The organism is Aliifodinibius sp. S!AR15-10 (assembly GCF_031569985.1).
In the GTDB taxonomy this organism is placed as follows: Bacteria; Bacteroidota; Rhodothermia; order Balneolales; family Balneolaceae; genus JAMQKA01.
The window spans coordinates 1-57,671 of sequence record NZ_JAMQKA010000027.1 but is presented as its reverse complement, the minus strand read 5'-3'; the positions used below and the strand labels follow the sequence as shown (position 1 = coordinate 57,671).

Annotated in this window: 37 protein-coding genes and 1 other RNA gene; 32 read left to right on the top strand and 6 right to left on the bottom strand. The window is 46.7% G+C overall.

The annotated features are described in order from the left end of the window. The first annotated feature begins 144 nt into the window (after positions 1-144). A complete protein-coding gene (locus NC796_RS16495) occupies positions 145-2,733 on the top strand; it encodes a bifunctional aspartate kinase/diaminopimelate decarboxylase (RefSeq protein WP_310685959.1) in 2,589 nt (862 codons plus the stop codon). Between the two features lie 45 nt (positions 2,734-2,778). Here the strand turns inward: NC796_RS16495 and NC796_RS16490 are convergent, their stop codons facing one another. After that, entirely contained in the window at positions 2,779-3,111 is a 333-nt protein-coding gene (locus NC796_RS16490; RefSeq protein ID WP_310685958.1) for a polymer-forming cytoskeletal protein, read from the bottom strand. Positions 3,112-3,502: 391 nt separating this feature from the next. Here NC796_RS16490 and ssrA point away from each other — a divergent pair. The 3 genes from ssrA (at position 3,503) to NC796_RS16475 (ending at position 6,503) form a co-directional block, all read left to right on the top strand. Continuing rightward, positions 3,503-3,872, top strand: a transfer-messenger RNA (tmRNA) gene (ssrA, locus tag NC796_RS16485). A gap of 299 nt (positions 3,873-4,171) precedes the next feature. Then, on the top strand, positions 4,172-4,954 hold the full coding sequence (locus NC796_RS16480) for a carboxypeptidase-like regulatory domain-containing protein (RefSeq protein WP_310685956.1): 783 nt from the start codon (positions 4,172-4,174) through the stop codon (positions 4,952-4,954). A gap of 1 nt (position 4,955) precedes the next feature. Next, positions 4,956-6,503, top strand: a complete 1,548-nt coding sequence (locus NC796_RS16475; protein WP_310685954.1) for a TonB-dependent receptor domain-containing protein — start codon at positions 4,956-4,958, stop codon at positions 6,501-6,503. 221 nt (positions 6,504-6,724) lie between these two features. On the opposite strand, the gene NC796_RS16470 is transcribed toward NC796_RS16475, so the two are convergent. Beyond that, on the bottom strand, positions 6,725-7,543 hold the full coding sequence (locus NC796_RS16470; protein ID WP_310685952.1) for a tetratricopeptide repeat protein: 819 nt from the start codon (positions 7,541-7,543) through the stop codon (positions 6,725-6,727). 276 nt (positions 7,544-7,819) lie between these two features. On the opposite strand from NC796_RS16470, the gene NC796_RS16465 reads away from it, so the two are divergent. From NC796_RS16465 to NC796_RS16450, 4 genes are all read left to right on the top strand, one after another. Beyond that, positions 7,820-10,342, top strand: a complete 2,523-nt coding sequence (locus tag NC796_RS16465; protein ID WP_310685950.1) for a TIM-barrel domain-containing protein — start codon at positions 7,820-7,822, stop codon at positions 10,340-10,342. A gap of 16 nt (positions 10,343-10,358) precedes the next feature. Continuing rightward, entirely contained in the window at positions 10,359-10,667 is a 309-nt protein-coding gene (gene rhaM, locus NC796_RS16460) for an L-rhamnose mutarotase (protein WP_310685949.1), read from the top strand. Positions 10,668-10,773: 106 nt separating this feature from the next. Further along, positions 10,774-11,979, top strand: a complete 1,206-nt coding sequence (locus NC796_RS16455; protein ID WP_310685948.1) for an alpha/beta hydrolase family protein — start codon at positions 10,774-10,776, stop codon at positions 11,977-11,979. 521 nt (positions 11,980-12,500) lie between these two features. Next, positions 12,501-14,390, top strand: coding sequence for a rhamnogalacturonan lyase (locus NC796_RS16450; protein ID WP_310685946.1), 1,890 nt, complete (start codon positions 12,501-12,503; stop codon positions 14,388-14,390). A gap of 748 nt (positions 14,391-15,138) precedes the next feature. Here the strand turns inward: NC796_RS16450 and NC796_RS16445 are convergent. Next, positions 15,139-15,924: an SDR family oxidoreductase gene (locus NC796_RS16445; RefSeq protein WP_310685944.1), complete on the bottom strand. Its 786-nt coding sequence runs from the start codon at positions 15,922-15,924 to the stop codon at positions 15,139-15,141. A gap of 384 nt (positions 15,925-16,308) precedes the next feature. On the opposite strand from NC796_RS16445, the gene NC796_RS16440 reads away from it, so the two are divergent. From NC796_RS16440 to NC796_RS16430, 3 genes are all read left to right on the top strand, one after another. After that, on the top strand, positions 16,309-17,679 hold the full coding sequence (locus tag NC796_RS16440; protein ID WP_310685943.1) for an Nramp family divalent metal transporter: 1,371 nt from the start codon (positions 16,309-16,311) through the stop codon (positions 17,677-17,679). A 553-nt stretch (positions 17,680-18,232) separates the two neighbouring features. After that, on the top strand, positions 18,233-19,060 hold the full coding sequence (locus tag NC796_RS16435) for an amidohydrolase family protein (protein ID WP_310685941.1): 828 nt from the start codon (positions 18,233-18,235) through the stop codon (positions 19,058-19,060). 428 nt (positions 19,061-19,488) lie between these two features. Further along, a complete protein-coding gene (locus NC796_RS16430; protein WP_310685940.1) occupies positions 19,489-21,849 on the top strand; it encodes a GH92 family glycosyl hydrolase in 2,361 nt (786 codons plus the stop codon). Between the two features lie 223 nt (positions 21,850-22,072). On the opposite strand, the gene NC796_RS16425 is transcribed toward NC796_RS16430, so the two are convergent. Further along, positions 22,073-22,966 (bottom strand): AraC family transcriptional regulator, encoded by an 894-nt coding sequence (locus NC796_RS16425; protein ID WP_310685939.1) that lies wholly within the window; start codon positions 22,964-22,966, stop codon positions 22,073-22,075. A gap of 379 nt (positions 22,967-23,345) precedes the next feature. Here NC796_RS16425 and NC796_RS16420 point away from each other — a divergent pair, with 379 nt between their 5' ends. The 4 genes from NC796_RS16420 (at position 23,346) to NC796_RS16405 (ending at position 28,076) form a co-directional block, all read left to right on the top strand. Next, complete coding sequence (locus tag NC796_RS16420; RefSeq protein WP_310685937.1) at positions 23,346-24,650, top strand: L-fuconate dehydratase; 1,305 nt, start codon at positions 23,346-23,348, stop codon at positions 24,648-24,650. 165 nt (positions 24,651-24,815) lie between these two features. Next, positions 24,816-26,240 carry an alpha-L-fucosidase gene (locus NC796_RS16415; RefSeq protein WP_310685935.1) on the top strand — a complete coding sequence of 475 codons (1,425 nt, stop codon included), beginning with the start codon at positions 24,816-24,818 and terminating at the stop codon, positions 26,238-26,240. A 111-nt stretch (positions 26,241-26,351) separates the two neighbouring features. Then, entirely contained in the window at positions 26,352-27,641 is a 1,290-nt protein-coding gene (gene fucP / locus NC796_RS16410; RefSeq protein ID WP_310685933.1) for an L-fucose:H+ symporter permease, read from the top strand. A gap of 81 nt (positions 27,642-27,722) precedes the next feature. Beyond that, positions 27,723-28,076, top strand: a complete 354-nt coding sequence (locus NC796_RS16405) for an L-rhamnose mutarotase (protein ID WP_409070390.1) — start codon at positions 27,723-27,725, stop codon at positions 28,074-28,076. Between the two features lie 247 nt (positions 28,077-28,323). Here NC796_RS16405 and NC796_RS16400 read toward each other — a convergent pair whose 3' ends face one another. Continuing rightward, positions 28,324-29,655, bottom strand: a complete 1,332-nt coding sequence (locus NC796_RS16400) for an IPT/TIG domain-containing protein (protein WP_310685929.1) — start codon at positions 29,653-29,655, stop codon at positions 28,324-28,326. Between the two features lie 243 nt (positions 29,656-29,898). On the opposite strand from NC796_RS16400, the gene NC796_RS16395 reads away from it, so the two are divergent. From NC796_RS16395 to NC796_RS16380, 4 genes are all read left to right on the top strand, one after another. Further along, complete coding sequence (locus NC796_RS16395; protein ID WP_310685927.1) at positions 29,899-32,076, top strand: hypothetical protein; 2,178 nt, start codon at positions 29,899-29,901, stop codon at positions 32,074-32,076. 318 nt (positions 32,077-32,394) lie between these two features. Continuing rightward, on the top strand, positions 32,395-33,150 hold the full coding sequence (locus tag NC796_RS16390) for a ThuA domain-containing protein (protein ID WP_310685925.1): 756 nt from the start codon (positions 32,395-32,397) through the stop codon (positions 33,148-33,150). 50 nt (positions 33,151-33,200) lie between these two features. Next, positions 33,201-35,846, top strand: coding sequence for a PVC-type heme-binding CxxCH protein (locus tag NC796_RS16385; protein ID WP_310685924.1), 2,646 nt, complete (start codon positions 33,201-33,203; stop codon positions 35,844-35,846). Between the two features lie 34 nt (positions 35,847-35,880). Further along, the gene (locus tag NC796_RS16380) at positions 35,881-38,685 is read left to right on the top strand and encodes a family 78 glycoside hydrolase catalytic domain (RefSeq protein WP_310685923.1); all 2,805 of its coding nucleotides are present in this window, start codon (positions 35,881-35,883) and stop codon (positions 38,683-38,685) included. A 15-nt stretch (positions 38,686-38,700) separates the two neighbouring features. On the opposite strand, the gene NC796_RS16375 is transcribed toward NC796_RS16380, so the two are convergent. Beyond that, positions 38,701-39,660: a sugar-binding transcriptional regulator gene (locus NC796_RS16375; RefSeq protein ID WP_310685921.1), complete on the bottom strand. Its 960-nt coding sequence runs from the start codon at positions 39,658-39,660 to the stop codon at positions 38,701-38,703. A gap of 372 nt (positions 39,661-40,032) precedes the next feature. On the opposite strand from NC796_RS16375, the gene NC796_RS16370 reads away from it, so the two are divergent. From NC796_RS16370 to NC796_RS16310, 13 genes are all read left to right on the top strand, one after another. Further along, complete coding sequence (locus NC796_RS16370; RefSeq protein ID WP_310685919.1) at positions 40,033-40,629, top strand: sigma-70 family RNA polymerase sigma factor; 597 nt, start codon at positions 40,033-40,035, stop codon at positions 40,627-40,629. A gap of 538 nt (positions 40,630-41,167) precedes the next feature. Continuing rightward, entirely contained in the window at positions 41,168-42,208 is a 1,041-nt protein-coding gene (locus NC796_RS16365; RefSeq protein WP_310685918.1) for a TIM barrel protein, read from the top strand. Between the two features lie 41 nt (positions 42,209-42,249). Continuing rightward, positions 42,250-43,404, top strand: a complete 1,155-nt coding sequence (locus NC796_RS16360; RefSeq protein ID WP_310685916.1) for a Gfo/Idh/MocA family oxidoreductase — start codon at positions 42,250-42,252, stop codon at positions 43,402-43,404. Positions 43,405-43,621: 217 nt separating this feature from the next. After that, complete coding sequence (locus NC796_RS16355; RefSeq protein WP_310685914.1) at positions 43,622-44,638, top strand: aldose 1-epimerase family protein; 1,017 nt, start codon at positions 43,622-43,624, stop codon at positions 44,636-44,638. A 39-nt stretch (positions 44,639-44,677) separates the two neighbouring features. Continuing rightward, positions 44,678-45,895, top strand: a complete 1,218-nt coding sequence (locus NC796_RS16350; protein ID WP_310685912.1) for a hypothetical protein — start codon at positions 44,678-44,680, stop codon at positions 45,893-45,895. A 177-nt stretch (positions 45,896-46,072) separates the two neighbouring features. Further along, complete coding sequence (locus NC796_RS16345; RefSeq protein ID WP_310685910.1) at positions 46,073-47,569, top strand: sugar ABC transporter ATP-binding protein; 1,497 nt, start codon at positions 46,073-46,075, stop codon at positions 47,567-47,569. Next, complete coding sequence (locus tag NC796_RS16340) at positions 47,570-48,568, top strand: ABC transporter permease subunit (protein WP_310685908.1); 999 nt, start codon at positions 47,570-47,572, stop codon at positions 48,566-48,568. It abuts the gene before it with no gap. 11 nt (positions 48,569-48,579) lie between these two features. After that, positions 48,580-49,536, top strand: coding sequence for a substrate-binding domain-containing protein (locus NC796_RS16335; RefSeq protein ID WP_310685906.1), 957 nt, complete (start codon positions 48,580-48,582; stop codon positions 49,534-49,536). 174 nt (positions 49,537-49,710) lie between these two features. Further along, the gene (locus NC796_RS16330; RefSeq protein WP_310685904.1) at positions 49,711-50,268 is read left to right on the top strand and encodes an RNA polymerase sigma-70 factor; all 558 of its coding nucleotides are present in this window, start codon (positions 49,711-49,713) and stop codon (positions 50,266-50,268) included. A gap of 908 nt (positions 50,269-51,176) precedes the next feature. Continuing rightward, positions 51,177-52,217 carry a FecR domain-containing protein gene (locus NC796_RS16325; RefSeq protein ID WP_310685903.1) on the top strand — a complete coding sequence of 347 codons (1,041 nt, stop codon included), beginning with the start codon at positions 51,177-51,179 and terminating at the stop codon, positions 52,215-52,217. Between the two features lie 23 nt (positions 52,218-52,240). After that, a complete protein-coding gene (locus NC796_RS16320) occupies positions 52,241-55,696 on the top strand; it encodes a SusC/RagA family TonB-linked outer membrane protein (RefSeq protein WP_310685902.1) in 3,456 nt (1,151 codons plus the stop codon). A 42-nt stretch (positions 55,697-55,738) separates the two neighbouring features. Further along, positions 55,739-57,247, top strand: coding sequence for a RagB/SusD family nutrient uptake outer membrane protein (locus tag NC796_RS16315; protein WP_310685900.1), 1,509 nt, complete (start codon positions 55,739-55,741; stop codon positions 57,245-57,247). A gap of 139 nt (positions 57,248-57,386) precedes the next feature. Further along, the coding region (locus NC796_RS16310) for a hypothetical protein (RefSeq protein WP_310685898.1) at positions 57,387-57,671 on the top strand (285 nt) is incomplete at its 3' end.

Genomic DNA, 57,671 nt, shown 5'->3' with positions numbered 1-57,671 from the left:
CATCCACTACGACATAAAGGACAAAAAGTTACACGAATTTTGATTCCAATAACTAATTAATTTTGTGTTAAATTACGTGGCTTTCAGATTGACCGAATAATTGTTTTATTCTTTCGAGTTTTAAATCAAGTAATACAGCAAATAATGACGAATAATTCCCACAACTGGATCGTACTGAAATTCGGCGGTACCAGTGTATCCTCGCTCAGCAACTGGCAAAATATCACTTCAATCCTGCAGGACAAGCTCTCCGAAGGATACCGGGTCTGCTTGGTGCATTCGGCACTCAGCGGGATCTCCAACAAACTGGAAGAGATCATCGACCTGTCTTCAACCGATGAAAGTGAGACCGTACTGGAAGAGATCAAACAACAGCACCGCGATCTCGCGAACGACCTGGGACTTGATGCGGATGAACTACTGAGCGGTGAGTTTGAGGAGCTCGAACAGCTTTCACGCGGGGTGGCGCTACTCGAAGAGGCAGGCTACCACGTGCAGGCACGAATAATGGCGCTCGGTGAGCTGATGTCTACCAAGCTGGGCGTCGCCTATGTGAAAAGCCAGGGATTGGATGCCGAATGGAAAGACGCCCGGATGCTGCTGAAAAGTATTCCTGTTGAAAATGCCAGTGAAAAATCATTGGTGCTTTCTGCAATTTGTGATACATCCGAAGATAAAGAGCTACAGCAACAACTGGACGAAGAGGGCCACGACCTTATTTTGACCCAGGGATTTATCGCCAGTGACAATAGTAATAAAACAGTGGTACTGGGGCGGGGCGGTTCTGATGTATCAGCCTCTTATTTTGCTGCTAAATTGAACGCGGAGCGCTTGGAAATCTGGACAGATGTGCCCGGTATGTTCTCCTGTAATCCCCATGCCATCCCGTCGGCACGACTTTTGAAGCATCTCAGCTATGCCGAAGCGCAGGAGATCGCCACAAACGGGGCGAAGGTGCTGCATCCGCGCTGCATTATGCCGGCACGCGTCCATAATATCCCGATTCAAATTAAGTGGACACAAGATCCTGAGCAGGAGGGGACGACAATCTCCTCTGCCGTAGCCGACGATGAGGCACTGGTGAAAGCAATCTCGGTGCGCGATAATGTCATTTTGGTGAGCATGGAGACACTGGGTATGTGGCAGCAGGTCGGGTTCCTGGCCGATGCATTTGATGTCTTCAAGCAGTATGGACTTTCGATCGACCTTGTATCTACATCTGACTCGAACGTGACGGTATCGCTGGATCCGGGCGCCAATACGCATTTTAACGAGATCCGTGACGAGTTTGTGGACGATCTGAATGAACTATGCCGTGTTGAGATTATCGAATCTACATCTGCTGTGAGCCTGCTGGGACGGCATATTCGAACAATCTTACACCAGTTGGGTTCGGCATTTGAAGTATTCCAGGAGCACGAAGTATACCTTGTCAGCCAGGCGGCAAACGATCTCAATTTCACTTTCGTGGTTGCTTCTGATCAGGCTGACCGGTTGGTCCAGCAGCTGCATGAACAAGTAATTTCGAAATCTTCTGCTCAAGTTTCATTTGGTCCCACCTGGCAGCAGATTAACGGGTCACATTCTGATGGGGCTCCCTACAAGGACACTTGGTGGAAAGGAAAGCGCGAGACGCTAATCCAACTGGCAGAGAAAGAAGGTCCGGCATATGTCTACGATTCTGATCACATTACAGAAACTGTAGATAATGTGAAAGGGCTGGAATCGCTGGATCAGCTATTCTATGCTATCAAGGCAAACGATAATGAAGAGTTGCTGAAAATCTTTTACGAAAAAGGGCTTGGATTTGAGTGTGTCTCGATTGGAGAGGTAGAATATGTACTGGACCAATTTCCGGATATCGATCGAGAACGCATTTTGTTTACACCCAATTTTGCACCGCGTTCAGAGTATGAACAGGCACTTCAGGAGGGCGTACACGTGACGTTGGATAACATCTTCGCGCTGCAGGAGTGGACTGGCCTTTTTGAAGGACAGGATATTTTTCTGCGGATTGATCCGGGTCACGGGCACGGCCATCACAAACATGTGCGTACGGGAGGCGTCAATTCAAAGTTTGGAATCCCCCGGTTTGAACTTGAGGAAGTGAAGTCGATTGTTGATGAGCATAATATTAGGGTGAAAGGGTTACATGCCCACATCGGCAGTGGCATTAAGGATCCGGAAAGCTGGAAGCGAACGGCCCTGGTACTGGCTGAAGTTGCGCAACAGTTTGAGGATGTTGAATACCTTGATGTAGGCGGCGGACTGGGAGTGCGAGAAAATGAGATGCAGTCAGTACTCCCACTGGGTGAGGTTGAGCAGGGACTCAGTGAATTCAAGAAAGCCTTTTCTCAGTACAAACTCTGGATGGAACCCGGCCGATACCTGGTGGCCACCGCCGGAGTTCTGCTGGCCCGCGTTACACAGACGAAAGGGAAAGGAAAGATACGGTACGTGGGTGTGGAAACCGGTATGAACTCCCTCATACGGCCCGCACTCTATGGCTCGCACCATTCAATTGTGAACTTGTCAAGAATTGATGAACCGGCCACGCAAATCTCAAATATTGTGGGCCCGATCTGTGAGTCGGGGGATAAGCTTGGCATTGACCGGCTGCTCCCGGAATCCCAAGAGGGCGATGTTGTGCTGATTGCAAACACCGGTGCTTACGGTCACGTGATGAGCTCTACCTATAACATGCGCGCTCCTGCACGTGAGATTGTTATTTGACAATCTTAAACGGAGAACTATTTGTGATTTTGGCCGAGCAAATATTTAGAAGAGGCTTATCTTCCTATTTGGGGTCCGGCTAGGAATCTGAGCATATTCTACGTCTGAGTCATCTTTATCAGCTTCCTTTTTGGATTCTTGATCGACTTTATCAGCATTAATGTAGAGTTCGCTTCTGCAGGAGGCTCCCTTTTCGGCCGTAAAATTACCGGTGTGGATCACTCCCTCTATATGTGCCCCGCTTTTAAGATGAAGGCCCTTATTAGCATGAACAACGCCATTAATTTTGCCTTCCAAGACCACTCGTTCAGCTTCAATTTCACCTTTGAAGTCGGTGGAAGCGTCCAGAAATACATAACCATTTATACCATCTGCCATTATACTCTCCCTCTTTTGTTACAGGCCTTAATTACCACTTGGCTAAACCAGATCTCTTTATGTTAGCTATCGATGATTAATAGATTTCATACCGATTTGGTATGATTTTGTTGCTAAACCTTTGGCCATATTTTATGATTTCTAAAGTCAATATATTTAAATATGGTATGATAAATCAATATTAATTAGTTATTTACAGATAAATATTTCATAATTTTTGTTAAAATAATCTTCTTATTAGAAAACCGTTTTCAATAGGATGGCAATTCCAGTTCGGTCATAAATTCTTGCGAGAATAAGTTTGTAATTCGGCAGAAATAATGGGAATTTTGGCGCGTTGTAGATTGTTGGTAAATATGGCTTCAAAAGGCCCAATGTTCTTTTACTTATTGGGGGTGTAATGGATTCGACGGAATGCGTAGCATCGCAGGCTGCATGCCGAGTTCGAGCGATGGCACTCGTAAAAAAACATCATGCAAATATTGTAATTGACAACAATTACTCATACAGCTTAGCTGCGTAAAGCAGCTTAGCCGTTCCCTCAGCTTCTTGCCTGTCAGTGCTGTTGGAACGTCGACTATGACAGGATAGCATGCGCTGTGCCGTCTGCCGGAGCGTGTGTGAAACTTTAGCAGGCTAGTCCGATGTTAGCCTAGTAACCGGGCAGAGCATCGGGCGAAACTTAATACGGTAACTAAGCATGTAGATGCTTGAACGATATACCATTTCGGACCGGGGTTCGATTCCCCGCACCTCCACTATTCAATCTTTGAACTCATCTGCTGGATGGCAGGTGAGTTTTTTTGTTTCAAAAGGGTGTACTAGTCAAGTTTTCCAGGAAATTATTGGTTGCCAGATGGTTAGTTTTGGGCGTGGATATCCATCAAAAACACCCTTATCTGTCTTTAAAGACACTTTTCTGCTAACATCTCTACCCCTTCCAACTATATTGGGTCCAGTGAATGGAGCCAGTGGGTAATTTTTTCTCCCTAAATATTTTGAAAAGTATAACAGTTAAGTAACTTCCCGTGCTTATTTGAACTAAATCTAAATAAACACAATGGAAAGAATTACAGCATTATTACTTGCCTTAATTTGTCTGAATCTAACAGCATTTGCACAGCAAAATCCGAGGTTTTCCATTTCGGGATCGGTCTCTACCACCGATGGAGATCCAGTCGTAAATGCCAATGTGGTTTTACAGAATACCACCTTTGGGGCCTCAACCTCAAGAGATGGCTTATTTGAAATTACAAGCATTCCCGAAGGTGATTATACCCTCCGGATTTCTGCTATAGGGTACAAGCCGTTTTCTCAGGACATTCATGTTGATGAAGATGTTGAGCTGAATGTAACGATAGGGCAACAAGTGGAGGCGATGGGGGCTGTGATGGTCTCCGGCGCTGAGATTGAAAACTACAAGGTAAAAGGAGTTTCCCCCTCACTTCGGGTAAATGAAGGGCTGATCAGTATTCCACAAAATATCCAGGTAATCACCAAAGATCTTTTGAGTGATCAGCAGGCCGTGGATATGTTGGAGTCTGTTAGCAGAAATGTGAGTGGAGCACAGATGATTGAGCACTGGGGCAATTTTGCACGAATCAATATGCGTGGATTTCGGATTCCAGCCTTCCGCAACGGTATGAATGTGCAGTCAAGCTGGGGACCACTCACCGAAGATATGGTAATGGTGGAGCGCATTGAATTTGTCAAGGGGCCATCGGCTTTTATGCTTTCCAGCGGAGAGCCGGGCGGCCTCTACAACGTGGTTACCAAAAAGCCCACCGGGCAGTCTGGCGGAAACGTGGGACTGATGGCCGGCAACTCTCAGGGCCACCGTTGATGTGGGAGGTAAGCTGAGCGAAAATGATCGCCTGCTCTATCGCTTTAATGCGGCAGGAAATACCGAGAATTCACACCATGACTTTGAACAGAACGAACGTTACACAATCGCACCTTCCCTGCGTTACCTCATTAATGAAAATACGACGGTAACGGCGCAGTATTCCCTTCAATATTCCGAGATGTATATCGGATCAGCCTATGTGTTTTCACCGGATGAGTTCGGTTCATTGCCCAGGGATTTCACTTTCTTTGATCCCCGAATTAATCCATCGGAGATGCGTGAGCAATATGGTTATGTGAACCTGACTCATCAATTCAGTGACAACTGGCGGATTACTGGCCAGATCGGGTACCTCAATTACAACCAACAGGGAAATTCCATGTGGGTCGCCAGCGTGGAGCCCAATGGCGACATCATTCGAAGACTAAGCATCTGGGATGCCCATGATGAGGCCAAGCTGGGACAACTGTTTGTCAATGGAGAGGAACAGACCGGCGGAGTGTCTCACAGTATTTTAGCGGGGCTCGATTTTGGGTCGAAAAACTATTTTGCCGATTGGAACCAGTCTGGTGCATTGGATTCGGAGGAAAATCCCTTTAACATCTATAATCCAAGTAATGCAAATGCTACCATCCCGGAATTTGACCGCGAAACGAGTCTGCGTAAACGGGCAGGAGGTAATATCATAACCTCTGAGTATCTATCATACTACCTGCAGGATCAGCTGGGCTTTTTTGAAGATCGCCTGTGTGTAACACTGGCCGGTAGATTAACTAACCACAAGAGTTCTTCATATGGTTCAGAAACGGATGACCAGGTATTCTCACCCCGGGCTGCGGTAAGTTTCTCTATTGATGAAAACACCTCTGTATATGGAATGTATGATCAGTCATTTGTTCCGCAAACAGGGCAGAACGCACAGGGTAAGGCCTTTGAACCTGAAAGAGGTAATAATATTGAGGGAGGCATCAAACGGTCATGGGGCAATGGAAACTGGAATGCCACACTCAGCTATTACCATATGACGAAAGAAAATATGCTGACCGCGGATCCTGAAAACCAGAACTTTTCAATTCAGCTCGGGGAAGCAGTATCCAAAGGTATAGAATTTGATCTCCGCGGGGTAGTATTAACCGGCCTGCGAGCTATGGTCAACTACGCCAATACCGACGTCAGAATTACTGAAGATACCGATCCGGCAAACGTCGGAACGAGAGTGGCGGGCCATGCGCGGCATATGAGCAATGGATGGCTGGATTATACATTTCAGCAATCGCAGCTGCGGGGCTTTGGCCTGGCGCTTGGGTATCAATACCAGGTCGACCGTTCATCCTGGAACTGGGGTGCTGATAACGAATCAGAGTTGCCCGATTACTTCAGGCTGGATGGAAAGGTATCCTGGGAGAGAGACAACTACCGTCTTTCATTGAATGTGAATAACCTGTTGGATGAGTATCTATATTCCGGTGCCAATTATGGAAGTTATCTTTACTGGCAGGCGGAACCGGGTATTAACTTCCGTGTAGGATTTGACTACTCATTCTAAAAATCTGTTCGATGAAGCCCATGAGAGGCTGTCCCTGGAAACCGGGCAGCCTCTTTTTCTGTTTCCCCTCAGTTCGATACGAAAGCTGTTATTGGCAGGAATGCGATGAAATTCGAGAGCAATTCCACGGCACTCACCGGTGGAACCAAAAGTATTTAAAAGGCCTTCTCACGATGACAGCTATGTTTGGAATAGTACTTAATTCGAACTCAAGTTATAAGTTATGCCCCTCCAAAGTGCTTCCGCTTTAATTGCTGGGCACGATGCTGCACATACCGGTCTTCTACTTGGTTGGAGGGTCTCGGAGTCAGAGATTGAATTCTGTCGAGATACGTCAGTGCTTCCTCATTACGGTTAAAGTGTAGTAATATCTGAGCATACAAAAGCAAATTCGTAGGATGCTCAGGGGCGATTTCAATCGCCTTCTTTACCAGTTCCAGTGCCTTATCATTTGAAGGCCAGCCCATTACCAGGGGAATATTCGGGGAGTGAAAATGCACTTGTGCCAAAATTCGGTATCCGCCGCCTCCCTGATACTCTTCATCCATCGCAATGATATCCTGGCAAACATCCCGAAGTTTTTTGGCAATGCCGTTGGTTGCTGCAGCCAAAAAACCGTGGACATCCGCCCAGCGACCACTGTTGGCAGCATACCAGAATTTTATGGGCACAGAATCAGGAAAACGTTCAATCATCTGCTCCCCGAGTGATTTTCCTTTTTCATACACCTGTTTCTGCTCATCTTTATCCATTCCCAGGAACATACCTTTGAAATAGTAGGATTGCAGTAGATAAGCTGCCGCTTTTTTTGAGTAGATATCCTTTTCTAATGCCTCTTCAAAAGCGAGTATGGCGTTGTTTATATATTTCGGATTGGCTCGAAAAGAGTCAGCTTCTGTGGCACGCTGTTCATACCATTGTTTACCCTCTTCAAACGGGTTTTGAGCATGAGCCAGCGAGCTGATTGAGATGCATAAAACCAGTTGCAACAGGAATTGCTGAGCAGAAAATATGCTTGCTGAAGTGATGAAATTATTCAAATATGGGTAATAGCTGGTTTATTTTGGAATATCCTCATACCACTTGATATCGATCTGGTTTGCCATAGTCAAGTATTCAACAATAATTTTCAAATTGTTCCCGGATTATACCTGTAATTGGACTATTATTTTTTCAATCTCAGGAGTTATGTTCAATGAAATCGGTAAGGTTTGCATTTTAGTGCATTTGTTCTTAGTTCCAATTCTCGAATTAAAACAGGCAAGATGTTGGCTGGGACAATTACTCTTTTCAACACAAGACCAGAAAATAATTCTATGAATATTCATTTGTACAAATCTGTTAACTATCTCTTTTTAAAAGTGACAGGAAAAATATTTTTAATCGCTTGTATTGGACTGATGTTAGCTGGCAACCTGCAGGCACAGGTTCCGGTCGGCAGCCTTCAGTCCGAAGGGCAGCGTGATGGCAATATCATTAATCTGTCTACCCAGAATGCGGATGTGCAGTTGCAGTTTTGTACGCCTTCCATTGTTCGGGTTCGGGCCAGCTGGGATGGCAATTTTGAGACGACCGGTAAGGAGTGGATGCTGACGGATAATGACTGGCAAAATGTGGATCTGCAGGTAAAAGAGACGCAAAACGATCTTATTTACTTAACCGGTGAACTAGTAGTCAGAGTCAAGAAATCACCATTTTCCATCGAGTTCCTCAAACCGGATGGTACCCTGCTCAATACGGAAACAGTTTTTCAGTCAAATGAGGTCGGAGGAATGAAAAAGCAGGGGGAAACGGTACGAGTGGAAAAGAAACTCCTGCCGGAAGAGCATTTCTTCGGGTTCGGCGAGCGAATGGACTTTATCGATCGGAGAGGCAAAAAGGTAGAACTGAATGTGGGCCGTGGTACTGGACGTCCCCATATCATCGGGGCCTACAATATTTTGGAAGCTAATTATTCACCGGTTCCATTTTTTATGAGTACCAAAGGCTACGGCATCTTTTTTCACACGTCCTATACCACGACTTGGGATATGGGGCATACTGATAAAAATTCCTACTCCTTCCAGGCCGCTGACGGACAGATAGACTATTACTTTATGTATGGACCAGAGTTTCCGACACTGCTGGATCAATACACCACGCTTACCGGGAAATCTCCTATGCTGCCTGAGTTTGCTCACGGTCTGAATGTGGGCACTTACAGCGGAGGCACCTGGGGACATGAAGAGCACACCTCCACTGATTACGTAGTGAACCTGGGGCGCAAATTCAGGGAGACCGGCATCCCGGCCGATGTATTACACCTTGATTCTACCTGGCGCATCTTCGGACCGAACGGTCATGGCTCTACCACTTTCGAGTGGCGCGACACGTTCGACAATCCTACCGCCATGTTTGACAGCCTCTATGCCATGGACTACAACATGGTGGGGCTGCACGTGCGTCCCCGCTACGATAACGGCGAAAAATATAACCTATTGGACCAGGCCCGTGAGGCTGGGGTCGTCTATCCTGAGCCCGACGGGAAAGGTGAGTTTGTCAACGTTTTTGACTCTGCTGCCGTCGAGTGGTGGTGGGAGAACGGCGTGCAAAAAGTCGTTGAGCAGGGCGCCATGTTTTTCAAAACCGATGAGGGAAGCGCGTTCGGCCATAAAGCGAACGAAAGTAACAAGGTCGGTCCCCAGGGAGAAGATGCCGAGCGACTGCACAACCTGTTCCCGATCGCATATGCGAGAGTACCTTTTATGAAATTCCAGGAAGAAAATAACATGCGTGGGTTCAACCTGACGCGTGAAGGATATGCTGGCATTCAGCGGTACCCGTATATCTGGGCGGGCGACTGGCCCAGCGAATGGCAATATTTTGAGCCGGTTATCCGGGCAGGCTTGAATATCGGGATCTCGGGTGTAGGATACTGGTCGCACAACATGGGGGGATTTGAGCACAAAGCCGATCCCGAGCTCTACATCCGGTGGAGCCAGTTTGGGATGTTTAGCCCCATGGCCCACGTCTTTGGAATGGACCACCCGGGCTACAAGGAGCCCTGGAATTATGGCCAAGAGGCCCAGCGCATCTTCAAGAAGTATGACCGCATGCGCTATCGTTTTATTCCCTATATCTATAGCGAGGCCTGGGAGATGCACAACACCGGCATGCCGATGATGCGGGCATTGGTGCTGGAATACCAGGACGATCCCAATGTCTACGATATCGATGACCAGTACCTGTTTGGTGACAACCTGCTGATTGCTCCTGTGACCACCAAAGGTGCACAGACGCGCACCGTGTACCTTCCGGAAGGCACGTGGTTCGATTACTGGACCGGCGAAAAATACACTGGGCGGGAGTACTACAACATCGTGACGCCGCTCGAAAAGCTGCCTATTTTTGTGAAAGCCGGGGGAATCATACCACAGCGCAATAGGATTGAGTCGCTCGGAGAACAGCCGGCGGATACACTCACGCTTGAGATTTTTCCCCAGGATACCTCTTCCTACGAGATTTATGATGATGACGGGAAAAGCAAGGATTATGAAAACGGTGAATATGCAATTACGAATGTAACAGTGAATGAGAACGCCGACCAGATAAGGACGGAGATTAAGGCACCAGTGGGAGAATATACGGTACCCCAGCGTTCCTACAAGCTGGCAATTCATATGTCCAGTGCTCCCGGTGCTATTGCGGAAGGTGATTCAAAACTTATGGCATACCAAGATAAGGCAAGTTATCAGGAGTCGGGACAGCCAGGATGGTTTTTTGATGAGGACTCAGGCGTGGTTCATGTCCGACTTTCTGGAACAAGCGAAAGAGATATAACCGTAACTTTATTGAAATAGCAGGGGAGAAGTCTTTATGAAACGTCACGCTTTTACCATGAAACTCAAACCCGGATACGAAGAAGAGTACAAAAAACGGCATGACGAGATCTGGCCGGAACTGGAAGAAGTGCTGAGCGAGGCTGGCATTCACAACTATTCAATTTATCTGGATGAAGAAACAGGAACGCTATTCGCCTACCAGGAGCTTGAGGAGGACCATGAGGATGTCTCCTCCAACCCGATAGTCCGAAAGTGGTGGAGCTACATGAAAGATATCATGGAGACCAATCCCGATAACTCTCCGGTCGAAAACCCATTGCGAGAGGTCTTCCATATGGATTGAGAGGATTAAGAGAACGCACCAAAAATTTCTTCTGCCGGTGATTTTGGTTCGTTTTTTTATCACTAAAAAAATGAACAACATTAATGGGTTTTAAATTTATAGCGATATGCAAAGAACATTCATTTTATTACTGGCAGCCATTATCTCATTGCCAGTATTTCCTTGCCAGGCACAAGATCAAATCTCCGATGTCGGCAATTTTTATCCCTTCCTGGATACCTACAGCCAAAACCACCGGAATAGCATGTCCTTCCTCTCAAAAGATTGGAAGAATACTGAGACGTGGAGAAGCCAGGCGCGGGCAAAAATGAATGAGCTTTTGGCATTTAATCCCGAATCGGCACCCCTCAATACGGAAATCCTGGAGACTGAGCATAGAGACGGGTACACCCAATACCTGGTCCGCTATAACCTGAACACCCTGCAAAAGACCGAAGCCTACCTGCTGATTCCCGATAATCTTGAAGAACCGGCACCGGCTGTTGTGGCATTGCACGATCACGGTGGCTTCTACTATTTCGGGAAAGAGAAGCACAACCGGACCGATGATCAACCGAAAATCCTCAAAGAATATGTTCAGAAGTTGTATGATGGCCGATACTATGCCGATGAGCTGGCCAAGAGGGGATACGTTGTCCTAAGCCCGGACGCTATCTTTTTTGGTTCACAGCGTATCGAGCCCGAAAAGATTACCCCTGACCGTACGGAGGAGTACTTCGAGCAGGCCAACGGTAACATTAACGAAAAGATTCAGGCGTTCAATGAACTGGCCGGTGATCACGAAGAGCCGATGGAAAAAACGATACTGACAGCGGGCACCACTTGGCCGGGCATCATCGTGCAAAATGACAAGCGCGCGGTGGATCTGCTGCTTTCTCGTCCAGAGGTGGATTCAGGTCGAATTGCCGCTATGGGACTTTCACTAGGCGGACTCCGAACCACCTATCTTTTTGGGATGGATCCGCGGATAAAAGTCGGGATCATTGGATGCTTTTCAAGCACGTATGAGGAGATGCTCCAGAGGCACTTGCATCACACCTGGATGATGTACGTGCCGCAGCAATACCAGTTCCTGGACATGCCCGATGTGGCTTCACTGAATGCCCCTAATCCTTTGTTGATTATGAATACCGAGCAGGATAAGCTGTTTTCTCTAAACGGAATGAAAGCTGCCAAAGAGAAGCTAAGCGGTATCTACCAAAAGATGGGAGCACCAAAAAAGTTTAAGGCCAATTTCTATGATGTGCCACACTCCATGCCAATCCCAATGCAGGAAGATGCATTCACTTGGCTGGATAAGTGGCTTAAGTAATCTGGTTTAGTTTTAAAGAGGGTTTAGAAATATTATGGTGTCATCGCGAACGGAATGAACGGAGTATACCGTAGCCTTGGCAAAGGTGTGCGAAGTGAATGGAGTGTGGCAATCTCCCACTTCACAGTACGGCCTGAGACAACTATAGGGGATCGCCGCGACCTGTGACAAGATTGTTTTAGATCTAAAAGAATACCATTACTCAATTAATTTGAGTTTGAGATAAGAATCTTGGTTAAAAAGCAATTGTTTTGGACGAAAACACTGTCCTGACCTTTGAAAAAATGGCGTATAGAATCCGACGGAATGAAGCGTTAAGAAAAAATCCATACCGCAAGATTCGTAGAATTAAGCAAGCCACGGGAAGGAGCATTCGATTTTTTTAGCGGAATGTAGACGTATTTAGCCATTTTTACACCAGCCGGCGATTTTTGATTACTTTTCATCGCTGAAAAGTAATGGGCGGATGTTCCTTAGCTAAGATTTTTATATCGAATCCACGTTAAACAAATTTCAACTGCATGAATATTTTGAAACGAATTGCACTTACAAGCCTGATAATCGCCATAATTCTGGGTCTGGGACCGGGTATCAATGCGCAACCCGTACTTGAAAAGATAGATCGGGGCGTAGTGGCCATACCTACAGAGGATGGCGATGCCTTCATTAGCTGGCGGTTGCTGGCATCGGACAACCAGGATATCGGCTTTAACGTGTATCGACAAACCGCTGGGGAAACTCCTGTTAAGCTGAATGATAGCCCACTCACCGGCGGAACAAACTACCTGGATGAAGAGATGCCTTCCGGGAAATCCACGATATCCTACTTTGTAAAATCTGTTGAGGAAGGCAAAGAGCAGAAGGCCAGCAAATCTTATCCATACAATTCCGCCAAGCCGTATATCTCGGTGCCAATGAATGTACCCGAGGGATACACCTCAAATGACGCTTCTGTGGGCGATCTTGACGGGGACGGGCAGTACGAGCTGGTTGTGCACCAAACAGGTCGTGCCCACGACAACTCTCACTCTGGCTTCACCGATGAGCCGATCCTGGATGCCTATGAACTGGATGGTACGCACCTGTGGCGCATCAACCTGGGCAAGAACATTCGGGAGGGGGCGCACTACACGCAGTTTATTGTCTATGACCTGGACGGGGACGGCAAAGCGGAGGTCGCCTGTAAAACAGCTGATGGCACTACTGACGGAGAGGGTACCGTGATTGGCAATCCCGATGCTGACCACCGCAATGAGGAGGGCTATATTCTCAAAGGTCGGGAGTTTCTTACTGTTTTTGATGGAGAAACTGGCGCTGAACTTGCGACAACCGATTACATCCCGCCGCGCCATCCTGAAACGCTGAATCCCACCAGCGAGCAGCTTGATGTAATCTGGGGCGATGGCTACGGCAACCGTATGGATCGCTTCTTGGCCGGGGTCGCCTATCTTGACGGGCGGCATCCCAGCCTGATCATGACGCGCGGCTATTATACCAGGGCAGTGATTGTGGCGTGGGACTGGCGCAACGGTGAGCTCTCCCATCGGTGGACCTTCGATACCGAGGACGGGCATCCCGAGTACCGGGGACAGGGAAACCACAGCCTGAGTGTTGGCGATGTAGATGCTGATAATAAGGATGAAATCATTTTTGGCTCGGCTGTAATTGATGATGACGGTACGGGCCTGCATTCTACGGGTATTGGCCACGGGGATGCCCTCCATTACGGTGACCTGGACCCAACGCATCCCGGGCAGGAGATCTTCCACATCCAGGAGCGTTTTGATGACGCCGGCGCCAACTTCCGCGCGGCGGAATCGGGTGAGATTCTCTGGAAAAAGCCGTCGATTACGGCCAGCGACGAGGGCGAAGGGCCCGGCCGTGGACTGGCAGCCAACATCGATCCCCGCTATCCTGGCACCGAGATGTGGGTCCGCGGCGGAGGCATTGAAGGCCTGTTCAACGCCAACGGAGAAAAGATATCGGATCATAAACCCCGATCCTGCAACTTTACGGTCTGGTGGGACGGCGATCTGCAGCGAGAGCTACTGAACAGCAACCGTATCACAAAATGGAATTGGAAAGAGGAGACTACGGAGCTCCTGCTCGAAGCGGAGGGGTCAACCTCAAACAACGGGACAAAGTCAACGCCTACGCTTAGTGCCGACCTTTTTGGGGATTGGCGCGAGGAAGTCATCTGGCGGGCCGAAGATGGAGAGGAGCTACGTATCTACACTACGACTATTCCAACTGAACACCGCTTTTATACTTTGATGCACGATCCAACCTATCGTCTGAGCATCGCATGGCAGAATGTGGCGTACAACCAGCCGCCGCACCCAAGCTTCTACATCGGGGAGGATATGGAGTTAGCTCCTGCATCTGAAGTAGAGCTGATAGAAAATTATTAATAGATATGAACGTGTTTAGGGGTTAGATTAGATGGCAAAGAACCAAGAAATATTCTCTGTGTCATCCCGGACCCCGATCCGGGATCTCGTGTGGGCACCAAACGCTGATCTATTGAGAGCTGAGATCAACGGCAGAGGCCCCGCGAGATCCTGAAACAAGTTCATGATGACACAAAGCCTGCTTTTTAACCGCTAAACGCGTTATGAATATGGAACTATCTGTCCACAGGGGTATGTAGCAGGGTAATATCACCATTCGAATCAGGATAGGCAGGATTTAAGGATTTCCAGGATTTATTTACATACAGATTATTTATCCTGTTCATCCTATAATCCAGAAGATCCTGATTCAAATTTTTGTTCTTCTTATTGAGAGACCCTTGCACTGTCGATCTCCCAACGGAAGAAGGTTTATCACCGGGCTTTTAACTATTGTCATGGTCTTCTTACCGGCTAAGCCAACATTAGTTAATTGGTACAGTGGTTATTTGTTGTCAGCTGCAAGTAGACAGATAAATGAGTGTTTCCCAATAACAAATAACCGATAACAAAATCGTTGGTGTAGATAGATTAAATCACCGGGACAATAACTAATATTCTGAAACATGTACTACTACAGTCAAGGCTTTATGGCACAAGTTCAGGATGACATTGAGATTACCACTCTAAACGCGTTACTCCACGAGCTTTTTATTTATATATTCACTCCATTAACCCGGGCACGTTAGGTTTATGACGACAAGGAAAATCAAGTGATGGCCCGGTCCAGGTGCCGGTAGCCGCCGTCTACGTGCACAAACTGTCCAGTAGTGTGAGAGGCACGCTCGGAAAGCAGGAACAGGATCGTATCGGCCAACTCGTCGGGCGTAGTCATCCTTTTTTGCAATGGGATTTTGGATACAATCTCATTTTTTTTGGCTTCCGGGTCATCAAATTTTTTGAGCCACGATTCGTAACCCGGGGTCCATGATTCCGCAATGACGATGGCATTTACACGGATATCATCCTCTCGCAGTTCCAGGGCCCATTCTCGTGTTAACGCCAATACACCACCTTTTGCCGCTGCGTAACCCGAGGTTTTTCCCTGGCCGGTCAGGGCTACTTTTGAAGCAATATTGATGATCGGACCCGAGGATTTACGCAAATAGGGCAGGGCAGCTTTGGTGACTGCAAAAAAGTGAACCAGGTTTAATTTCAGGGAATTGACAAAATCATCATATGAACCATCGAATCCCACGCCGTCATTTACTCCAAGATTATTAACAAGTCCTTCCAGCCTGCCGTAGTGACCAGTAGCCTGTTCAACAGCGTTACGGCATCCTTTCGGGGTCGTCAAGTCGGCTTCAACAAAAAGGGCGTTATGACCCTCATCCCATAACTCCTGCTCCAGTTTCTTTCCTCTTGTGTGTTTATCAACGATGACAGGGATCGCTCCCTCTGCGACGATGTGACGCACGATTGTCTCCCCAATACTCCCGGGAAGGCCGGCACCACCTGTCACCATAATTACTTTATCCTTTAAATTGAGATCCATAGTTATTGTTTAATTAGAAAAATCAAGCCTGTTTTGCCATATATAATCAGTTATCAGCACCAATAAAAATGCTTTTTGTTGATAAAATAAAGTTTCAATTCGATAAACTTTCCGTCTGTTTCGAACCTTTTCGAGTATTATCGGATGAACTTCCAGTTTGGGATAAACTAACCAAGAGGGGATGATGTTAATAATCAATTTTGGGAGTTTATTCATCTATCTCCGGGCACTTCTTTTATTGGTACATCGAAATTTGTATTCTTATCCGGGATATTGATGGTTTGGGTGTCAATGTGGTTCGGGATGCATTGATTCCCTGCGCCCAAATACAGGGACATACCATCCGCTAGCTTTTTAAATGGGATTAACAGGAAAAACCAGTTTATGAAGGAAGTAAATACCAGTCGTCCGCGCGATCCTTACCTGCTGACAGAAGATGATATAAAAGAACCGCCTACTACGTTTTGGGAGACGATAAAGCAGCTTGGGCCGGGATTTATTTTGTCCGCTGCCATCGTGGGATCCGGGGAGTTGATTGCCACAACCACGTTGGGAGCCAGGGCGGGATTTGTCACGTTCTGGGTTGTCATACTGAGCTGTCTCGTTAAGGTAACGCTGCAGTTGGAGTTCGGGAAACATGCTATCAGTTCTGGTGAGACGGTTATGACCGCCTTGAATAAGCTGCCTGGTTGGAACTTCAGGGAGATTAACTGGACCATTTGGACCTGGCTTTTTATACAGCTTTTCAAACTGTTGCAGGTTGGAGGCATTATCGGCGGAGTGGCCATTACTTTGAATATCGTTTTCCCGTCGGTCAGCGTCACAGTATGGACGATTGTAACCACGGTTTCTGCCTCATTACTGGTATTTCGTGGATATTACAAGTTTGTGGAGCGTTTTTCGCTGGTGATGATCGCCTTTTTCACTGTGTTTACTTTCCTGTCAGTTTATTTTCTACAGTACACAACGTATGCATTTGCCTGGGATGATATTCTTTTTGGATTGGAACTCCACCTGCCTACAGCCCTGGTGGGGGTTGCTATTGCCGCGTTTGGGATTACCGGGGTCGGGGGCGATGAAATTATGTACTATCACTACTGGTGCCTGGAGAAGGGGTATGCCGCCTACACCGGTCCGGTGGAAAAAAGCCCCGAATGGACCCGGCGCGCCAAGGGATGGATCCGTGTGATGTACTGGGATGCATTCCTGTCAATGATTGTATACACTCTGGTCACAGCGGCCTTCTACATCCTGGGAGCGGCGGTATTGCATACCCAAAATGTTGTGCCAGAGGGATATAAAATGATTGAAACCCTCTCCGGGATGTACACTGAAACAATGGGCAGCGGTGCTCAAAATGTCTTCTTGGTCTGTGCTGTAGTAGTACTCTTTTCCACGCTTTTTTCTGCACTGGCCAGCTGGACCCGCATTTTTGCGGATGCTTTTGGTACCCTGGGCATCTTTGATTTTTATGACATTGAGCAGCGGAGGCGGGCCATCGCTATCTTTGCCTGGGTATTTCCCATTCTTTGGGCACTGCTCTTCCTGTTTATGCAGTTGCCGGTCTTGATGGTCATCATCGGGGGCTTTTTTACCTCGGTATTACTGTTGATAGTGATTTTTGCAGCTGTCAACTTCCGTTATATACGTCTGGATGAACAACTGAAGCCCGGCCGGTTTTATGATATCGCTTTCTGGCTGAGCATTTCGGCTATTTTGCTTGCCGCCGTGTATAGTATTATCCAGGTTTTTTGAATCCCCTTTACCATCAGTGAACTCAGCGCTGTCCGCGAAGAATATTGGTCTCCCGCTGATTATACAGATACCGCAGATGGGTAAAGAACCAAAAGTCTAAACGGTAAATACATTATTGCGTATCAATAATTCGACTACAAAAACTACTCTTTATGACATTAGCTCTGCTGTTATCTCAATTCTTCAGCCCATATTTTATTTCTCTTCAAATTATGAGGAAAAATGGTGGAGATGGCTGGTTTGAGTTTGTATAAAAGGCCTTTTAAAAAGATTAATACCTAAAAAATTAGATATTAGGACAACATATAACGATCAATCCTCCTAACCTCCTTCTCCAAGGAGGAACTCTTGGGCCAACCTTGGTTCAGATTTGTATAGAAGGTCATGATTAAAATCCCTCTTGGAGCCGGGACCGACTACTGGCGGTAAGAGGGATTTAGGGAGATTGACCATACTTTAAATTATTGAGATCACTTTTTCTGAGCATGACTTTTAGGATAGACTCGGCAAGGGTAGATTAGATTAGAATTTTAGTTCAAATAACCATTAAAACATGAGAATAGATTCGCACCAGCATTTTTGGAATTATGATCCCCAAAAGCACGCCTGGATAAATGAGGAGATGAGCGTACTAAAAAGAGATTTCTTGCCGCCTGATCTCAAGTCGGAGATTGACTCGGTAGATATTGACGGTTCTGTGGCCGTTCAGGCCAGTCAAACCGAAGTCGAAACGCAGTTTTTGCTGGATTTGGCTGACAAATATGACTATGTCAAAGGCGTGGTGGGATGGCTCGATATCCGTGACGATAATTTTGAGCAGCGATTAAATCACTTTTCCCAGTTTGATGCTCTGAAAGGCCTGCGTCACATCGTGCAGGATGAGCCGGACGACCGCTTTTTACTGCAACCTGACTTTTTAGGAGGCATTAAAACACTCAGTAACTTTGATTTGACCTATGATATCTTGATATTTGCCCGACATTTGCCGGTGGCGGTAGAGTTCGCCTCAAAGTTCTCCGATCAAAAATTTGTGCTTGATCATATAGCCAAGCCAGAAATCAAGGATCAGAAAATCGATGAATGGGAAGAGGGAATACGGGAGCTGGCGAAACATCCTAAAATGTACTGCAAAGTTTCGGGGATGGTGACGGAAGCCGACTGGGATCAGTGGCAGCCCGATGATTTCAGGCCCTACCTCGATGTTGTTTTTGATGCATTTGGAACTGACCGACTGATGTTCGGGTCCGACTGGCCGGTATGCCTGCTGGCAGGAGACTATAAAGAGGTATATAAATTGGTTAAGAGCTATATAGATACATTTACAGATATAGAACAAACAAAATTACTAGGTGGAAATGCCCAACAGTTTTACAATCTATAGATTTTACTAAGTCCAGAAAATCCTTGCGATACACTTTATAAAATAAGGCTTTTGAAATACCACGGTGTCATTGCGGAATGAACGAAGTGAATGGAGTGCGGCAATCTCCCCTCGTGTGGGGATCGCCACGCCCCAAATAAACGGGGCTAGCGATGACAGTTTTATGTACCTCACAAAGCCTTCTAAAAGAGATTAATGGGGAAGAGCGAGTTCCGGTTTAGTGACAGAAGTAGAGAATATCCCGGATTTTCTTCACTGAAAAAATGAACATAATGACTCTGAAGAAAAGCTTTTAGCAAGAGTTCTAAGCTTTCAGTTCACCAAAAGGATTCTCAAATGCAGGGAACTACAGGAAGTTGATGGGATTCCTAATTATTCCATTGAAACAGGATCTATGTTAATCGATACTTTTTAGTAGAACAAATGTTATGATGAAAAAATATGTCCTTTGGCTGATCACATTAAGTGTATTATTGGGCGTGAGCTTTTCAACGGGTTACGGACAGAAGCGGGCGAAAGAACCCGTTGATTACGTTGACCCGCTTATCGATACGCATCAGTCGCGTTGGTTTTATTTTTCTTCGGCAAGTCGCCCTTTCGGGATGGTCAACCTGAGTCCCGATACTCAAACACGCGGTTCCTGGGATTCGGGCTACCGCTACGGTGACCGATATATCCACACCTTCAGCCATATTCATGCCTGGCAGATGTCGGGGATCCCCGTCATGCCCACTACGGGACCGATGACCGGACACAAGGGGTATGAAGCCTACAAATCCTCATTTTCCCACCGCGATGAAGTTGTGAAACCCGGATATCACAAGGTGGTGCTCGAAGATTACGATATCGAGGTCGAACTGACCTCTACCAAAAGAGTCGGATTTCACCGCTACCGGTATCCCTCGTCAGAAAATGCCTATATCCTGTTTGACTTGGGAGCCTATCTTGGTCACGGTCCAATGCAGGACGCCATGATACACCAAGTTTCCAATCGTGAAGTGGCCGGATATGCCGTGATGGCCCCGACTTCCCGCCGCAAGAAACCCTCCACCGTTTATTTTGTTGCCCAACTCGATACTCCCATGCATGAGTTCGGTGGATGGAAGAGCGAGTGGGGAGAAAAACAGGTCATTGAAGATCCCGGAGACCAAATTAAGGGTCCCGACAGTGGTGGATATCTTCGATTCTCGTTTGATAAACCGACGACAGTTAAAATGAAAGTTGCAATCTCCTACGTAAGCGAGGAGCAGGCGCGACTTAATCTGGATACGGAATTACCACACTGGAATTTTGATCGGGTGGTTAATGATTCGAGAGATGAATGGAATGACTGGCTTTCAAAAATTGAGGTCGAAGGCGGCACGAAGGCCCATCGCGTAAAATTTTATACTGACCTTTGGCACTCACTGCTGGGACGGCGAACCTACAGTGATGTGAATGGAAAATACACGGATAATACGGGTCCTGAGCCAGTAGTCCGGCAACTGCCGCTGGATAAAAATGGGCAGCCAACACGCGATATGTATAACTCAGACAGCTTCTGGGGAGCAGAGTGGACCATCACCCTGCTGTGGTCACTGGCCTATCCCGATATGATGAATGATTTTACTGCTACGCTCCTGGATTATTATAAGAACGGGGGATTAATAGCTCGTGGTCCCAGTGGTGGAAATTACACGTACGTAATGGTGGGGGACCAGGCCACCCCGTTAATTGCCGCTGCCTACAACAAGGGAATTCGTAATTTTGATATCGACGCCGCATGGGAGGGCGCCCTGAAAAATGCTTATCCGGGCGGCATCCGAAGCCACGCCGGGTATGAAGCGGGACCAAACGCAACCGGCGGTGGTATGCAGCAATATGTGGACCAGGGCTGGGTTCCTGTGCATCCTGAGGGAGAAGGAGGGCATCGCGAGGGAGCAGCCCAGACGCTCTTTTATGCGTACCAGGACTGGACACTGGCGCAATTTGCAAAGGGATTGGGAAAAAAGGAGCAATACCAGAGATTTATGGACCGATCGGGCAACTGGAAAAATTTATGGGACTCTGAAACAGGGTGGATTCGCCCCAAGAATCCCGATGGCTCATGGCTGGCAGACTTTGAGCCTATTTTAGCAGACTCCTTCAATGCGCCCGGTTTTGTGGAGGGAAACTCAGCCACATTCACCCATTATGTTCCCCATGATGTGAACGGTCTTATCGAGGCTTTTGGCGGACCGGAGGCGTATGTCGAGCAGCTGAACGAGCAGTTTGAAATGGCCAAGGGCAACCGTTTTATTGCCAAGGATAAACGCCACGCCGAAAGCTGGGTGGATTATTCCAATCAGCCGAGCTGCCAGATGGCACATCTCTTTAATTTTGCCGGTGCACCGTGGCTGAGCCAGTACTGGGTGCGGCAGGTTAAGGAGCTTACCTATGGCGATACGACCCCGTTTGGGGGCTACAACGGGGATGAAGACCAGGGACTGATGGGCGCTCTGGGCGTGCTTATGAGCGTCGGCCTGTTTGACGTTCAGGGTGGGGCGGATGTTGAGCCCCGCTGGGAGATAACCACACCGGTATTTGACAAGATCACCATTCACTTGGATTCTGACTACTATTCGGGCAAAACGTTTACGATCGATGTAAAGGGAGATCCCACAGAAAATATCTATATCCAGTCGGCGCGCTTAAATGGCAAGCCACTGAACCGCTACTGGATCACACATGAGGAAATTGTAAATGGTGGGAAACTGATGTTGAAGGTTGGCCCTAAGCCAAATAAAGAGTGGGGTGTGGAGTCTGAGTAAACTTTGGGCGCCAATTTATTTGTTTAAGAGGGCGTGCTCAAAAGTTGCTTTTGCGTTTTGTTGAACTGTTGAGTTGTTGAGAGGTTGAATTGGTGATCAAAAGGTTGAAGGTCTAAAAGTCTAGGGTCAGAAGGTGAAAGGTGTTGAAGTTGAGCTGTTTAAGCTGTTGAATTGTTGATTGGATTATTAGCCCAGATCTTGGTCTGAATTCTTAATTCCTAATTCATAATATTTCATTTCTAACTCCCTTGATTGCTTCTGTGTGCTTTTTTACATACTGGGTTGGTGTCATTTTCTTCTCCGACTTAAACTGGCGGTTGAAGTTGGAAATGTTATTAAAGCCCGATCGGTAGCAAACCTCGGAGACATTATACGTCTGTTCGAGCAGCAATTTGCATGCATATCCAATTTTTACCTCTTTGAGAAACTGGGAAAACGTCTTTTTTTGGGTCTTTTTGAAGTAGCGACTAAAAGCAGAAGGGTTCATGTTTACGATTCCTGCGGCCTCATCAAGAGAAATGTCCTCTTTGAAATTTTGCATTACATACTCATAAACACGTAGTATTTTACTCTCTTTCTCGTTTTCAAAGCTGCTTACGAAACCGGCGCTGGAAAGCAGTTTGTATTGATTTTGGGAAGCCAGTGAATCAAGGATATCGAGCAGAACCTTAATTCTTTTGAGTCCGTGCAGATTAAACAGGGAATTCACACTATGTTGTACCTCACTGTTTGAATCGCCTTCAAATTTAATCCCACGCTTAGATCTTTTAAACAAGTCACGCAGTGCTTTCATCTCGGGAATGCTTAAAAACTTTGTTACAAAGGAATCATAAAATCTGATAACATGGGCTTTGGCTTTTAATTCACTGTTATTTTCAAAATATTTATCCTCATTAAGCCACAGGTGAGGCAGGTTTTTTCCTATCAATACGATTTCGCCGGGTTTGAATTTTTCAATGCTGTCTCCCACAAATCGCGTTCCCGAACTTTCCAGGATAACCACCAGTTCGATTTCAGGATGGTAATGCCAAACTTTCAGGAAGTTCTTGTAGGAATGTTGTTCTACCACAAATGACCGGTTTTGATTTACAGACCGCTTCAACAGTTTTGCATCCATTTTGATCCGTCAAATTCCTAACAATTTTTCTCAATACTTGTCCAACATTGAATAATTTTGATTCGAAAGTCAATTTTACTGGGTGTGATGCAAAAAAAGTATAACTAAATGTCAAAGTTTTAGTTGAAATATGCTGAACAGTTTAGAAAACTATTAATGTTAGGTGGTGGGTTTGAATTGCATTAAATTCTCGATTCGGATTTTATCATAAAATGTTTTAAGGATTAAGGGGATGGGAATTGTAAGCAGAGATTGTATAACATTTCCATCAGTACCATGAGCTAAACCGAAATTCCTAGCGTCGAAATAACGCAGTTATGCCTGGAATCCTAACAGTCACAAATAACTGAACATTTATTTTGTATCAGGATTACAATCTATGTCTATTAACATTGTCGATTTCGAAGTAAAGGATATCCGTTTTCCTACAAGCAAAGAACTGCACGGTTCGGATGCCATGAATAAAGATCCGGATTATTCAGCTGCTTATGTGATATTCAAAACAGATCAAAACGGCCTGGAAGGACACGGCCTCACCTTTACGATCGGGAGAGGAAATGATCTTTGTGTGGCTGCCATAAAAATTATTGCCGATGCCGTCGTAGGGGACTCCCTGGATGCAATCACCAACAATTTTGGAGCATACTGGAAACAACTGACCGGTGACAGCCAACTGCGGTGGCTTGGTCCTGATAAAGGGGTTGTTCACCTGGCCGTGGCGGCGGTCGTCAATGCCTTGTGGGATCTCTATGCCAAAGCAGAAGGAAAGCCCCTCTGGAAGTTGATTGCAGACATGAAGCCAGAAGAGCTGGTGCGCTGCGTCGATTTTAGCTACATAGCAGATGCAATTACTCCTGATGAAGCCCTGGAAATGTTGAAGAAACAAGCCCCGTCTAAGCAGCAACGGATTGAACGATTGAGGCAGAAAGGCTATCCGGCCTATACTACTTCGGCAGGCTGGCTGGGATATTCTGATGATAAGATTCGTGCTCTTTGCCGACAGGCAGTCAAAGACGGCTGGACCCATGTAAAGATGAAAGTGGGGGCAGACCTTGAGGATGATATGCGCAGAGCCGAAATTATCCGCGAGGAGATCGGCTATGAACGAGTGCTGATGATGGATGCTAACCAGAAGTGGGAGGTTGATGAAGCGATCTCCAATTTGAAAGAACTTGCCCGCTTCAAGCCGTGGTGGATCGAAGAGCCCACCAGTCCCGATGATATCCTCGGTCATGCGGCTATAGGCCGTGAAATAGAGCCGATCCGAATTGCTACGGGTGAACACTGCCATAACAGGATCATGTTCAAGCAGTTTATAGAAGCTGATGCGCTGGATATTTGCCAGATTGACAGCTGCCGTGTGGGCGGAGTCAATGAAAACCTGGCGATCATGCTGATGGCTGCCAAAAACGAGATCCCGGTCTGTCCTCATGCCGGGGGGGTAGGCTTGTGCGAGTATGTGCAGCACCTGTCGATGATCGATTATATTGCGATCAGTGGCAGTATGGAAAACAGGGTAATCGAGTATGTAGACCATCTGCACGAGCACTTTTTAGATCCGGTAACGATCAAAAAGGCACACTATATGCCGCCCCAAAAACCGGGATTTAGTATTGAGATGAAACCCGATTCATTGCGCGATTATGCCTACCCGGATGGAGAGGTTTGGCAGGAATTAAGCTAGTGTTATTAGTTATTGGTAAAATGGTTATTTGTCGTCAATCATATACAAAGGTTCATGCCCTGTTATAATGACTCTACTTCTTACCATTTGCCCATTTCTAGTTGGATTGCCTCTGGACAGTTTTGCTGAAATTCGCTAACTACAAAACCAATAACCAGGGATACCATGAAATATTCAATTTTTGTCACATTACTGGTATTAACGAGTTTGATGGCTGTACAATGTACTGAGCAAAATTCCGGACAGGAAAATGAGATGGAATTGACACAGGAGGAGATTTTAAATGAGTCGGAAGAAGCTTTTGATCAACGTATGGAGTGGTGGCGTGATGCTACCTTCGGGATGTTTATTCACTGGGGACCGTATGCTGTGCCGGCCGGGGTCTACAACGGAAAAAATATAGAAGGTATTGGCGAGTGGATTATGGATCGTGCTGAAATTCCGGTTGAGGAGTATGAACAGTACGCCCGCCAGTTCAACCCTGTAAAATATGATGCCGAAGAATGGGTAAAAACAGCAAAGGATGCCGGGATGAAATACATCATCATAACCTCGAAGCATCACGACGGGTTTGGTTTGTGGGACTCCGAGGTCAGCGACTACGACGCGGTCGATTTTGCGGCGATTCAGAAAGATTTGCTGGCCGAACTAAAGAAGGCTTGTGAAAAGCATGATATGAAGCTCGGCTTCTACTACTCGATAATGGACTGGCATCATCCCAATGCCCAGGCGCCGCACTACCCCGATTACAACACCGATGAAAAGGAGAATCCGAATTTTGACCAGTATGTAGAAAATTATTTGAAGCCCCAAGTCAGGGAGTTGGTGAACAAGTTTGATCCTGCGGTACTTTGGTTTGACGGCGAATGGATACCGGAGTGGACACACGATCACGGCGTAGAGATGTATACCATGCTGCGCCAGATGAAACCGGATCTAATTATTAACAACAGGGTAGATGTCGGTCGGCAGGGTATGCAGGGTATGAACAAAGAAGGCGGCCAATTTGTAGGTGATTTTGGGACACCGGAACAGGAGATCCTGGAGAGTACCAGTGATTTCGACTGGGAAGCCTGCATGACCATGAACGACACCTGGGGTTACAAAAAGAACGATGACAACTGGAAATCAGCCGAAACACTGATCCATAATTTGGTGGATGTCGCTGCCAAAGGTGGAAATTACCTGCTCAACGTAGGTCCAACAGCAGAGGGGCTGATTCCACAAGCAAGCGTTGAGCGATTGGCAGCTATGGGAGACTGGATGGCAGTCAACGGGGAAGCGATCTATGAAACCGAGCGACTGCAAAGCGGCTTCAAAGAGGGCGAATCAATTCGTTATACCAAGAAAAAAGGTCAACCGGTCTATTACGGATTTTACCTCGAACAACCTGGTGAAGCGATTAACTTCAGCTCCCTTCAGCCCGATGAAAACTCCGAGGTGCATCTGCTTGGATATGACAAGCCACTCGAATGGAAATTCAGCGAAGATAACGGCCTGATAGTGCATGTCCCGGAAGAAGCCAGGAACAGCTCAGCCTTTGGACCTGCTTGGACGTTCAAGGTTCGCGGCAGTGAAATCAGCCGTTAATGGATTGTAGGATTGATGGATTGAATGAGGGCTGGCTGGTTATTCCATTTAGGAGTCTGTTTTATTTTTTTTAATGTTTGCAACTGCTAATAACCATTAAAGTTACATTTTATGTCAGAAATAAAGGAGATGGTAACCAAAAAGGGATCGGGGTTACGGGCCCCACTTTTACCGTTTATTCTCATCACAAGCCTCTTTTTTATGTGGGGTTTGGCCAACAATTTAACCGATACGCTCCTTGCGGCCTTCAAGCGTATCATGAGTATGAGCGATTTCCAGACCTCTTGGATACAGATGGCGTTTTACGGCTCCTATTTTTGCCTGGCTCTCCCCGCGGCGGTATTTATTAAAAAGTTTACCTACAAATCGGGTGTGCTTCTGGGATTGGGCATGTATGTGGCGGGAGCTCTCCTTTTTTATCCCTCCAGCATCGCCATGGACTACGGGTTTTTCTTGGGATCACTCTTTATCCTGGCCGGTGGACTTTCAATCCTTGAGACGGCCTGTAATCCCTATATCATTGCGATGGGAGATGAAAAGACGGGAACGCGTCGATTAAACCTGGCGCAATCCTTCAATCCCATCGGCTCTATTTCAGGCGTTATCATCAGCAAGTTCTACATTTTGTCAAATCTCGATGTTGCCTCCACCCAGGAGCGTGCGGCGATGTCGGCCCAGGAACTGCAAAAAATACAGCAAGCTGAGCTCGATGCCGTAATGGGACCATACGTGACGCTGGGGTTTGTGTTGTTGGGAATCTGGCTGATTATCGCCTTCACCACCATGCCCAGGGCATCGACGGAAAGCACAAAAATTGATCTTTGGCCAACGATAAAGAGGCTCGTAAGCAGAAAAAGCTATGTGCTGGGCGTGTTAGCACAGTTCTTTTATGTGGGAGCCCAAATCTGTGTCTGGTCGTTCACCATCCGATATGTCATGGAAGAGTTAAATTTGGCAGAATCGGCGGCCTCCAACTATTACATTGCGGCGTTGGTTGTGTTCACGGTTTTCAGATTTATAAATACCTTCCTGATGAAATATATTAAGCCGGTAAATCTACTGACCGGATCGGCACTACTGGGTGTCTTGGCTACTTTCTTGGTCATCGTGGGTAGCGGTTATCCTGCTGTTATTGCACTAATCGCAATTTCGGGATTCATGTCACTGATGTTTCCCACCATATTTGGTTTGGCCTCTGAAGGCCTGGGCAGTGACACCAAAATCGGTAGCTCGGGCTTGATTATGGCTATCGGTGGGGGAGCGGCACTGCCGCCCATCCAGGGTCTGATTTCTGATGCAACGGGTAGCATTCACATATCCTACTGGGTACCGCTTTTATGCTTTGCACTCATTGCATTGTATGGGTTTTTAAATAAAAAATATGATCCTGCAAAATTATAAAGAGTTTGTGTAGCCTTGTGGGTTCTTAGGGATAATCTGTATAATAAGATATTGACAAAAGGATAAGAGCAAACAATGAGTATGGAAATTTCCAAGAAGGGGTATAAGCGATATTGCAAAACTCTCACGTTAAAAGACGATCCTGAGTTGATCGAGGAATACAAGAGAGTGCATCAAAATGTATGGCCGGAGATCAAACAGGGCATGAAAGAGGTGGGAATCCTGAATATGGAGATTTATATCCATGAGAATAAGCTCTTTATGATTATGGAGCTGCCGGCCGATGTCGATCACGATAAAACGATGGAGGCACTGGGGAAAAAGCCCCGGCAAGCCGAGTGGGAGGCATTTGTCTCAAAATTCCAGGAAACCACGGAAGATGCCTCGGCAGATGAAAAGTGGCAACTTATGGACCGGATTTTCAAGCTGGATTAATCTTTGTTGTCTGAAAAACTCAGGAAGTCTAAAAGAGGCATTCAGCGACCATTGGGATACCGACACCTTTCGGGAGGCAATCTCTCAATAGGTGAACAAAAAACAGGCGGGGAGATCGCCGTGTCGACTTCATCGCTAAAGCCAAAAAGGGCAACAAAGCCTCCTCGCGATGAGTTCTAATTTTGAGTTGGTCTTATCTAGAACTCAGGTTAATTATTTTGACGAAAGGCAACCAAAATTGACAAGGCTATTCTATCGTCACTTTGCGAATCACGTGATTGTGATGGTCTGCAACATAAAGAACCGTTCCATCTTCATTGACCGCCAGGCCGATTGGGCTATCGAACTGGGCCTCCGTCTCATCCCCATTTACCAATCCCGGTTCACCAGTGCCCGCAATATCGATCACTGAACGATCTGGTGCTATTCGGCGTATGCGGTGATTATAAAAGTCGGCAACATAGATCATTTCATTACTATCAACAGCCACATCGTAGGGAGAACTATAGCGTGCATCTTCCCCGTTTTCATTGACGTATCCCGATTCTCCACCCCCTGAAAAAGTACTTACCACAATATCAGAACTGATCAGTCGGATGCTGTTATTGCCATAATCTGCAATAAAAATGCGTCCTTTCTTGTCCAGGTCCATGCCAAATGGGAAGTAAAATTCTGCCATCTCACCATAACCATTCTCTGCCCCCCGTCTACCTGACCCAGCGTAAGTAAACACCTCACCATTAGTAGTGACGCGACGAATTCGGTTGTTTCCTGAATCCCCGATATATAATTGTCCATCAGCTCCCTGAGCAATTCCAGCAGGATAATTAAATTGTGCCTCTTGAGGCAGGCCGTTTCTGTAACCTTGGGTAGTTCCAGAAAGGGTCCTTACAAGGCTGGAAGGTTCAATTTGCCGGATGCGATGGTTCCCAAAGTCAGAAATGTACAGGACTCCATCATCAGCGACTTCGACATCTATAGGGCGAAAAAAACGGGCATTGGTACCAAATCCGTCACCTAAGCCTCCTGACCCGCATGTTCCGGCCAGGGTGCTTACGGTTTCGTCATGTTTTATGATTCTTACGCAGTGATTCCAGTGGTCGACTACCACTAATTCCCCGCCGGAGGTTAATTCCAGTCCCACTGGGTAATTGAAACGGGCTTGGCCTTTTTCTCCATCCCTGTAACCCAGCTGCCCAGACCCCGCAAATGTAGTCACATTGACAGTAGGTATGTAGTGGAAGGTGGGCCCTTCGGCTGTTTCTCCCTTAACCTGAACTGTTACGGGGCCGCTGCCGGCACCCTTTGGGATAACAGATGTCAAAGAGGTTGGGGATGAAGAAGTAACCACTGCTTCAATTCCATTGATATTCAATTTGTTCTCAGACGGTTTTTCACTGAAGCCTTCTCCTGAAACGGTTATTTCAGTGTCGTATTTACCTTTGATCGGGTTGACGGACTTGACTACTAAGCCGGGATTTTGCTGTTCGGGGCCTGTTCCACTTTCTTTACATGAAGCAAATAGAGATGCAGTCAATGCAAATATGACACAGTATATAATCCCTTTGGATGTGTGCATAAGTCAGAAGCTCTGAATTACGATAGCGGTAATTGATTCAATTGTTTCTTCATCTCTACCATTCCCGGTTTTCTGATTGGCATAAGTGTAAAAGACCAAGTTAATTAATTTTATTGTCAATATAACTTGATCTATCACGACCGATCTGCTATTCAAAAGTGAAATTGTAAAAGATATGTATTAGAATGAGGCCGTTAGTTAAAAACAAATTGTAACGGGATTATTGCTTAAAATTTATTCCATATGAATTGGCATCAGTTAGAGAAAAGCACGTATTCTGCACAGTTAGTTATTGCAATCGTTGGCTTATTGCTATTCACGTTTTGGGGAGAGCAGTCCGCTTGCCAGGATTCTATTGATCGGTTTGATTTGGTGAATCGCCATAATGTGCAAGTTTCGGAAATTGACACGCTAGCTTCGCTTTCTGTAGGTAATGGGTCATTTGCCTATACCGTCGATGCCACGGGGTTGCAGACATTTCCGGAACACTATGAAAAAGGAATTTCACTGGGCACCCAATCGGAGTGGGGCTGGCACAGTTTCCCCAATACCGGGAATTACACTATCGAGGATATTGCGGAGAAATTTACAATTGCCAGTGGCAGGGAAGTGCCGTATGCCACTCAGCATGACAATGGTCGGAAAGCTGCGGCCACCCACTGGCTGCGAACGAATCCACATCGCCTGCACCTGGGACAGGTGGGACTCGTATTGATAAAAGCGAATGGTGAAGAGGCTAATGTTGATGATATCAAAGAGATTGACCAGGAGCTGAATCTCTGGACCGGGGACATCGATAGCCGTTTTACATTCGAGGGTGAGCCGGTTCATGTGGAACTTTTCGGTCATCAAAACAGGGATCAGATTTCGGTTCGTATTAAATCACCCTTGATTTCGGAGGAACGTCTCCGTGTTAAAATGCGATTCCCGTACGGCAGTGACTGTCATGTGTGTCCCGGTTACGATTGGAACAGCCCAGAAAAACACACAACAACAGCCTCTGAATCTGGTAATGGAGTCCTGTTTCAACGAACGCTGGATAAAACCGAATACTTTGTGGATGTAAACTGGGAATCGGATGCGGAGATCAAAAATCCTGATAAGCATCATTACCAGCTTGCCCCAGTCGCAAATGAGGATACATTTTCATTCAGTGTACTGTTCAGTGATGAAAAACCTGGCGAACCCGCAGACAAATTCGCAGATACAAAGCAAAACAGCATAAAACACTGGGAAGAGTTCTGGACCACCGGCGGGGCGATCGACTTTTCCGGCTCTACCGATCCACGGGCCCACGAGCTGGAGCGACGCGTGGTATTGTCGCAGTATCTAACTAAAATTCAATGTACTGGCGATCTCCCGCCGCAGGAGACCGGGCTGACGATGAACAGCTGGTATGGCAAATTTCACCTGGAGATGCACTGGTGGCATGGCGTCCATTTTGCACTGTGGAATCGGACCGATCAGCTGGAGAAAAGCCTGGATTGGTATAGTAAAGTTCTTCCAAAAGCAAAAGAGACCGCCCAGTGGCAGGGCTACGACGGCGCGCGCTGGCAAAAAATGACCGGCCCCAACGGGCGAAAAGGTCCCTCTGATGTGGGAGAATTCCTCGTATGGCAGCAGCCGCATATGATCTATTATGCTGAGGAGTTGTATCGGCAGAATCCCTCTAAAAAAATACTGGAAAACTATAAGGAGCGCGTATTTGAGACCGCTGAATTTATGGCCTCTTTTGCCACACTGGATGAGAGTGATGGGTATTACCATCTTAATCCACCGTTGATTCCGGCGCAGGAGCTTTTTGAAAAAGAGACGACCCGTGACCCGCCGTTTGAGGTTGCCTACTGGCATTACGGGTTGTCAGTGGCGCAGGAATGGAGAAAAAGATTGGGGTTGTCGCCCGATAAAAAATGGCAGCGGGTTATAGATAAGCTGGCACCGCTTGCAGTCAAGGATGGGTTGTATCTGCCCGACCGCAACTCCCCAAACGCATACACCGATGACCATTATCGGCATGACCATCCCATTGTAGTGGGCACCTATGGATTGTTGCCCTCCCACGAGATTGTAGATAAGAAGATTATGACCCGAACATATAACGAGATCTTTAACGACTGGGACTGGCCGAGTACCTGGGGATGGGATTACCCGATGATGGCGATGGCTGCAACCAAACTGGGTATGCCGGAAAAAGCGGTGGACGCTCTTTTTATGGACGTTCAAAAGAATACCTACCTGAAGAACGGACACAACTACCAGGATAAACGCCTTCGACTGTACCTGCCGGGGAATGGAGCGTTGCTGTCTGCGGTGGCACTAATGGCCGCCGGTTGGGAAAATGGCCCGGACACGGATACGCCCGGCTTCCCTGACAATGGGGAGTGGAATGTGAAGTGGGAGAATATTCGAAAGATGCAGTAGTGTGTAAAATTTTGACAACGGGTCTGTGGTGGAATGCTGTAGCTTGTACGTGTTATAACTTGCAGTAAAATGATGGGATGTAATACTTAATGCCCTGGGGATTCAGAAGAATGAGCCTCAACAGGTGAATTACAACTAAAAGGGCTTTGCAAAACTATGTCATTGCGAATGGAGCGAATGAAATGATCCCGACAGCTGTCGGGAGGCAATCTCCCCTAGTGGGGATAGACAGGCCTCGAAGAATGCGGGGCTCGCTCCGGATGACAATTTAGATGGAACGATTTTGCAAAAGTCATCGCTAAAATAAACCGGCCAGCCATGCTTAAAAAAATCATACTTTTGTTTGCAGTAGTGTTAATTGGAGCGGAACCTGCCATTTCACAGTATGCTGAGCGCTACCAGGTGCTGCTTTTCACGAAATCAGTTTCGTATCCATATCGCCACGATTCAATTTCCAACGGCGTGCAGATGTTTAAGGAACTGAGCAAAAAGCATCGCTTTGGACTTACCTGGACGGCCGACGCCGCTATCTTCGACGACACGGAACGCCTGGACGGTATGGATGTCGTTGTCTTCTTCAATACTTCGGGGGACATCCTGGATGAAAGCCAGAAAAAGGAATTCCAGGAATATATCCGGGGTGGTGGCAACTTTGTTGGCATTCACGGGGCCAGCTTTACTATGATGGATTGGCCGTGGTACATCGAGCTACTGGGCGGCGTATGGAATGAGCATCCGGGGCGGCATACGGCCGCGGTAAAGGTTGAGGATCCCAATCACCCGGCAACCGCCCATCTCCCGTCAACCTGGATAGTTACAGATGAATGGTACGACTTTGAGAAGCTCTCGGACAGCATTAATGTCGTGTTGACGGTGGACGAAAATACATACCCGGGCGGAAAAATGCCTGAATATCACCCGATTGCCTGGTACCAGGATGACTTTGAAGGCGGACGCTCTTTTTTCACGCTGTTAGGTCACACCCAGCAAGCTTATGATGATCCGTGGTTTCGCCAGCATATCATGGGTGCCTTGTGGTGGGCTGCAAAAGGGATTGAGCTGAGTGAAAATTGATTATTGTGATGGGATGACTTTTTAATACCAAGTTACCAAATACTATCTTCATGATGAAAAAGATTGTTAGTGGGGTAGAGATATGGATTCTTTCTGCTGTTCTATTTTCCTGCAGTAACGAAAATGTTCAGCACCAAAGGGATACGACAAATCTAACCGTTATTGATGACCGCCTGGAACTGACCAGGTTTGCTGAAGATCCCGATATTGTGACGCCGATTGGCATAGCAATTGATAAGCAAAACCGGATTTTTGTACTCGAATCACATACCCACCTTCCCCCGTCAGATTATCCCGGTCCGGACAGTGATCGAATCAAGTTGATGAGAGACAACGATGCTGGTCAACCCGATTCCATATCGGTTTTTGCAGAAGGCTTTGAGGCAGGAATGAATATCACCATTTCACCGGAGGGGCACCTGTACCTCGTAACCGCAAGTGAAGTGTGGGTAGTGTATGACCGTGATGGAGATGGAAGAAGTGAAGAGCGTAACAAGCTAATCGAGTTCACCAAACCGGATTACGTTTATGCCCATGCCGGCCTGATGGGCATTACCTTCTCAAATGACGGCTGGATGTACATTAGCCGTGGGAATGTTGGTGGACAGGGATGGAAACTGGTGGGAAGAGACAGCTCATCGGTGGAAGGTTACGGAGACGGCGGGAATATCATTCGGGCCCGCCCCGATGGCACGGAGCTCCAGGAAGTGGCCACCGGATTCTGGAATCCATTCGATCTGAAATTCGACCACAAAGGTCGCCTGCTGGCCGCCGATAACGATCCCGACAGTCGGGGCCCCAACCGGCTGGTGCATATTATCCAGGGCAGCGATTACGGTTATAAATCACTATATGGGAATAGCGGTATCCATCCCTACCTGGCATGGAATGGGGAGCTGCCGGGTACGCTGCCGTACGCAGTGGGACTTGGAGAGGCCCCGACCGGCCTGCTGGATGCGAGCTCGACTTCCCTGCCGGGTGATTACCAGGGACAGATGATTACCTCTATCTGGGAGGAAAGCCGGATTGTCAGGATTAACCTGGCGCCAAAGGGCGTCTCCCTCACCGGTAATACAGAAACCATAATCCAGGGGGGACCGCAATTCCGTCCTGTTTCGTTTGCTTCAGATACCAGTGGTACGATCTATTTTACCGATTGGGTGATCAGGGAATATCCGAATCACGGGAAGGGACGCATCTGGAAACTGACAAACAAAACCGGGGAAGATGCACTGGAACCCAAGAGCCCGTATGCCAACTACGAGCCCAACCCAGAGGGAGAACCGCTGCAGGATATTTATGCATCAGATTCTGTAGACGATTTTGTAAAACTCCGGCAGGCATTGACCGCTGAAGACCCATTTCGGAGAAACGCAGCAATTACCGTATTATCACGACCGCTGTTTCAATCACAGGTAGTCAATGCCACCCGATCGAACAATGCAGATATCCGATTGGGAGCGATGATCGCCCTGCACCGGTCAGGATATGATGGTGGGGATGAAATTGCTCGAAGACTGCTGGTTGACCCGGATCAGCGTATTCGTCAATATGCCCTCAAATGGATCGGGAGGGAGGGGATGACAAGCCTGAGATCTGAACTTGATCGTGCACTTACCGCAGGAGCGGTCTCCGAAGAACTTTTTAAAACGTATTTGGCAACAGTCAGGCACCTGAGGCCGGAATTTGTGGAAGCCTATCAAAATCAAACGACAAATGAATCAAAAGGTATAGAGCGCAGGCTACCAAGTGGATTTATTGAATCTTTTATACAGGATCAATCCAGGTCTATTGCATTGCGTGCGATGGCAGTCAAATACCTAGAAAATCCCCGTAACAAAGTGGATCTGCTGGTATCATTGCTCTATGAAAGTGAAAGTGCTCCATTGCGCCTGGAAGTTGTACGCACCCTGGCCATGACGCCTTCCCAAACAGTTGCCAAGCCTTTGCTGAATGTTATTCTCGACCGCAATAATCCAACGCAATTACGTGCCGAAGCCCTAGCTGCATTAGAGCGTCAGCCGGTGGATCTGTCCACTGAAATTATCCCGCTATTGGAGGATGAAGAAGAGGATGTGCAAATTGAAGCTGCCCGGTATTTGCGTACAAAGGCATCAAATAATGAGGTCAAATCTGCTCTGAAAGAAACATATAGTTCCAGCAATAGTGAGCCTCTGAAAAGGCAGATAGCCATAGCGTTTTCACAGGGTGAGCTTCAAGATACCCCATCACGGCCGGGTTCACTTGAGGAATGGCAGACCGCGCTCTCCGATAAAGGTGATCCAGAGCGGGGCCGGCGCGTCTTTTTCTCGGTGCATTCAACCTGCTCCACATGCCATGCAATCAAAGAAAGAGGTGGAGACCTGGGACCGAATTTAACGAACGCAGGCCAATCCAAAACACGGGAACAGTTGATCCACTCCATACTGCGACCGTCCGATGAAATTAGTCCCCAGTGGCAGGGATGGTATATCGAAATGGAAGATGGAACAACGCACCGCGGGCGGCAGATCAATGTGGGATACGATGACATTGAGCTCTACACCCAGGCTGGTGAGGTAGTCAGTTTTGAAAAAACAGGTATCACAGATTACGGAGTTGCAGAGACCTCACTGATGCCGCCCGCTCTTGAAACACGGCTCACTATCAATGATATGCAGGACTTGGTAAGTTTTTTGGAAGCTACCGAACAATAGATTTTAAATACAAACATGTAAATCCTATTCCATTATGCTCAACCGAATCTACAAGGGATGTATAGCAGTCTTTTTGGGGATGTTAATAGCTTCGTGCCAGCAATCCGGAATGCATGTACCCACCGACCTGAAGATCGAATACCTGACCAATCCGGTGGGCCTGGATGTTGAAAAGCCTCGTTTTTCATGGATACTTGATGATGAGCGAAGAGGGGCACAGCAAACCGCATATCATATCGTGGTTTCTAAGGATCGGGAAGAGGTACAGGATGGAACGGGATCAGTTTGGGATACCGGGAAAATATCCTCTTCGGAAACAGTAAACATCGAGTATGATGGCGAAGGCCTTGAAAGTGGGGAGACCTATTTCTGGAGCGTCCGTACTTGGGATGGAGAAGAGGAAGCAAGCGACTGGAGCCGGGTGCATTCCTTTCAAATGGGACTGCTCAACCCGGAAGAATGGGAGGCGCAGTGGATTACCCACCCCGATTCGGCCGTCGTCTCACCCTTGCTGAGAAACGATTTTTCCATCGATAAAGAGATTGCTTCAGCGAAGCTGTATGTAACCGGCGTGGGATACTACGAGGTCTACCTAAATGGGGAGAAGGTGGGCGACCATGTGCTGGATCCAGCAATTACTGATTATAACGATCGCGTCCTTTACGAGACATACGACGTCACAGACCGGTTGAATTCAGGGCAAAATGCCTGGGGCCTGTGGCTGGGAGAGGGGGCATGGCGACTCAAACGACGCGAGGATCGCTGGGCGTGGTATGGCACAGACAATAACTTCGGCAAACCTATGGGAATCGCTCAGCTCCACATCCGCTTCAGTGATGGTTCGGAAACAGTGATGACGACCGATGAATCCTGGACTGCAACATCCGGCCCAATTACATATAGCAGCGTCTACGGCGGAGAAGACTATGATGCCCGCCTAGAACAAGAGGGATGGAACACGACCGGTTTTGATGATAGCTCATGGGAGCAGGTTGAAGCTGTCGAGAAGCCCGGTATCACACTCGACTCCCAAACGATGCCTCCAATTCGGGTAACGCAGACGATTAAGCCTGTGACACGAACAGAGCCAGAGCCAGGGACTTACCTGTTTGACCTCGGCCAAAATATTCCGGGCTGGTGGCGTATCCAGGTCGAGGGAGAGACGGGCACGGAGTTGACTATTCGCGGGGCCGAAACGCTCAATGATTCCCTCTTCCCAACACTACTGAAACCGGGTGACAGCCTGAGTACCGATAAAGTTTATCACCGTGACGTCTGGACGACTTATACCTTAAAAGGGGATGGCTCAGAAAGCTATGAGCCGCGCTTTTTTTACACCGGCTTCCGATATGTGGAAGTGAAAGCAGACAATCCCCAACAGTTGAACTCTCTGAAAGTAAGTGGTCGTGTGGTGCACTCCGATATTCCGCGTAATGGGCATTTTGTCAGCTCGGATACGCTGCTCAACGATATTTACCAGGCGGCGATATGGTCGCAGTGGGGGAACCTGCACGGCTATCCGACTGATTGTCCCCACCGCGAGAAAGGAGGATATAACGGCGATGGGCAGGTGATTGCAGAAGCCTCGATGCATGATTTCCACATGCAGCCGTTTTACCGGAAGTGGATCCGGGATATGAGGGACTCACAATATGAGAACGGTCGTATTCCCAATACATCACCGACTATGCTTGGTGGCACCGGCGGTGGCATCGCTTGGGGAAGTGCCTATATCCTGATCCCGTGGTGGATGCATCAATACTATGGCGATGAGGGGATATTAGCTGAGCATTACCCGGCGATGAAGCGATATATGCAGTACCTGCAGAATTTGGCCTCAGAAGATGACGAGCATCCCGAAGAGGAGTATATCATCAATGAGTTTGGGGGACACTGGGATTCGCTGGGGGAATGGGAGGCACCCGTACGAGAACGGAATGGTCCGGTTAACCCGCTGACCAACACCTATTACTGGTACCTCGACAGCATTACATTTGCGAAGATCGCGGAAATCTTGGGAGAGGAACAGGATCGAGCACACTTTTTGGCGTTGGCTGACTCTATAAAACAGGCATTTAACGAGAAATTTTTTAATCCCCAAACCAACCTGTATGGAACAGAAGAGCCTTATCAAAGTTACTTGTTATTCGCCCTTTCTGGCGACTTAGTGCCCGAGGATCACCGGCAGGCCGTGTTGGACAATTTGATTGAGGACATCATGGTAACGAGTGACGGTCATCTGGGAACTGGTATTTTGGGGACCAAGCACTTGTTCAGTACGCTGACGAATGAAGGACGGGAAGATGTCATCCACCGGATGGCCACACAGCGAACGTTCCCTAGTTGGGGGTACTGGATTGAAAACGGGGCGACGACGCTATGGGAGAACTGGAAAGGGGAGAGCTCCCATAACCACCAGATGTTTGGTTCGATCAATGAATACTTTTACAAGTACCTGGCCGGCATTCGGGCTCCGACCGATACAGGAACAACCAAGGGGTACAAACAGATACATATCAAGCCCTTCATCCCGGGAGACCTCACCCATGCCGAGGCTTCTTTGCAAACGGTGAGAGGTAGTGTTTCATCAAGTTGGCAGCTGCTCAATGAAGAGTTTCAACTGGACATAACGATTCCTCCAAACACTTCGGGAAAAGTACATATTCCCGATCTTGGGCATGAGGAGGTAACGGTCTCCGAGAGTGGTTCAATAATCTGGGATTCAAATGGTAGCCCCGAGGATATAGAAAATATTATAAATGGGACAAGAAAGAATGGATACGTAACATTCGATATCGGGGCAGGAAGCTACTCCTTTACACTATCGCCGGCAATGTAATCGAGATACTGCAGACTATCCCTCCAGGATACGCCGGGCCGTCAGGCTGTCCGAGATAAGCACGTCGATGTTTTTGCCATTGAGTGCCCCATGGATGACCTCTGCTTTGTCTTGACCACCTGCAATGCCCACCACGGTATCTATTGCCATCATCTCTTCCGGAGAAACACCGATTACAAGATCTTTGAGCGTAGTATCTACCTCATTGCCGTTGATATCAAAAAAGCGCAGGGCGATGTCTCCGACGGCTTCGGAATTCATAACCTCATCACAAACCTCCTCAGATATCTCCTGTGTATCCTTGGTGAGCACCGGGTTCGTGTGGAGCGCCCCGAGTCCCACGTAGAGCGTATCAATTTGTGAAAACTTTTCGACCGTGCTTTTCACCTGACGGTCGTTCAGTAAAACCTCTTTTGCTTCTACACTACCCACGATGCCAGGCGCGGGTAGAAGAGTTAGTCTCGCGTCCAGTGCCTGGGATAGCCGCCGGGAAATATCAGCCGCGTGTGCTTTTGCTTCCGGAGCGCCCACACCGCCAAGCGCTTGTACTACATGGAGATCGCTGATCGATTTGGGCTGCATCGCATCGAGCATGGCCTGCAGTGTTGTACCCCATGTCACCCCAATTAAATCCCCCACTTTAATGGTCCGGTGCAGGTATTCAGCGGCCGCAGAACCGAGCTGCCGTTTGATCGTTTGGGCAGACATTTTTTCGTCAGCTTCAACAAGCACTACCTCTTTGAGCCCAAATCGTTTCTCAAGTGCGTTCTCCAGCTCCACAAAGTTACTGTTCGGCGTCACTATCGAAATTTGAACAATGCCCTTTTCACGTGCTCGCTTCAGCAGGCGAGATACCTTAGGCCTTGAAAGTTGTAGCCGGGTTGCAATTTCTTGCTGGTTATAGTCCTGCTCATAGTAAAGAGCACTTACTTTACTAAGCAAACGGACATCTATTGAATTACGATTTTTGGGCATCTATAGTGAAAGTTCGTTTTATGTTTTGCGACAAACTTAGATTGTGCTCAGTTATTTCAATCGAAAACGGCTTTATAACCTCTGAAGTTATAATCAAAACCAACCGAGTATATCAAATCATTTGGACTTGGTAAACAAGTTTTTCCGATCATATTTCACTGTAGCCCAATATTTTAGGTTGACATTAGGGCCAGTTTTGTTAACTTATAGAACAATAGTTCAGTATTGAACATATGTTCAATGTAGTAATTTGTTTTACCAAGGAAAAGGGATTTCATCAATAATGGTTATGTGTTGTTGGTAAAACTTCTTAAGGGTAGTGGATCGTTTTTCACCTAATAATTTTAAAGGATTAAACGAAAAGGTAGTTTAATGTCCATCAAAGTTACCAAGCCAAGGGAATGGGAAAATCCATTTGAGACCGAGCCGGAAATGTTGTGGTCTCAATTGCAGATGGGAAACAAAGAAGCAGTTTCAAAATTGTTCTGCCGCTATTATTCCAAATTGTATAACTATGGTTATAATATTATCCCTGACCGTGAGCTGGTAAGGGATTGTATCCAGGAACTTTTCCTGACATTGTGGAACAAGCGGGAAGGCATAAATGAGCCTCATTCGGTGAAAGCATATTTAATCTCTTCCTTCAGGCGACTCATTTTCCGAAAATTAAACAAGCACCGAAACCGAAAAAAAAGGAACCAGGTCTATACTGATAATTTTTTGGAGGAGTCCTGCAATGTGGAAGAGTTGATGGTTCACTGTGAGACAAAAAAGGAGTTAAAACAGAAGCTGGAAGAGGCGATTGACTCGTTAAGTGATCGGCAGAAGGAGTCTATCTATCTTAAATTCTACCAGGGATTGACAACAGATGAGATCTCTATCGTGATGGAAGTGAATAAACAAAGTGTCTACAATCATGTGTCGGTGGCAATCTCTAACATGCAAAATTACATTGAGGTAGGCAGTTAGTAATAAGTTATAAATTATTAAATGTGAGTAGATTACGTATTCGACCTACTCTATAAGTTTGCATTAAAATGTAACTGTAGATTGTAACCCATATTCCCTAAGCATCTACAGTTTCGCGGGCCTGGCAGCCCCAAAAGTCAGGCCCGTTTTTATAGTCTTATTTTGGGGAATGTTCTTAAATGGAACAGACTGATTTGAATGAAAACGACTCCTTGATATTGTTGATATGGTGGGATATAGATCCGCCCCTTTTTTGAACCTGTTCAGACTCTGGTATACTGATTGGGTGTGAACACGGGGTAGGGATTAGCTGTTTTTTACTTAATCAAATATTGTTTTTGGATCTTTTTAAAAGTTAATTATTTAGAGTTTTAAGGGATTTACTGGCAGGTTAGTATCGGGAACCTGTCACCATGGAGATAGGGATTGTTGTCTGCATATCTCTATGTTATAGTGAACAAAACTACATTAAACAGTAAATCGGGATCGGTTATTAATTGTAATAAACTAATAATATCAACTTTTAAACATATCGCATATGAGTAATCCATATCCAAAACTTCATAACGCTGCGTGGCCTGGTGTTGTCGGGAAAGGGCCGGATTCTGAACCGCCAATTGGCTTGGACAAGATGCTTGAGATGACAGCTGCTGCCGAGGTCAATGGTACAAAATTCGATGGGATTGACCTGTTCTTATACGATCCGCACATCAATATTGATAGCTCAAAAGATGAAATTAAAGCCTTGGGCGATAAAATTGCTGATCTTGGGCTGAATGTGGGTAGCCTTGTGGCACCCGTTTGGCCGGATATTGGCGGGGGTTCTGCAATGGGCAGCAAACAGGATCGTAAGAACTTTGTTACCCAGGTTAAAAAATCCTGTGAAATAGGGAAGACCCTGCGCGAACATGGGGTTCGCTCCTATGGTGTAATCCGAATTGACTCGGCGGTGGATCCTGGAACTTGGGCTGAAGACCCGGAAGAGAATACTGAGCTGATTGCAAAGACTTGGCGTGAAGCCTGTGATGTGGCCGCTGATTACGACGAGGATTTGGCTGCTGAGGGCGAAATTTGCTGGGGCGGAATGCACAGCTGGAAAACGATGGTCAATACCCTGGAGCAAGTAGACCGTGACAATATCGGCTTCCAGGCAGATATGGCGCACACGCTGTTATACCTGCTGGGATATAATGCCCCCGATGACCGGATTTTACCGGAAGACTTTGAATGGGGTGATCGCGATACCCTAAAAGAAGGACTGCAGGAAATGACCGCAGCACTCCGACCATGGACTATCGATTTCCATGTAGCGCAGAATGATGCCACCGTATTTGGTTCCGGTACCCACGAGAAGACGGGGCGCCATTGCCTGCCAAACGACCCGAACGGAAAGCTGAATATAGCCGAAGATGCCGGGCACTGGCTGCGTGATGAGAATGGGGACGTAACCAAAGCTTTCAAGCATGTCTGCTGGGATGGATGCATGTTTCCCAACGAGGTTATGACAAAGCAGCAAACATGGAATGACATTCTTGCTGCGCTGATTGAAGTTCGCAATCAACACGGATGGGCTGAATAAGCGTTCTCGCAAATTATTTAGAATTAAAATTTTAGAGTACTATGCCAGATAAAAAACAATTGAGAATTGGGATGATAGGGTACGGCCTGATGGGACGTATCCATACGAATGGACATAAACGGGTCAATGATTTTTTCCCCGAACTGGAATATCAGCCGGTGTTAAAAGCCGTTTCCGGGCGAACTGAAGAAAAGGTCAAGGACTTTGCAGAGCAGTGGGGATATGAATCCTACACTACAGACTGGAAAGAGCTCATTGAGCGTGACGATATCGATGCCATCGATATTTGCACCCCAAATGATACCCACGCCGAAATCGCTATTGCTGCAGCTGAAGCCGGCAAAATGATTCTCTGTGAAAAACCGTTGGCACGGACGGTCGCAGAGGCGCAACCGATGGTTGATGCCGTGGAAAAGGCCGGGGTGCCGAACACAGTTTGGTACAACTACCGGCGGGTTCCTGCTGTGACGTTAGCAAAACAGCTTGTTGATTCCGGAAAACTTGGAAAAATATTTCACTACCGGGCCAACTTCCTGCAGGACTTTACCATCAATCCTGATGTGCCCCAGGGAGGGGAAGCGCTATGGCGGTTGGATAAAGATGTTGCAGGTTCAGGGGTCACCGGCGATCTGTTAGCGCATTGCATCGATACGGCGATGTGGCTTAATGGTGGTATTAAAGATGTATCAGCAATGACTGAGACCTTTGTTAAGGAGCGCGTACACCAGGAAACCGGGGAAAAGGAAGAGGTTACCATCGACGATGCCTGCCTGTTCCACTGCCATTTTGATAACGGTTCGCTGGGCCTGTTTGAAGCAACCCGCTATGCTCGCGGACACAAAGCGTTGTATACGTTTGAAATAAATGGAGAGCACGCCTCGATCCGTTGGGATTTGCACGACATGAACTGGCTCGAATTTTTTGATCACTCCGATGATCCGGAAGTGCGCGGGTGGCGAAGGATCCATGTTTCTGAAAGCGAGCAGCCGTATATGGATCGATGGTGGATACCCGGCACGTCGATCGGTTACGAGCACACATTCCTGCACCAGGTGGCAGCGTTTCTGCAGTCACTCGAAGATGGGAGTCCCTGCTCTCCAACCTTCCAGGAGGCACTTGAAACACAAAAAGTTTGTGAAGCTGTGCTCGACTCCGCCTCCTCAAGAAGCTGGAAAGATACCGGCGTAAACTGGTAAGTAGGAAGATCAGTCAAAAATATGGGAATTATGTCGTCGGTCATTTTGACCGGCGGCGATTCCTTTTCCTAAGTGTGTAATTACGTTTATGCCTTAATTATCAGCTAGATACCTGAGTAAAAAATATTTTAAAGGTATCCTGATTTTTTGCTACAGCCTTAAATTACCTTATCCGATGTCCAATAACAGAACAAAGGAAATACAGAACCCCATATCTATGAAGAAATGGGAAGGAAAAGTTTCGAATTACAGGCAGTTGGGTGGAATCGAGACATCGGTTCTGGATAATGGAAAAGGACGAGGAACCCGCATTGCGTGGATTGACACGGGAGCAGGGCTGCGATTCAAAGTCGTTCTTGACCGGGCGATGGATGTGGCTGAGGCATTTTATAACTCATACGGTTTGGGCTGGGTAAGCCATTCAGGTGTTACGCCGCCCAATCCTTCGGCAACGGAAGGGATCAGGTGGCTGAATTCGTTTGGTGGGGGCTTAATTACCACTTGTGGTCTCACCCATGTTGGGGGACCGGAAGAAGATAAACACGGCAAACGCGGGCTGCATGACCGCATTAGCAACATTCCGGCAGAGGTGGAGTCTATAGTGCAGCCAGACCTTGCTTCCGGAGACCTGGAGATGAGCATAACAGGAAAGATGTTGCAATCTTCGGTTTTTGGTCCCCACCTTGAACTGAAAAGAACTATTTCAGCCACGCTTGGATCACCAGTATTAAATATACATGATGAAGTGACCAATCGTGGAAACAGGGTGGCCCCGCACATGCTGTTGTATCACGTTAATTTTGGCTGGCCCCTGGTTGATGAAGGAGCTCAACTGGTGTGGGAGGGAGACTGGGAATCGCGCGATGAGGAGAGTAGCAAAATTTTTAATGATGAAACCAATTTTAAACGCTGTCCACCCCCTATTGAGGATCATCGCGGTTTCGGTGAAGCAGCTGCTTTCCTGGATCTTAACGCTGACCAAAAAGGGATTTGTCATTGTGGGGTTCGGAACTCATCCATAGGGGTGGGGCTGGACCTTTCGTTTCCCAAATCCCAGATGCCGTGGGTTACCAACTGGCAGCATTGGGGCAGAAATGAGTATGTGACGGCCCTGGAACCGGGTACCCATCCACCGATAGGACAATCCACAGCCCGGGAAAACGGTACGCTTATTGATCTTGAAGTAGGGGAAACCAGATCATACGACCTTAAGATTGAAATAAATAACATGTAAGTAATTGAAGAGTAATATTAACATTTAAACAGTAGTTTGATGAGCAACGACCTAAATACGGCAAAAAAAGCCCTTGACCAGGGGAACGGGATTTTACGATTAGCGCCCAACTGGGTACCACGATCATTTTGTGTACCGGGGCGGAGAATTAAACTTCACCCGGATGATTATTATTCACTGGGTGGAGAGCGAGGCGGTATAGATGAACGCTGGTTTTCTTCCACAACACCTGCAGATAATGGTCCCTTGACCGGGGAGATTGAAGGATTAAGTGAGGTTGTTTTTGAAGATGGCGGCAGCACAGAACAAATTTTACTTCGGGATGCCGTCAGTGCGTTGAAAGGAGATCTTGTAGGAGATCGCATTTGGGATGAGTATGAATCATGGCCGATGTATTCCAAATTTTTTGATAACAAAGGGGCCTTGCCTCACCATGTGCACCATCGGGATGAACACGCCAAACTGACGGGCCAAAATGGGAAGCCGGAAGCGTATTACTTTCCACCTCAGGTGAACAATCACGGCGGTGATTTTCCCTATACGTTCTTCGGATTAAACCCCGGCACTACAAAAGAACAGCTGCTGGAGTGCCTGAAGAATTTCACCGAAGGAGATAACAAGATTACGAATCTTTCCAGTGCACAGCGCCTACAGCCCGGCACAGGCTGGAATGTACCTCCCGGACTCCTTCACGCCCCGGGCAGCCTCTGTACCTATGAGCCACAAAAAGCTTCCGATGTGTTTGCGATGTACCAGTCACTGGTCGGCGATTCTATTGTTCCGGAGGAGCTGCTCTGGAAAGACACCCCGGAGGACAGGGTTGGCGACTTTGATTTCTTGGTTGAAGTATTGGATTGGGAACTCAATGTGGACGGGAACCTGCAGGAAAAATGCTTTATGGAGCCGATTCCTGTCAGGCCCGAAGAGGAGATGAAGTCGGAAGGCTATATCGAAAAGTGGATTTGCTACAAATCGGATGCCTTCAGTGCCAAAGAGCTGACAATTTTGCCCGGGCAAACTGTCACGATTAAAGATGCCGGGGCCTATGGCATGATTATGATGCAGGGGCACGGCAAGATGGGGGAATGGGATATCGAAACGCCATCACTGATCCGTTTCGGGCAGCTTACCCACGATGAGTATTTTGTGAGTGAGCAGGCAGCCAAGGAAGGTGTTGAAATCGTAAATCACTCGAAATCGGATCCTATTGTCATGCTCAAGCACTTTGGACCGGATAATCCTGATTTGAATCTATAAAATATTCCTTCTCTTGAGGTGAAAAAACAGTATTCCTCATGAGTAATTATGTTGAGATATACTGCTACAGCCTATAAAATGGTTGTAGCAGTTTTTACATATACCTGCCGGTTAAATTAAGATATTCGTTTGTATGTGATGAAAGCTCTAATTGTCTAATAACTTTTAAGTACTTCTATGAATCTTGAACAGCAGTGTATACTGCAGGTCCGAAATCTTTCCAAGTCGTTTGGTGGTGTACAGGCTCTAGATAATGTACAGTTTGAGGCCAAAGAGGGAGAGGTCCATGGATTGATGGGAGAGAATGGGGCCGGTAAATCAACCCTGATGAATATTTTGGTGGGTTTAATTAAGCCAGATACCGGAAAAATTATATTTCAGGGAGAGACACTGCAGCATTCCGATGTGCGAGGCACAATTGACCGGGGGATCTCAATGGTACACCAAGAGATTATGCCGATCCCTGAGCTGACCGTAGCCCAAAACATCTATCTTGGACAGGAGATGGTGAAGATTCCTGGTTGGGTTGATGAAAATCGAATTATTGAACATGCTGAGCAGCAGCTCCGGGAGCTGGAAGTGGATATCGATGTTACACGACAAATGAAGCACCTTGGTGTTGCTGAGATGCAGATGGTTGAGATAGCCAAAGCCCTTTCCAATGAGGCTAAAATCATCATTATGGATGAGCCCACCTCCTCTCTGTCAAATAAAGAGGTCGATAACTTATTCAGGGTGATAAACACCCAAAAAAAGAAAGGGGTGACTATAATCTACATCTCTCACCGAATGGAGGAGATCTTTCGCATCTGCGACACGGTTACGGTGTTGAGAGATGGACACTACATCGATACCAAACCTGCCAAGGAGCTTGATGAAGACACTTTAATAGAGATGATGGTCGGAAGGGAGCTGGAGGCGGTATTTCCTGACAAAAACAGGAATATCGGGGATGTTGTTTTTTCTGTTAAAAGACTCGGCAGCAAGGAAAAATTCAGGGATATTAGCTTTGAGTTACGGCGAGGTGAGGTATTGGGATTTGCAGGTTTGATGGGAGCCGGAAGAACAGATATTGTTCAATCTATCATGGGATTGAAGCCGTTGAATGCTGGACAAATCTATTTGAATGGGAATGAAGTAAATGTCAGCTCTCCACGGGATGCAATCCGTCTTGGTATTTCATATGTAACGGAAGATCGGAAAGGGTCGGGAATCGTTCAGGATTTGTCGGTGAGAGAGAATCTTACGCTTTCCAGCCTGCGGCAGTTCAGCTCCAAAATGTTCGTAAATAAAACCGAGGAACACAGGTCTGCTGGAAGGATGATTGATGATCTGCGGATTAAAACGCCGAATATGCAGCAAAAGGTTAAGTTTTTGAGTGGGGGGAACCAACAGAAGGTGGTAATCGGGAAATCGCTGCTGGCGTCGCCTGAAGTATTAATTTTGGATGAACCCACACGCGGGATCGATGTCGGTGCTAAATTTGAAATATACCAGCTAATCGATCAACTGGCGCGTGAAGGCAAAGCTATACTACTAATTTCTTCCGAACTGCCAGAATTACTGGGCCTTAGTCACAGGATTTTGGTTCTTTCCAGGGGAAGGGTAACAGCCGAACTTAAGGCTGGAGAAGCGACACAGGAACTCATTATGAAACATGCAATACAGAACTAGATGAACGAACAGATACATTCTGGAATACAGAAACTATCCGCAGCCATTGGGCAAAAATCCGCATTTTCGTTACGGCTACAGAAATACGGGGTGCTCATTGCCTTCATCCTGATATGTGTCGGTATTTCTATAATGAGTCCCAATTTTCTGACCGTAACCAACCTACTGATCGTAGTGCGGCAGATCACGATCAACGCAATGCTGGCTTTTGGTGTGACATTCGTAATTATTTCGGGCGGCATTGACCTTTCCATGGGCTCGGTTGTGGCTGTGGCCGGAGTCGTTGCTGCATCATTTGCGCACCCTGGCAGTTACCCGTTGATTGTACCACTTTTTGCAGGTTTAGCCGTGGGGGTGCTCATTGGTGCGTTTAATGGCTTTGTGATCACCAAAGGAAATGTGCCGCCCTTTATCGTTACGCTGGGCACCATGACCATCGGTCGCGGATTGGCACTGATTTTCAGTGGCGGGCGGCCAATATCAAACCTGTCAGATTCATTCGGTTACATCGGTGGTGGAGAACTCTTCGGAATCCCATTTCCCATTGTCATATTGGGTATCATATTTGTTTTATGCCTGGTACTACTGAAAAAAACGGTCTTGGGGAGATACATTTATGCCGTGGGGGGTAACGAGGAAGCGGCAAGAGCCTCCGGGATAAATGTGAAAAAGATCAAAATTATAGTATATACCTTGTGCGGTGGATTGTCTGCCCTTGGAGGTATCATCCTGGCATCCAGGATTAGCACGGGCCAGCCCAACGTGGGTGTAGCCTTTGAACTGGATGCCATCGCCGCGGTCGTTATCGGCGGAACAAGCTTGTCAGGTGGCATAGGAACGATGACAGGGACATTGATCGGGGCCCTCCTGATCGGGGTCATCGGCAACGGGCTCGATTTGATGAATGTATCTTCCTATTACCAGCAGGTGGTTATGGGATCTATTATCATCGGTGCTGTTCTACTTGACAGTATCCGTCGCAGGAATCTTAGCAGTTAATTTAGATAAATATGAATATGGAGATAGACAAAGTGCAAAATGTACTACGAATGACTGTTTTATTGCTCGTATGCGGACTGGTTTTGAGTTGTGGCAGATCGGGGAAAGAAGATGGCGGTGACAGTGTGACTATTGGGGCCTCTATGCTGAGCATGCAGAATGAGTTCGTGGTGAATGTCAAGGACGCGATGGATGCGGAGGCGGAAAAAAGCGGCGTAAACCTGATCGTCAATGACGCCCAGCGATCAGCACTGACACAGATGGAGCATGTGGAGAGCTTTATCGCCCAGGGGGTGGATGCCATTATTCTAAATCCTGTGGAAGTGGAAGCCAGTTCGCCGGCGGTAGATCTTGCCAAGCGATCGGGAATACCGATTATTAATGTGAACTCTGAGACCAGCTCCGAACCCACGGCATTTGTCGGCTCAAATGATACAAGGGCGGGGGAGATGGCTATGGAATTTATCGCAGAACAATTAGGTGGTGAGGGTAACGTATTGATGATCCAGGGTTATATGGGACAAGCGGCCCAGATAAAGCGGGAGGTTGGGGCACAGAATGTGTTGGAAGCTACGCCGGGGCTCACCCTGCTGGCGTCACAGACGGCAGAATGGGACCGCGCAACGGCGATGTCGCTTATGGAAAACTGGATTCAATCCTACGGCAACCGTATTGATGCGGTATTCGCCCAGAATGATGAAATGGGTCTTGGGGCCCTGCAGGCGTTGGAAAATGCTGGCATGAAAGAGGATGTCGTGCTAATCAGTATTGATGGGATTACGGATGCCCTGCAGGCCGTCAAAGATGGACGGATGGATGCAACGGTTTTACAGGATGCACAGGGACAGGGTTCCACTGCTGTTCAGACTGCTTTGAAAATTGTTGAGAGTGACAGCAGTTACCAGAAGGAAGTGTTGATACCATTTGAACTAGTTACCCAGGAAAATGTAGATAGTTTTATTGACTGATAACTGGCTGCCTATAGAATTATTAAAGTTTGATTTCGGTTTTGTTTGTATGGTTCTAAAAGTATAAAAGAGCTCAGTACTTGCGGTCACTCTCTCCTGTAGATATGTGCTCTTTTTTTGACCGCAAGAATTGCCTGTAAATATCAATTTGGGATTGTGTGAAGTGGGATGGTAATGAAAAATGACAGCGACAGCAGTTTAGCAAGTAAAATTAAAAAGGGGGATAAATGTGCCCTGAAGGAGTTGTATGACCGGTATCATAAACAGATGTATTTTATTGGGATGCGATACCTAAGGCAGCAATATCTTGCTGAGGATGCAGTACAGGATGTCTTTCTAAAAATATGGAAAAAAAGAGATAGCCTGGTTGAAACATCTTCAATTAAAGGGTTCCTGTTTACCACTCTCAAGAATCATTTGATAGACATGATGCGAAAAAAAGAAACCCGTGATAAGGTGAAAGCCAACTACAAGATCCTTTCAGAAGATACGGGTATACAGAGCTCTACCCTGGATAAGGTTATTTACACTGAATACGAAGATTTAGTTCAGCAAGCGCTTGAAAAGCTGACTCCTGCACAGCGAAAAGTATTCAAAATGAAAAGTTTTGAAGGCCTATCTAATGAAGAAGTGGCAAAAAAGAATAATGTCTCAATAAACACGGTTAAAACACAATATTATCATAGCTCAAAATTTATACGCGACTTTTTAGGCAAACGGGGTATTATTTAACGTCAGTTCGAGATAAAAACCTGTCATTGCGAGGGATTCAGCGACCATCGGGATCCCGACAGCCGTCGGGAGGCAATCTCCTAATAGGATGAACAAAAATCGGGCAGGGAGATCGCCACGTCGACCTCAAGATGAAGCCGGCTACTATCAAAGACGCCTCCTCGCGATGACAGCTATAATTTTGTGATCCTTATATCGAACTGACGTTATTTAGGTCAGAATGCTAGTTGTCATGTGAAGTCATTTATTGGCATAAATTCTTGTATTCCAATCTTATTTCCTATCTCCACTCTCTGAAGTGTCATTACCATGTATTATCGGCCACTCCGGTTATAATTTATTAAACAAACCTGCAAAACAGGTACCCCTTTACTACTCCCTGCTTCGGAGAGGCCTACTACAGGAGGCGGAGTAGGCTACCCAGGAGGTCTGAGTAGTTTGCCAAACAGGCTTGAGTAGTCTGCTCAAGGAGTTTGAGTAGCCTACTTAAGAGGATTGGGTAGTCCACTCAAGGGATTTGAGTAGACTGCTCAAGAGGTTTGGGTAGTCTGCCAAAGGACTCTGAGTGGTCCACTTGCAGCTACAGAGTAGCCCATGGTCAACAACGCAGTGCACCCACCTACTTACAGAAGGCTTTGTAAATTCGCAGTAAACAAAAAACTGTCATTACGAGCCCCGTTTTTGTGGGGCGGTTATGTAGTTATAACTGGAAATGTGTGGACAGCCTATCCCGATGGTTGCTGAATCCCTCGCAATTATAGCTTTCATGTAGAACCCAGGTTGAATACAGCATCAATAAATGCTGCTTTGTGGGCTTATAAAAGAAGCTTTACAAAAAAATAAAATTAGTTCTAATACTTACACCGCTCGCATACGTACTAAGTAACAAAGGCAAGATATAAACAGATATGGATCTCGAAAAAGTAGAAAGATTTTTTAAAGGTGCTTGTACTCCCGAGGAAGTTGATGAAGTGCTGGATTGGTTTGGCAAGCCCGAAGGACAAGCGTTCTTAGAAAAAAAGCTGAATCATGATATTGACCTTTTAAAGGATGACCACATCAAGCCGTTGATGTCCGAAGTTCGATCGGATGAAATGTGGAGTAGCATCGAAAAAGATGTAGACCTTTTTGAAAAAAAATCACATACCTATTCCTCAAAAAGGGCCTACTCAACCTACTGGAAAGTTGCTGCTGCTGTCCTGGTCATGTTCATTTCAGCTTTATTTATAGCTGAGAACTGGGCGATTAGTCCAGAACCCAAGCAAGCTGAAACCCAGCCTATCCTGTACAAGGCAGAGAGTGATCAGCAAAAAATGCTTTCATTGAGCGATGGGACCCAAATTCGGTTAAACAGCAATGCCGAGGTTATGATATCTGAAGACTATGGCAGGGAAAACCGGGAGGTGACATTGAAGGGAGAGGCCTATTTTGAAGTCATTCACAATGAAGAAAAACCGTTCGTCATTCATACACCCGGAGCATCCATCAAGGATTTGGGGACAGCGTTTAATGTAAGGGCACTGCCGGGAAAAGAAAATGTGCAGGTAGCTGTCACAGAGGGTAAGGTGTCGATGTGGTCGGATCAGCAGACAGAGCAAGAGGCAACGGAGTTGACCCCTGGGCAGTTCGGCTACATTGATCTTGAAAAACGAACTATTCAGGTCGATGAGTTCAGCATCAATAACTATTTGAGCTGGATGAACGGGAGACTAAAATTCAATGAGGCACCTCTACATAAGGTGAGTGAGCAGTTAAACAGGATTTTTGATTTGTCCTTTAGTTATTCCGATGAGGCGTTAAAAAAACTTCCCTTGAGCGCAGATTTTCAGTATGACTCACCCGATAAGGTGTTAGAGGTGATTTCAATGGTCCTTCATATCAACTATCAAATGGATGGGAAAAAAGTAGTGTGGTCTAGAGAGAAAAATAATAGCGGGAATACATTGTAACAGTTAATCAAAAACATAGACCAATGAATAAATGTAATATCGGTACAAAGATATGCTATGACTTTGTGTTAGGGATCAAAGGTACTTGCCTGTTAACGGTTTTTTTATTAGCACTGTTTCAGGCTGGCGTAGCAAATAATCTCCAATCTTCAGAAAAATCATATAAAGTACAACTGGTTGCCAATGAGTCCTCTTCAGATACACAAAAAAAAGTAACTCTGAAGCTGGATGAGGTGAGGTTGGTTTCTGCACTCGAAATATTAGCGGATGAGGTAAATGTTGGGTTGGCCCTGCAGGTAAACCATATACCTGATAAAAAAGTGACACTCAACCTGGATGAAGTTTCCGTCTTTAAAGCCTTGGATGCATTGTTAGATGGAACGGGGTTGGAAGCCGCACTTCCGTCAAGTCGTGATGTGTTGATTATCCGCAAAAACCTCAAGATGCAAAAAATGAAGCAAGTTGAGAGCGTTTCCGGAACGGTGACGGATGCTGAATCGGGAGATACCATACCCGGTGTGAATATAACCGTGAAGGGAACAACCACGGGAACCGCCACGGACAGCGATGGCCAATACTCACTGACAGTTCCCTCGTTGAATGATACGCTGGTTTTTTCATTCATCGGTTATGAAATACAGCAGGTTCCCATTAATGGCCGTACCACGATTGATGTAGGCATGACCAGCGAAGCCATTATGGGGGAAGATATTGTAGTTGTTGGATATGGAACACAGCAAAAATCTGACTTAACCGGTTCAGTTGGAACCGTTGATGAGGATGCGCTTCAGCAGCGTTCTTCCACAAATGTGTCACAGGCACTTGCCGGCCGGGTTTCTGGGGTAGATGTTTCATTAAACTCTGGTGAACCAGGTGGATCACCTCAAATTCGGATACGGGGTAGTAGTTCGGTTAGTAATACAAATGACCCGTTGTATGTAGTTGACGGCGTTATGTTGAATGTTGAACGTATGCAGAGTGGATCTCACGCCATCAATTCTATTCCTCCGAGCAGTATTGAGTCAATTGAGGTGCTTAAAGATGCCTCCGCTACGGCGATATATGGAGCCAGAGGGGCCAACGGGGTTGTGTTGATAACAACTAAAAAAGGAACACGTGAGGGACCGCGGGTCAATTATGATGCCTCAGTTAGCACCGGAAGCGTTTCCAAGAAAATTGATGTACTTAATGCGGAAGAGTTCCTGAGAGTAGAAGAAATTGCATACTCCAATGCAGAGAAGTATGATCCCGCCGGTTTTGCAGCCGGAAAGTACACGAATCCGGTTGACAAAAGAACTGATCCCAGGCTTTTTGATTCAAGCGGGAATCCACTCTACGACACAGATTGGCAGGACGAGGCCTTCCGGCAGGCTATTACGCACCGACACAACTTATCTGTATCTGGTGGGGATCAGAGCACAAGCTATGGAATCTATTTATCGTATGATGATGAAGAAGGGGTCATGAAAGATTCATGGTTAGAGCGCTATTCAGGCCGATTTAATGTAGAGACTGAGATAGCAGGATGGTTGAGTGCAGGAGGTAGCCTTACCTACAGCAATCAATCGCAGAAGGAACTCCACCCTTGGTCAATGCGAATGTTGTATGAGTCAATTGCCATTGTTCCGGTTAAATATCCCGATGGAACATGGGCTGGAAACGAAGACTATCCAGGCATGGAAGGGGGACCCAATCAGCGCAGGGTGTCAGAGGAAAGTATTCATTTGTTGAATACGCAAAATATACTTGCAAACATTCATACAAATATTTCCTTTACGGATAATTTGGAACTGAGAACGATGCTCGGGACCAATGTTATTACCCAGGAGCAAGACCGGTACTCAGGTCGAACCCTGCCATTCTTGTCGCGCGATCAGAACGGTGTTGCAAGTATATCACCATCACAAAATGCAAATTGGCAGTTTGAGAATATCCTCAATTACAGTAATGACTTTAGTGACGTTCACTCTGTAAATGCCATTCTCGGCCAGTCGATACAAACCTCTCACAGTTCAAGTTCAGTAGCACAAGCTTGGGGTTTTCTCGATGACTATTTTGAATATAACAACCTGGGAATCGCTGACAATCCGCGCCCGCCGAATTCATCTACCAGTGAATATTCTATGTCCTCAGTGTTCAGCCGAATTAACTACACCTACAATGACAAGTACCTGTTCACTGTGACGGGTCGTGTGGATGGTTCTTCAAAGTTTGGATCAAATAATCGCTACGCCTTTTTCCCTTCCGCAGCGCTGGGATGGAGAGTATCCGAGGAAGACTTCCTGCAAGATCACCCGGTAATTTCAAACCTGAAGGTCAGAACCAGTTACGGTTTGACCGGGAATTCGGAAATTGCCAACTACCAGTATGAAGCGGGATTGGGCACCTATACGGCAATATTTAACGGGAGCAGAAATGTAGGTGTCGGTGTTCAGCGGTTGGCTAATCCCGATCTGAAATGGGAGGTCAACAAACAGATTGATTTAGGGATTGAGCTGGGACTCTTCGATAACAGGATATCGGTCGAAGCAGATGTCTATCGCAGGAAATCTGAAGATATGCTGTTAGAAAGACCATTGCCTCGCACCAGTGGATACGCCACAGTCTTCGAAAATATTGGAAGTATGGAAAACAGGGGCATTGAGCTGGCATTAACGACGTATAATGTCCAGGGAGAGGACTTCTCCTGGAGCACAGACTTCAATATTTCCATCAATGAAAATGAGGTCCTCAAGCTACACGGAGGCTCTGATATTGAAACCGGCGGCGGTGTTCATGGCGGTGGTGCCGGAAGTATCATCCGGGAAGGACTGCCTGTAAATACATTTATGGGCTATATCTCCCTCGGTACCTGGAACACGGATGAAGCCCAGGAGGCAGCCCAGTATAATCGACTTCCTGGAGATATAAAATACAAAGATGTGAATAATGATGGCGCTATTAACCAGGATGACCGCGTGCCGATAGGAAATGGGGTTCCGGATGGTTACGGAAGCCTTATCAACACCTTTTCATACAAGAATTTTGAGTTTACCGCTGACCTCCAGTTCATGTATGGAAACGACATCATGTGGGAGGCCGTGCACTCAACCGAGGATAGGGTAGGAATTGCCAATGCTTTGGGCTCCGTATTAAACGCCTGGACTCCGGATAACCAGGACACCCCGATTGCACAGCTGCGTCCGACACAGGCGGGATATGATACTGACAATGATACGCACAGGATGCAGGACGGTTCCTTTATCAGGGGGAGAAACTTCACCCTGTCATATAATCTTCCACAAGACATTTTAAATCCCTGGAGCATCAGGAACCTGAGGGTTTATGTCACTGCGCAGAATCTTTTTACGATAACAGAATTCCGTGGGTATGATCCTGAGATATCAACCTCAGGTGCGCCATTCTCAAGAGGTAGGGCACAGTACTTTGAGTACCCCAAATCCAGAACATTCATTTTGGGTGTTAATCTTGGATTATAAAAAGGATGCCCCTATTAACTATAAAAATTTATTCAGATACCTATGAGAAAGTTAACTTCTTATATAATACTTAGCAGTTTTATCGTACTTGTAGTCTCTGGTTGTGATGAATTTTTATCACATTCGGATCCAACAAGCTTTACCAAGAACAACTATTATACTGAACCAGCTCATGCTGAAGCTGCTGTCAATGCCATTTACGAAGACCTGAGAGCAGTTCGCGGAGGAGGCTTCGGTGGTGCCCCCTGGCTTATGACCGAGTTCCAAACCGGGTTGGCAAATACAGAGCTTGGACAGGCCACGAATAGCCTGGATATCCGAGCCCTGGATAACAGTGCCGACAACGGGTATGGGCAGACCTATTGGAATAGCCATTACCGCGGTATTGCCAACGCGAATGAAGCTCTGGCAAATATCCCCAATATTGAACAGCTGGGTGAGGCTCAGAAAAATAGATTGCTGGGTGAGGCCAGGTTCTTGCGGGCATATTACTACTATAATCTCGTTAGAATTTTTGGGGATGTGCCTTTAATTCTGGAACCGGTTGGCTTGGACTCAGAAAATCTCGCTCCGGAAAGAACACCCGTAGCGGACGTCTACAATGCCATTGTTGAGGATTTAACCTGGGTTGAGTCTAATTCAGGCTTGCCATTTAACAATGAAAGCGGCAGGGTTACCATGGGTGCAGTAAAAACACTGCTGTCCAGCGTATATTTGACCATGGCAGGGTACCCCTTGCAGGGTGGAGACCAGTATTTTCAACTTGCCAGAGACAAGGCAAAAGAGGTTATCGACTCCCAGGAATATCGACTTTTTGATACCTATGGTGAGATCAAGGACGTTAGTCTTGAGAATACGGGTGAACATATTTTTATGGTGCAATTTGATGCAGAAATTGTTGACCACAACGGGCTACAATATGTGACGCTTCCGTATAACCAGGATATTTCACTTTTTTCTGCTGAAACTGGTGGGATATTTGCACAGGAAGAATTTGTGGAATCATATGAATCTGGAGATAAGCGAACTGAGGAAAAGCAATTTTACTACAGCGAGTTTTCTCCGGTATCAGATCGCAATACTACCAAAAACCTGGGAGGCTGGTATCTCTACAAATTCTTTGACTACGAGGCCAATGTCGAAACGGCGGTCTCTGGCATGAACTGGCCACTATTTCGGTATGCAGAAGTACTGTTGATTTTTGCTGAAGCCGAAAATGAAGTCAACGGTGGTCCCACCACAGAAGCCTATGACGCGGTCAACGAAATTCGGGAGCGTGCTGAAATTTCGGATTTATCAGGACTCTCACAGGATGAATTCAGAGAAGCTGTTTGGGAGGAGAAATTCCATGAGCTTAGCTTTGAGAATAAAACCTGGTTCGATATGGTTCGCATCCGAAAAGCCTACGATCCGGTTTCAGGTACATTTGAAGATTATGTGGGCCATCAATTCGTTTACGGTCCGACGCTTTCAGAAAGAGAATTACTGTACCCAATACCAGCTTCTGAAATACGAAATAATGAAAATCTTTCCCAAAATGAGGGATACTAATTGTAATTAACCTACGAGCTTAATATATATCGACTCGGGATTGGGGAAAGTTACAATTTTAAAAGATAGAGCCTGTTCCTAAAAACAGGCTCTATCATTATTTCCTACCTAAAATAATTTATGATTAACAGGATTATACATGCATTATTTCTCATTACGAACTGTACAGGTGTGGATATTTTTATGTTGTGGTCTCCTACTCTTGAACGGGTGTTCTGATAAAGATAAAGTTCGGTTAAAAGAGGAGACTCATATCGTTCTTTTGGGTAACAATTTGGGCTCCCGGATGATGAACTATGGTCATTTTGAGACCGAGCTACACACCCGTTATCCCGATAGCAGCCTGTTTATTCGGAATATGTCCGATCCCGGAAACACCCCCGTTTTTCGACCGCATGCGGCGCGGGATACCCCATGGGCGTTC

Bases quoted from the DNA above. Each gene is read 5' to 3' on its own strand.
- NC796_RS16430 (WP_310685940.1), top strand. From the start codon at position 19,489: ATGATGAAAAAATATGTCCTTTGGCTGATCACATTAAGTGTATTATTG.
- NC796_RS16390 (WP_310685925.1), top strand. From the start codon at position 32,395: ATGCTTAAAAAAATCATACTTTTGTTTGCAGTAGTGTTAATTGGAGCG.
- NC796_RS16365 (WP_310685918.1), top strand. From the start codon at position 41,168: ATGAGTAATCCATATCCAAAACTTCATAACGCTGCGTGGCCTGGTGTT.
- NC796_RS16370 (WP_310685919.1), top strand. From the start codon at position 40,033: ATGTCCATCAAAGTTACCAAGCCAAGGGAATGGGAAAATCCATTTGAG.
- NC796_RS16415 (WP_310685935.1), top strand. From the start codon at position 24,816: ATGAAATATTCAATTTTTGTCACATTACTGGTATTAACGAGTTTGATG.
- NC796_RS16435 (WP_310685941.1), top strand. From the start codon at position 18,233: ATGAGAATAGATTCGCACCAGCATTTTTGGAATTATGATCCCCAAAAG.
- fucP (WP_310685933.1), top strand. From the start codon at position 26,352: ATGTCAGAAATAAAGGAGATGGTAACCAAAAAGGGATCGGGGTTACGG.
- NC796_RS16480 (WP_310685956.1), top strand. From the start codon at position 4,172: ATGGAAAGAATTACAGCATTATTACTTGCCTTAATTTGTCTGAATCTA.
- NC796_RS16425 (WP_310685939.1), bottom strand. From the start codon at position 22,966: ATGGATGCAAAACTGTTGAAGCGGTCTGTAAATCAAAACCGGTCATTT.
- NC796_RS16355 (WP_310685914.1), top strand. From the start codon at position 43,622: ATGAAGAAATGGGAAGGAAAAGTTTCGAATTACAGGCAGTTGGGTGGA.
- NC796_RS16335 (WP_310685906.1), top strand. From the start codon at position 48,580: ATGAATATGGAGATAGACAAAGTGCAAAATGTACTACGAATGACTGTT.
- NC796_RS16315 (WP_310685900.1), top strand. From the start codon at position 55,739: ATGAGAAAGTTAACTTCTTATATAATACTTAGCAGTTTTATCGTACTT.
- NC796_RS16340 (WP_310685908.1), top strand. From the start codon at position 47,570: ATGAACGAACAGATACATTCTGGAATACAGAAACTATCCGCAGCCATT.
- NC796_RS16360 (WP_310685916.1), top strand. From the start codon at position 42,250: ATGCCAGATAAAAAACAATTGAGAATTGGGATGATAGGGTACGGCCTG.
- rhaM (WP_310685949.1), top strand. From the start codon at position 10,359: ATGAAACGTCACGCTTTTACCATGAAACTCAAACCCGGATACGAAGAA.
- NC796_RS16450 (WP_310685946.1), top strand. From the start codon at position 12,501: ATGAATATTTTGAAACGAATTGCACTTACAAGCCTGATAATCGCCATA.
- NC796_RS16495 (WP_310685959.1), top strand. From the start codon at position 145: ATGACGAATAATTCCCACAACTGGATCGTACTGAAATTCGGCGGTACC.
- NC796_RS16445 (WP_310685944.1), bottom strand. From the start codon at position 15,924: ATGGATCTCAATTTAAAGGATAAAGTAATTATGGTGACAGGTGGTGCC.
- NC796_RS16330 (WP_310685904.1), top strand. From the start codon at position 49,711: ATGAAAAATGACAGCGACAGCAGTTTAGCAAGTAAAATTAAAAAGGGG.
- NC796_RS16405 (WP_409070390.1), top strand. From the start codon at position 27,723: ATGGAAATTTCCAAGAAGGGGTATAAGCGATATTGCAAAACTCTCACG.
- NC796_RS16320 (WP_310685902.1), top strand. From the start codon at position 52,241: ATGAATAAATGTAATATCGGTACAAAGATATGCTATGACTTTGTGTTA.
- NC796_RS16420 (WP_310685937.1), top strand. From the start codon at position 23,346: ATGTCTATTAACATTGTCGATTTCGAAGTAAAGGATATCCGTTTTCCT.
- NC796_RS16380 (WP_310685923.1), top strand. From the start codon at position 35,881: ATGCTCAACCGAATCTACAAGGGATGTATAGCAGTCTTTTTGGGGATG.
- NC796_RS16350 (WP_310685912.1), top strand. From the start codon at position 44,678: ATGAGCAACGACCTAAATACGGCAAAAAAAGCCCTTGACCAGGGGAAC.
- NC796_RS16395 (WP_310685927.1), top strand. From the start codon at position 29,899: ATGAATTGGCATCAGTTAGAGAAAAGCACGTATTCTGCACAGTTAGTT.
- NC796_RS16385 (WP_310685924.1), top strand. From the start codon at position 33,201: ATGATGAAAAAGATTGTTAGTGGGGTAGAGATATGGATTCTTTCTGCT.
- NC796_RS16440 (WP_310685943.1), top strand. From the start codon at position 16,309: ATGAAGGAAGTAAATACCAGTCGTCCGCGCGATCCTTACCTGCTGACA.
- NC796_RS16345 (WP_310685910.1), top strand. From the start codon at position 46,073: ATGAATCTTGAACAGCAGTGTATACTGCAGGTCCGAAATCTTTCCAAG.
- NC796_RS16455 (WP_310685948.1), top strand. From the start codon at position 10,774: ATGCAAAGAACATTCATTTTATTACTGGCAGCCATTATCTCATTGCCA.
- NC796_RS16490 (WP_310685958.1), bottom strand. From the start codon at position 3,111: ATGGCAGATGGTATAAATGGTTATGTATTTCTGGACGCTTCCACCGAC.
- NC796_RS16325 (WP_310685903.1), top strand. From the start codon at position 51,177: ATGGATCTCGAAAAAGTAGAAAGATTTTTTAAAGGTGCTTGTACTCCC.
- NC796_RS16375 (WP_310685921.1), bottom strand. From the start codon at position 39,660: ATGCCCAAAAATCGTAATTCAATAGATGTCCGTTTGCTTAGTAAAGTA.
- NC796_RS16465 (WP_310685950.1), top strand. From the start codon at position 7,820: ATGAATATTCATTTGTACAAATCTGTTAACTATCTCTTTTTAAAAGTG.
- NC796_RS16400 (WP_310685929.1), bottom strand. From the start codon at position 29,655: ATGCACACATCCAAAGGGATTATATACTGTGTCATATTTGCATTGACT.